The sequence below is a fragment of the Streptomyces sp. NPDC001787 genome (genome assembly GCF_040297465.1).
GTDB lineage: Bacteria > Actinomycetota > Actinomycetes > Streptomycetales > Streptomycetaceae > Streptomyces.
In genome coordinates this window covers 1-56557 of sequence record NZ_JBEOZE010000035.1, presented here as the reverse complement: position 1 = coordinate 56557, position 56557 = coordinate 1, and the positions used below count along the sequence as shown (strand labels likewise).

At 68.6% G+C, this 56557-nt stretch carries 57 protein-coding genes and 1 tRNA gene (1 of these 58 cut by a window edge); 55 read left to right on the top strand and 3 right to left on the bottom strand.

The window, feature by feature from the left end; genetic code table 11:
- The 11 genes from ABT170_RS33820 to ABT170_RS33770 form a co-directional block, all read left to right on the top strand.
- Positions 1–417, top strand: partial view of a GntR family transcriptional regulator gene (locus ABT170_RS33820; RefSeq protein WP_351873897.1) — the 3' portion only. It extends 327 nt beyond the left edge of the window; the window shows 417 of its 744 coding nt (coding positions 328–744); the start codon falls outside the window, past its left edge; it ends in the stop codon at positions 415–417.
- A gap of 1092 nt (positions 418–1509) precedes the next feature.
- On the top strand, positions 1510–3246 hold the full coding sequence (locus ABT170_RS33815; RefSeq protein ID WP_351873894.1) for a hypothetical protein: 1737 nt from the start codon (positions 1510–1512) through the stop codon (positions 3244–3246).
- A gap of 1080 nt (positions 3247–4326) precedes the next feature.
- Complete coding sequence (locus tag ABT170_RS33810; protein WP_351873891.1) at positions 4327–5262, top strand: hypothetical protein; 936 nt, start codon at positions 4327–4329, stop codon at positions 5260–5262.
- Between the two features lie 108 nt (positions 5263–5370).
- A complete protein-coding gene (locus ABT170_RS33805) occupies positions 5371–5655 on the top strand; it encodes a hypothetical protein (RefSeq protein WP_351873888.1) in 285 nt (94 codons plus the stop codon).
- Entirely contained in the window at positions 5652–6761 is a 1110-nt protein-coding gene (locus ABT170_RS33800) for a conjugal transfer protein (protein ID WP_351873885.1), read from the top strand. The genes ABT170_RS33805 and ABT170_RS33800 overlap by 4 nt, the downstream gene beginning before the upstream one ends.
- Before the next feature lie 33 nt (positions 6762–6794).
- Positions 6795–7115 (top strand): hypothetical protein, encoded by a 321-nt coding sequence (locus ABT170_RS33795; protein WP_266815802.1) that lies wholly within the window; start codon positions 6795–6797, stop codon positions 7113–7115.
- The gene (locus ABT170_RS33790; RefSeq protein ID WP_351873881.1) at positions 7112–7723 is read left to right on the top strand and encodes a hypothetical protein; all 612 of its coding nucleotides are present in this window, start codon (positions 7112–7114) and stop codon (positions 7721–7723) included. The genes ABT170_RS33795 and ABT170_RS33790 overlap by 4 nt, the downstream gene beginning before the upstream one ends.
- A gap of 42 nt (positions 7724–7765) precedes the next feature.
- Positions 7766–10366, top strand: coding sequence for an ATP-binding protein (locus ABT170_RS33785; RefSeq protein WP_351873878.1), 2601 nt, complete (start codon positions 7766–7768; stop codon positions 10364–10366).
- 56 nt (positions 10367–10422) lie between these two features.
- A complete protein-coding gene (locus ABT170_RS33780; RefSeq protein ID WP_351873875.1) occupies positions 10423–13059 on the top strand; it encodes a hypothetical protein in 2637 nt (878 codons plus the stop codon).
- Positions 13060–13145: 86 nt separating this feature from the next.
- Positions 13146–13799: a hypothetical protein gene (locus tag ABT170_RS33775; protein ID WP_351873872.1), complete on the top strand. Its 654-nt coding sequence runs from the start codon at positions 13146–13148 to the stop codon at positions 13797–13799.
- Between the two features lie 10 nt (positions 13800–13809).
- Entirely contained in the window at positions 13810–14856 is a 1047-nt protein-coding gene (locus tag ABT170_RS33770) for a C40 family peptidase (RefSeq protein ID WP_351873869.1), read from the top strand.
- A 49-nt stretch (positions 14857–14905) separates the two neighbouring features.
- On the opposite strand, the gene ABT170_RS33765 is transcribed toward ABT170_RS33770, so the two are convergent.
- The gene (locus tag ABT170_RS33765) at positions 14906–15364 is read right to left on the bottom strand and encodes a hypothetical protein (protein WP_351873867.1); all 459 of its coding nucleotides are present in this window, start codon (positions 15362–15364) and stop codon (positions 14906–14908) included.
- Positions 15365–15631: 267 nt separating this feature from the next.
- Here ABT170_RS33765 and ABT170_RS33760 point away from each other — a divergent pair, with 267 nt between their 5' ends.
- The 9 genes from ABT170_RS33760 (at position 15632) to ABT170_RS33720 (ending at position 27170) form a co-directional block, all read left to right on the top strand.
- Positions 15632–16159 carry a hypothetical protein gene (locus ABT170_RS33760; RefSeq protein ID WP_351873864.1) on the top strand — a complete coding sequence of 176 codons (528 nt, stop codon included), beginning with the start codon at positions 15632–15634 and terminating at the stop codon, positions 16157–16159.
- A gap of 18 nt (positions 16160–16177) precedes the next feature.
- Positions 16178–18559, top strand: a complete 2382-nt coding sequence (locus ABT170_RS33755) for a type IV secretory system conjugative DNA transfer family protein (protein ID WP_351873861.1) — start codon at positions 16178–16180, stop codon at positions 18557–18559.
- Positions 18556–19596: a replication-relaxation family protein gene (locus ABT170_RS33750; protein WP_351873858.1), complete on the top strand. Its 1041-nt coding sequence runs from the start codon at positions 18556–18558 to the stop codon at positions 19594–19596. Before ABT170_RS33755 ends, ABT170_RS33750 begins: the two co-directional genes overlap by 4 nt.
- A 72-nt stretch (positions 19597–19668) precedes the next feature.
- A complete protein-coding gene (locus ABT170_RS33745; RefSeq protein ID WP_351873855.1) occupies positions 19669–21000 on the top strand; it encodes a ParB/RepB/Spo0J family partition protein in 1332 nt (443 codons plus the stop codon).
- Positions 20997–22139 carry a DUF4417 domain-containing protein gene (locus ABT170_RS33740; protein ID WP_351873853.1) on the top strand — a complete coding sequence of 381 codons (1143 nt, stop codon included), beginning with the start codon at positions 20997–20999 and terminating at the stop codon, positions 22137–22139. Before ABT170_RS33745 ends, ABT170_RS33740 begins: the two co-directional genes overlap by 4 nt.
- 2 nt (positions 22140–22141) lie before the next feature.
- Positions 22142–23620, top strand: coding sequence for a hypothetical protein (locus ABT170_RS33735; protein WP_351873851.1), 1479 nt, complete (start codon positions 22142–22144; stop codon positions 23618–23620).
- Positions 23621–23682: 62 nt separating this feature from the next.
- A complete protein-coding gene (locus ABT170_RS33730) occupies positions 23683–25005 on the top strand; it encodes an amidoligase family protein (protein WP_351873848.1) in 1323 nt (440 codons plus the stop codon).
- 15 nt (positions 25006–25020) lie between these two features.
- The gene (locus tag ABT170_RS33725) at positions 25021–25563 is read left to right on the top strand and encodes a hypothetical protein (RefSeq protein WP_266815788.1); all 543 of its coding nucleotides are present in this window, start codon (positions 25021–25023) and stop codon (positions 25561–25563) included.
- Positions 25560–27170, top strand: coding sequence for an amidoligase family protein (locus ABT170_RS33720; RefSeq protein WP_351873845.1), 1611 nt, complete (start codon positions 25560–25562; stop codon positions 27168–27170). Before ABT170_RS33725 ends, ABT170_RS33720 begins: the two co-directional genes overlap by 4 nt.
- Positions 27171–27253: 83 nt before the next feature.
- Here the strand turns inward: ABT170_RS33720 and ABT170_RS33715 are convergent, their stop codons facing one another.
- Entirely contained in the window at positions 27254–28189 is a 936-nt protein-coding gene (locus ABT170_RS33715) for a class II glutamine amidotransferase (RefSeq protein WP_266815786.1), read from the bottom strand.
- A 151-nt stretch (positions 28190–28340) separates the two neighbouring features.
- Positions 28341–28778: a gamma-glutamylcyclotransferase family protein gene (locus tag ABT170_RS33710; protein WP_266815785.1), complete on the bottom strand. Its 438-nt coding sequence runs from the start codon at positions 28776–28778 to the stop codon at positions 28341–28343.
- A 633-nt stretch (positions 28779–29411) separates the two neighbouring features.
- Between ABT170_RS33710 and ABT170_RS33705 the strand changes: the two genes are divergently transcribed.
- The 35 genes from ABT170_RS33705 to ABT170_RS33535 all read left to right on the top strand — a co-directional run bounded on the left by ABT170_RS33705 (position 29412) and on the right by ABT170_RS33535 (position 56427).
- Entirely contained in the window at positions 29412–29765 is a 354-nt protein-coding gene (locus tag ABT170_RS33705; RefSeq protein WP_351873841.1) for a hypothetical protein, read from the top strand.
- A 46-nt stretch (positions 29766–29811) separates the two neighbouring features.
- Positions 29812–30243, top strand: a complete 432-nt coding sequence (locus tag ABT170_RS33700; protein ID WP_351873838.1) for a hypothetical protein — start codon at positions 29812–29814, stop codon at positions 30241–30243.
- The gene (locus ABT170_RS33695) at positions 30240–31040 is read left to right on the top strand and encodes a GP88 family protein (RefSeq protein ID WP_351873835.1); all 801 of its coding nucleotides are present in this window, start codon (positions 30240–30242) and stop codon (positions 31038–31040) included. Before ABT170_RS33700 ends, ABT170_RS33695 begins: the two co-directional genes overlap by 4 nt.
- A 313-nt stretch (positions 31041–31353) precedes the next feature.
- On the top strand, positions 31354–32769 hold the full coding sequence (locus ABT170_RS33690; protein ID WP_351873833.1) for a hypothetical protein: 1416 nt from the start codon (positions 31354–31356) through the stop codon (positions 32767–32769).
- Between the two features lie 36 nt (positions 32770–32805).
- Positions 32806–33582, top strand: coding sequence for a hypothetical protein (locus ABT170_RS33685; protein WP_351873830.1), 777 nt, complete (start codon positions 32806–32808; stop codon positions 33580–33582).
- Between the two features lie 976 nt (positions 33583–34558).
- Entirely contained in the window at positions 34559–34927 is a 369-nt protein-coding gene (locus ABT170_RS33680; protein WP_351873827.1) for a hypothetical protein, read from the top strand.
- A gap of 72 nt (positions 34928–34999) precedes the next feature.
- Positions 35000–35161 carry a hypothetical protein gene (locus ABT170_RS33675; protein WP_351873824.1) on the top strand — a complete coding sequence of 54 codons (162 nt, stop codon included), beginning with the start codon at positions 35000–35002 and terminating at the stop codon, positions 35159–35161.
- A gap of 39 nt (positions 35162–35200) precedes the next feature.
- The gene (locus tag ABT170_RS33670) at positions 35201–36496 is read left to right on the top strand and encodes an Eco57I restriction-modification methylase domain-containing protein (protein ID WP_351873821.1); all 1296 of its coding nucleotides are present in this window, start codon (positions 35201–35203) and stop codon (positions 36494–36496) included.
- 226 nt (positions 36497–36722) lie between these two features.
- Complete coding sequence (locus ABT170_RS33665) at positions 36723–36971, top strand: hypothetical protein (protein WP_351873818.1); 249 nt, start codon at positions 36723–36725, stop codon at positions 36969–36971.
- Positions 36972–37041: 70 nt separating this feature from the next.
- On the top strand, positions 37042–37305 hold the full coding sequence (locus ABT170_RS33660) for a hypothetical protein (protein WP_351873815.1): 264 nt from the start codon (positions 37042–37044) through the stop codon (positions 37303–37305).
- A 985-nt stretch (positions 37306–38290) separates the two neighbouring features.
- Positions 38291–39205 (top strand): AcrVA2 family anti-CRISPR protein, encoded by a 915-nt coding sequence (locus ABT170_RS33655; protein ID WP_351873812.1) that lies wholly within the window; start codon positions 38291–38293, stop codon positions 39203–39205.
- A gap of 84 nt (positions 39206–39289) precedes the next feature.
- Positions 39290–39652 (top strand): hypothetical protein, encoded by a 363-nt coding sequence (locus ABT170_RS33650; RefSeq protein WP_351873809.1) that lies wholly within the window; start codon positions 39290–39292, stop codon positions 39650–39652.
- 294 nt (positions 39653–39946) lie between these two features.
- Positions 39947–40756 carry a YgjP-like metallopeptidase domain-containing protein gene (locus tag ABT170_RS33645; RefSeq protein ID WP_351873806.1) on the top strand — a complete coding sequence of 270 codons (810 nt, stop codon included), beginning with the start codon at positions 39947–39949 and terminating at the stop codon, positions 40754–40756.
- Positions 40757–40893: 137 nt separating this feature from the next.
- Positions 40894–41562 carry a hypothetical protein gene (locus ABT170_RS33640; protein WP_351873804.1) on the top strand — a complete coding sequence of 223 codons (669 nt, stop codon included), beginning with the start codon at positions 40894–40896 and terminating at the stop codon, positions 41560–41562.
- A 68-nt stretch (positions 41563–41630) separates the two neighbouring features.
- Positions 41631–42677, top strand: coding sequence for an N-6 DNA methylase (locus ABT170_RS33635; protein ID WP_351873800.1), 1047 nt, complete (start codon positions 41631–41633; stop codon positions 42675–42677).
- A complete protein-coding gene (locus ABT170_RS33630) occupies positions 42674–43567 on the top strand; it encodes a DNA methyltransferase family protein (RefSeq protein ID WP_351873797.1) in 894 nt (297 codons plus the stop codon). Before ABT170_RS33635 ends, ABT170_RS33630 begins: the two co-directional genes overlap by 4 nt.
- Positions 43568–44219: 652 nt before the next feature.
- Positions 44220–44456: a hypothetical protein gene (locus ABT170_RS33625; RefSeq protein ID WP_351873794.1), complete on the top strand. Its 237-nt coding sequence runs from the start codon at positions 44220–44222 to the stop codon at positions 44454–44456.
- A 140-nt stretch (positions 44457–44596) separates the two neighbouring features.
- A complete protein-coding gene (locus ABT170_RS33620; RefSeq protein WP_351873791.1) occupies positions 44597–45304 on the top strand; it encodes a hypothetical protein in 708 nt (235 codons plus the stop codon).
- Positions 45305–45380: 76 nt separating this feature from the next.
- On the top strand, positions 45381–46250 hold the full coding sequence (locus ABT170_RS33615; RefSeq protein WP_351873788.1) for a hypothetical protein: 870 nt from the start codon (positions 45381–45383) through the stop codon (positions 46248–46250).
- The gene (locus ABT170_RS33610) at positions 46247–47227 is read left to right on the top strand and encodes a DUF4007 family protein (RefSeq protein ID WP_351873785.1); all 981 of its coding nucleotides are present in this window, start codon (positions 46247–46249) and stop codon (positions 47225–47227) included. The genes ABT170_RS33615 and ABT170_RS33610 overlap by 4 nt, the downstream gene beginning before the upstream one ends.
- A 132-nt stretch (positions 47228–47359) precedes the next feature.
- Complete coding sequence (locus tag ABT170_RS33605) at positions 47360–47728, top strand: hypothetical protein (RefSeq protein ID WP_351873782.1); 369 nt, start codon at positions 47360–47362, stop codon at positions 47726–47728.
- A gap of 38 nt (positions 47729–47766) precedes the next feature.
- The gene (locus ABT170_RS33600; RefSeq protein WP_351873779.1) at positions 47767–48213 is read left to right on the top strand and encodes a hypothetical protein; all 447 of its coding nucleotides are present in this window, start codon (positions 47767–47769) and stop codon (positions 48211–48213) included.
- 278 nt (positions 48214–48491) lie between these two features.
- A complete protein-coding gene (locus tag ABT170_RS33595) occupies positions 48492–48986 on the top strand; it encodes a hypothetical protein (RefSeq protein WP_351873777.1) in 495 nt (164 codons plus the stop codon).
- Entirely contained in the window at positions 48983–49354 is a 372-nt protein-coding gene (locus ABT170_RS33590; protein WP_351873774.1) for a hypothetical protein, read from the top strand. Before ABT170_RS33595 ends, ABT170_RS33590 begins: the two co-directional genes overlap by 4 nt.
- Complete coding sequence (locus tag ABT170_RS33585) at positions 49351–50136, top strand: deazapurine DNA modification protein DpdA family protein (RefSeq protein ID WP_351873771.1); 786 nt, start codon at positions 49351–49353, stop codon at positions 50134–50136. Before ABT170_RS33590 ends, ABT170_RS33585 begins: the two co-directional genes overlap by 4 nt.
- Complete coding sequence (locus ABT170_RS33580) at positions 50133–51050, top strand: Mom family adenine methylcarbamoylation protein (RefSeq protein WP_351873768.1); 918 nt, start codon at positions 50133–50135, stop codon at positions 51048–51050. Before ABT170_RS33585 ends, ABT170_RS33580 begins: the two co-directional genes overlap by 4 nt.
- Positions 51051–51114: 64 nt before the next feature.
- Positions 51115–51783, top strand: coding sequence for a hypothetical protein (locus ABT170_RS33575; RefSeq protein ID WP_351873765.1), 669 nt, complete (start codon positions 51115–51117; stop codon positions 51781–51783).
- 305 nt (positions 51784–52088) lie between these two features.
- A tRNA-Ile gene (locus tag ABT170_RS33570) sits at positions 52089–52162 on the top strand.
- Between the two features lie 75 nt (positions 52163–52237).
- Entirely contained in the window at positions 52238–52720 is a 483-nt protein-coding gene (locus ABT170_RS33565; protein WP_351873762.1) for a hypothetical protein, read from the top strand.
- The gene (locus tag ABT170_RS33560) at positions 52717–53091 is read left to right on the top strand and encodes a hypothetical protein (protein WP_351873759.1); all 375 of its coding nucleotides are present in this window, start codon (positions 52717–52719) and stop codon (positions 53089–53091) included. The genes ABT170_RS33565 and ABT170_RS33560 overlap by 4 nt, the downstream gene beginning before the upstream one ends.
- Before the next feature lie 41 nt (positions 53092–53132).
- Positions 53133–53576 carry a hypothetical protein gene (locus ABT170_RS33555; protein ID WP_351873756.1) on the top strand — a complete coding sequence of 148 codons (444 nt, stop codon included), beginning with the start codon at positions 53133–53135 and terminating at the stop codon, positions 53574–53576.
- A 70-nt stretch (positions 53577–53646) separates the two neighbouring features.
- A complete protein-coding gene (locus ABT170_RS33550) occupies positions 53647–54942 on the top strand; it encodes an AAA family ATPase (RefSeq protein WP_351873754.1) in 1296 nt (431 codons plus the stop codon).
- Between the two features lie 120 nt (positions 54943–55062).
- Positions 55063–55641, top strand: a complete 579-nt coding sequence (locus ABT170_RS33545; protein WP_351873751.1) for a DUF6283 family protein — start codon at positions 55063–55065, stop codon at positions 55639–55641.
- Positions 55628–55852, top strand: coding sequence for a hypothetical protein (locus tag ABT170_RS33540; protein WP_351873748.1), 225 nt, complete (start codon positions 55628–55630; stop codon positions 55850–55852). Before ABT170_RS33545 ends, ABT170_RS33540 begins: the two co-directional genes overlap by 14 nt.
- Positions 55853–56049: 197 nt before the next feature.
- Positions 56050–56427: a hypothetical protein gene (locus ABT170_RS33535; RefSeq protein ID WP_266815750.1), complete on the top strand. Its 378-nt coding sequence runs from the start codon at positions 56050–56052 to the stop codon at positions 56425–56427.
- Positions 56428–56557: the final 130 nt, after the last annotated feature.

Genomic DNA, 56557 nt, shown 5'->3' with positions numbered 1-56557 from the left:
CCCGACCATGTGGCGGCGGCACTGGGTGTGCCGCCGGAGACGAGCGTGGTGCTGCGGCAGAGCGTCCTGAGCAGGTCCGGTTCCCCCTGGGCGATCCGCGAGATGTACATCCCCCGCGGCATCGCCGACGTCGCCCGGCGTCTCCTGGAGGCGGATCTCGTCGACGAGGCAGCGGTCATGACCGAGGCCGGCCTGGCGGAGACGGCACACCAGCACACCACCTCGGCGCGCCTGGCCACGGACATCGAGTCGGCGCTGCTCAAGTCACGCACCGCCGTGGCACTTTCGGTCCGCCGGATGAGCTACAGCGGAGAACAGGCGCGGAGTTGTGATTTCATGAATATTCGCGCAGATAGAGTGACTTTGACCGATTGGTCCGGCGATGTACCCAACTGTGTTGAGTCTGGCGTGAAGTGACCGCTGATCAGCGCGACGCGCGGTCTGTACCGGTCCGCCGACAGGCTGTGCACTTCCGTTGCCGTTGGGGATAGGGTGACCATCGATTGATCTACTGCTAGCCCTGACAACACGATGCCCCCGGACCTTGAGCAAGTCCGAGGGCGTATATCGAGTTCGAGAACCGAGTAAGGCGGTGTCTCGTGGTGGAGCGTACCCGCACCCACACGCAATTGCACAGTCAGCCCGGCTTCCGCGGTGCGTCCAAGACGCCGACGGACCGGGGCTTTTTGCTGTGCGGACATCGCTCGTCGCGCTCATCGCTCATCGCCCTCATCAAGGGGGGCGGCATGTCGTAGAGAGTCCGGGCGGGCGCCCCCTTAGCAGGGAGCGCTCCTCGCCCTTCCGCGCCGGTTCGGAGTTAGCAGCTCCTCTGCCGGCCTTCACCGCTCTCTCGGAGTATCCAGCTCCGTTCGAGCGAAGAGCCAGACCGCTTGGTCTGGATGATCACTGCCTCCCAGCAGCAACGGCCCCGAAAGGCCTCAGGCCCGAAGGCCCTCATTCATCTCTGGAGCGAACCAGAGTGAACGGAGTACATCTTGCAGCACCGCCATGGCTTTTGTCAGCTCAGCAGCCCTCCAAGGGCACCGTTCTCGGCCATTCGCCCCGCAACTGTCACCTCGGCGTCACATGTCGTGACAGCTTTTTCTCCTGATAGGTCAGGTGTGGCCTGTTTGCGCGGTTCTGTGCCGTGGGCGAAGGCGGCTCGCAGCCGCAGCCTGCTGACAGCAGCTGATCCGCTGTGCCCGTCGCCGGGCCGCGCCAGCTGAATCCGCCCCCTCGGCCACAGACCCGGACAAGGGGCTCTGCCCCTGCATTCCGCATCTCAGCCAAGGGCTGTTCGCGCTCTGCTGCACGGCACACGCCGACTGTCAGCAGGCGGGCTTCGGCACATCGCGTGCCTTGAACCCCGCCGGGGTCGACACCCCTCTGACCGCAGCCGAGCCCCTGGTCCTATCTGCAAGGCCGTACTCTCCGCGTCCCGGAGGGGACGGCAACTCGAAGCGCGTCGTCGACGGGTCGTCACCCCGCTGGCTGCGCGCCGGGGGAAGCGTGTCCAGTTCTCTGCTTTTCGCCACAACCGATCCACCCGGTCCGGCAGTGCCGGAGCAGGCCCCGGGAACGGCCTGCCTACCCGGCGGCAACAGGGCCGTACGGCGCCAGCGCGTCAAGGTGCCGATGCGCCTGGTGGAATCCGCGCACTACGAGGACGTGGCGCTCACCGTCTACATGAAGATCAAAGCGCTCGGGCAGCGTCCGGAAGGCTGCACCGCGGGAGCGACCGTTCTCGCCTCTTACCTCGGCCTGTCGTGTTCCTCTGTCGAGCGTGGCATCGCGCAGCTGCGCAGGCCGGGACCGGATGGGGTGGTCGAACTTCCCTTCAACCAGCGGCGTTCGCTGCCGGGCGGGTCCGGGACGACAGCCCGGCGTCGGGTGCGCCCGATGCGCCGGGACGAGCTCTTCATCTGGCTGCCTGTCGCCGCCTGCGAAGACCTGTCCCCGCGGCAACTGCGGGCGTTCGCGGTGCTCTGCTTCGCCCAGGTCCAGCGCATTCCGCTCACCGAGCCAGAGCTCGCCGGCTACCTGCACCACCACTCCGGTGCGCGCGCGGGAGCTGCATTGTCCGTGACGGCCACGGGCAAGGTCATCGACGCGCTCGAGGCTGCAGGCTGGGTGACGGTTCTGCGCCGGGCAGGGGCGCACGGGCGGCATCAGTTCATCGCTCACGACGTGCCCCCGGCGCCGAAGGCCGACGTCTCTTCCGCCGCGGAGGCCGAAGCCGCGGCCGATCCCTCTTCGTCGTTTGATGAGGGATCGGGTCCGCAACTTGGTGAAGGATCGCTCGCGACTAGGGAAGACCAGAGTACTGACCGACCTGATGACGAACGCCGCCTTGTCTCACCCGCCGTAGGCGAAGTACAGGTGGGTAAGGGCGCTTCGGCTGTGGATAACTCGCTCCAGAAGCCTGCGGATGAAGGGCTCGGGGCAGGTTTCGCGCTGCGCGCGGGCCAGGAACGAACCGGCTCCCCCACGCAGAACGGCCAAGCGCACCGGAATCGCTACGACGGCCCAGCTCTGACACTGCACCCGCGGATCACCGAGGTCCTCGAGCCCGTTCGGGTGCTCTACGAACGCGCCAACACGTTCATGCAGCGGCGGATCGCCCGCGAGGTCGGACGCCAGCTCGATCTGGGATACGAACCCGACCGGCTCCGCCAGCGTCTGAACGACCGCTTCGCGGGTGTGCTGATGTCCGAAATCGGAGACCCTGCCCGGTGGTTGATGGGTGTCGCGCTGCCGCGCTGGGGCTGCGGTCATCAGTCCTGCGAAACCGGTGTGATGTGGCCGAGCGGGGAGCGGTGCGCCGCATGTGCCGACGTACTGGCCACGCGGCGGTATCAGCGTCAGCGGGACCGACGGATCGAGCTGGGGCTGTGCCTCGATCACGGACTGGGCGGGCCTGGAGCAGCGTGCCCCTGGTGCGCTCCGCCAGTGCCGAGGCGCCCGGTATCCGAGCTTGCTCCGGCGGCGGCCCCGTCCGCTTCGGTCCGCGCGGACTGCCGGACCTGCGGCTGCAGGATCAACTTGGTGGGCCCAGCCCTCGTTGATCGTTTGTGCATGCCGTGCCGGGAGTCGCACGCCCCGAGCGCCGAGGAGCCGGAGAGCGCCGACCCTCCTGCGCAGTGCATCGGGTGGCGCGGGGAGTCCTGCGATCGGCTGGCGATCCCCACCCGCCCGGTGTGCGCGCGGCACCGGGCAAAGGAACTGAGCGTCGAGGTGGCCGGGTGATCAGGCAGCCGCGCGCGGGGCGGAGCGGGAGGCGCGCGCACCGGGGTTCGGTCGTCCGCTCTTCGTTCGCCGTCTGGTGCGGCGCCGCGCACGGTGCGCGGCGAAGTGCGCTTGTGTCAGGTGCGAGGTGCGCGCACGGCCGGCAGAGGTGCGCGCACGGCCGGCACGCGCGCGCACCGGATGCCCGGGAAGGGGCGCACCAGGTGCGCGCTGACACGCGCACCGGTCGGGCGCACTTCCTGCTCGGCGTACCGCGCGCACCGACAGAACCAGCGATGCGGACGAGGAGAGGGAAGGCTTCTGGGCTACGGCTCGGCGACGTCCCGATGGTGACTTAAGGTCACGTCCGAGGGAATTCCGGAGGAGTCTGATCCTGATTCGGAGACGGCGCGACACCCCTTGTCCAGCATCTGAATCGCTCGGCCCCCACCCCTTGTCCACCTCTGCTGCCTGTCGCGTTCTTCCTTGACCAGGTTGGCAACCGGCCGAATCTGCCCCTTGTCCAGCTAGAAAAGCAGCCGGACGGCCGTCGCTCTCCGAACAGCCGCCGGCGCTGCGCGCGCATCCCAGTTCGTCACGCCGTGTTATCAATCAGCGGCGCACTTTCACGCTGTGGCTGCGCTGGCTGTTCGTGCCGCGGTGTGGGACAGGCGGGGTTCCGACCGGTGGGCGCGGGTCATCGTCCGGCACCGTGCGCTTGCGGTGCGCGAGGCGCACGCACAGATTCCGCACCGCCCTCCACCAACGCGCAGCAAGCGCACCGCACCGCGCGCCATGGCCGGGGCACGGTGCGCGCGCGGCGAGCACCCCCTTGTCCACCTCGCGCACCGGTGCGCGCACGTCCACCGCACCCCTTGTCCACCTCGCGCACCGGTGCGCGCACGTCCACCGCACCCCTTGTCCACCTCGCGCGCCCGTACGCGCACGTCCACCGCACCCCTTGTCCGGGTGCGCTCCGCGGCGCCCTCCGACCGTGTTCTTCCTTGACCACTGTCGTCCGCGCTCGTGATCAGACCGCGGACAAGGGGGGTCAAAAGATCGTCAGCGGCATTCCCATCGGATGACTAAGGACGGTCACGGATGTCGCACTACAGCAGCCCCCTCAGCACCATTTCCGCCTCGGCTACGGACGAGGGCTCCAGCACCCTGCGGAGCCTGAACGCCGACTGGGTATCCCTCTCCGACGATGTCCGCGCCAGCGACCAGGTCGCCGGCTGGGCGTCCGAGCACCCCCAGTTCGCCGGCGCCCAGACGCCGCAGGACGTGGTCCGGCAGATCTCCGGCCTCTACCGCCGTGGCGCCTGGGAGCAGCACGACCAGTCGATGCTCTTCCTGCTGCAGCGCGCGAAGGAGGCCGGGGCAGATCGCGATCTGGCCTGGCGGACCGCGGCACGCGTGATGCTGCCGAAGGCCGTGTCCATGGCGAAGACGCAGCAGCACGACGGGATTCTCTGGGACGACATCGTCTCGTCGATGTTCAGCGCCCTGTTCGAGGTCATCGGCACCTACCCGATCGCACGCCGTCCGCGGGGCGTCTTCGCCAACATCGCGATGGACACACTCGTCCTGGCGCAGAAGACCCTGGCCGCCGACTACGACAACCGCTCGGCCCTGCGGGAAATAGGGGACGCGCTGCTGCCGCTGGCCGGCGACCGGTCGGCGGCACTGCTGCCCTCCGAGGACCCGGACCCGGCGACGCAGGCCCAGCTCGCCGACTGCCTCGTGCGCGCCGTCGAGCTGGAGCTCGTCAGCCGCGACGAGCCGGAACTCAGTGCCGACGACCCGCGTGCCGAACTGCTCGCCCTGGTGATGTGGGCGGTCGACATCCAGGCGTTGACGATCTCTGACGCCCGGCGGATCTCGAGCTACTACCTCGACGCCTCCTCGACTCCCGGCCACAGCGCCCGCACCCGGCGGTCGATGGGCAACGAGGGAGCGCGCCTGCGGCAGCGGGCCAGCCGCGCCGTCCGCCCGCTGCGCGAGGCCGCGCTCCGTACGACCCGGTCGGCGGCCTGAAGTTTTTTTGCCCCGGCTGTCACACGGCGGCCCAAAACCACACCTCTACGGGCGATCCGCATTCGGCCTCTTCTTCGCCTTCGACCACCCACTTCACGGGAGCACCCCATGACTGCCGCCCGCATCACCGGCCCCGACCGCTCTGCTGACTCGCTTGCGGACGAGGACGAGACCCGCGTCGCCTCGGCCCGCATCACCGCCACCCGCCTGGGGACCGCCCTGGTGCGCGACCCGCTCGACCGCACGGTGCACGAGCAGATGCGCCACTTCCTCGACCACGACTCGGAACCCGCACTCCAGTCATGGGACGTACTGGTGTCGCGCACCCCCGAGCAGCTGAAGTCGCGCATCGCCGAGCTCCTTACGGCTCGGGCCGAGCGGAGCGTGTCGTGAAGCGATCACGTAGCAAGGCCCGTCGCACGCAGCAGGAGCGGCTCGAGGACACCACCGTCGACGCCATGGAGCCGGCGCCGGTGCCGGCCGAGCAGGACGGCTACGAAGCACCGGATGCCGCCGGGTGGAAGACCAGCACCGCGGGGCTCGCCGGCGTCGCGCGCCTGGCCCGCGTGGCCACCTGGGCACTCATCGCCTCCGGTCCGCTCATCGGAGTCATGGCCCTGCTCGGCTCGTCCGCTCCTGCGCAGAGCGCACCCAAGTCGGCGCCCACGGTCCAGTCCAGTGCCTCCACGGGGCCTGCCGGGTTCGCGCAGCTGTTCATCGGCGCCTACCTGGAGGCCGGAGAGGGGAGCGAGAAGAACCTGGCCCCGTACTACGCGGGCAGCGTCGCGCTCACACACCCAGCCGGCACCCGCAGTGCCCTGCGCACCCAGGTGATAGAAGCACGCGAGGTCTCCTCCGGCTACTGGTCCGTCACCGTCGCGGTCAATGTCGCGGCGAAGGCCAAGAAGGGCGGCTACAGCGACGCCGGCGTTCAGTACTTCCGCGTCGCCGTGCAATCGACCGGCTCGGGCGACACGACCGGGTACACCGCCGTTTCCCTGCCGGCGCAGGTCGCGGCGCCGGCTGCGCTCAAGCCCGGGGATCTCGGCTACCCCACCTCCCGCGGCGGCGGAACCTCAGACCCCGCGTCCGACACCGCGGCCTCGTTCCTCACGGCATACGTGGCCGGTCAGGGCGAGCTGGACCGCTACACCTCCCCCGGCGTCCGTGTCTCCCCCGTCGTGCCGACCCCGTACGCCTCGATCAAGGTCACCGGCATCCGGGACAACTCCAGCGACAGCGCCTCCACGAAGGTCCCCGGTGACGGCGAGCGGCGACGTCTTCTGGTCTCCGTCGACGCCATCGACGTGGACGGCAACAGCTTCCCGCTCACCTACGCGCTCGGCCTGACCTCGCGTGCCGGGCGGTGGGAGGTCTCCTCCCTCGAGGACGCCCCGGCCACCGCCGCGGCAAGCAAGCCGTCCAGCGCTCCGAAGCCGCCCTCTGCTCCCCCGGCTCCCACCACGCCCAGTGGCTCGGCATCGCCTGCCGGCAGCTGACCCACGTCGCCATCACCGAAAGAGGAAACGTTCATGCACACGCTCACGGCCGACCCGAACACCGTCGTCCTCGCCGGCGACCTGCTCGACTGGGCCACCCTCAAGACGAACCAGATCGGAACGCTGATCAAGCTGGCCGTCGGCGTGATGGTGCTCGCCGCCGTCGCGACGGCGTACTGGAAGACCAAGTCCTGGGTCGCCACGCTCGTTGCCTTCCTCCTCGGCGCCCTCGTCATGTGGGGCATCGCGAACCTGCCGTCCCTGCAGACCAAGGTCGGCTCGGAGATCGAGGACACGGCCAGCGTCGCCCCGCAGGTGCCCGGCGCCGACGCTGACGTCACGGCGCTGTTGTGAGTGCGTCCGAGGAAGACCTCATCGGTCACTCCTACACGCGCGCCCGCAGGCACCCGCTCGTCATCGGCAAACTCCCGGGGGCCGGCCGGCTCCCGGGAGGCCCGTACACGATCACTCAGATCGTCACCATGGTCGTCGTCTTCGGCAGCCTGGCTCTGACCCAGACCCTGTGGGCGCACTTCGGCCTCGCGAACATCCTGATCATGATCGTGCTCCCGTGGGGGCTGGCCTGGGTGCTGCGTTACGCGCGCATCGACGGCCGGGACCCGGCGCGCGCTCTGCGCTCCCTTCTCATCTACGCCTCGGCTCCGTCCGGGGGCCGGCTTGCCGGCCATCCGCAGCGACAGCCGCGTCCCCAGTGGGCACGGACCACCTGCACCGTCCGGGTCGCCGGGGCCCAGGCCTCCGGCGAGGCAGCTCCCGCGGCGGCGCCACGCCTCCAGCCCGCGGCGGTCCGGCCGGTGCGTCGGCCGGCCCCGGCCATCACGCAGTCGGCCGCATCGGCCGCTGCGGCTCCCTCCGTGCAGGCCACAGCGGCGCGCACCGGCGGACGCAGCCAGTTGCAGAGCCTCCTCGCCTCGCTCGAGGACCAGCACCCCCGCTCGTAGCGGCGCCGCCCTGCGCGCCTCACCCGCAAAGGACTTCAAGCCATGCGTCTCCCCGTCCGGCACATCAGCGGCCACCTCATCTGGACGACCAACGCCGCCACGTGGGGCGTATGGAAGGTCGACACCGAGAACTACACCCACGCCTCGAAGTCCACCAAGCGCGAGCGGCTCGACGCGCTCGAAGCGCTCTTCAAGTCCTTGCGCGGGGAGGCCCTGCTCCTGAGCTTGTGCCCGCAGGTCGATGCGACCGCGGTCGTGCAGCGCATGACTGCCGGCGTGGACTGGGACAAGAGCCCGGAGTACGTCGACCTGTCCCTGAAGGTCCTCGACCAACTGGAAGGACTTGAGCTCACCGGCCGTGTCGACTTCCTGGCGATACCCCTGCCGCATCTCGACCTCAAGCAGACCGCTCGGGCCGTCGTCTCCTCCACCCAGGCCGAGGTGATGTCCGCGCTCGGCCTCGCGGTCCCGCCCGTCACCGCAGGCGAGGAATCCGACCGACTGCAGCAGGCGAACCGGATCGCCGCCGCGTGGCCGTCCGGCATCAAGCTCAAGGCCGCCACCGAAGCGGAGATCCTGTGGATCTACGGCCACGCGGCACGCCGCGGACTCGACGAGCCGCTGCTCCCGGAAGAGGGGACACCCCGCAGCCTGCGCGGACGCGGTCACACCGTCGCCGCCCACACCCAGGTCATCCTGGACGAGGGCGGCCGCGGAGGCCAGAGCCGCAAAGGCCCCTCCAATCCGTTCGCCCGCCGCTACGCCAAGGTGACCACCGAACACGGCAGCAGCTACCAGGCGTTCAGCGTCCTGGCAGAGATGCCCGAGTCGTTCCGCTTCCCGGGCTCGGAGTACCTCGCCGCCTTGGATGACTTCGGCTTCCCCGTCGACTGGGCGGTCCGGCTGAACATCGAGGCCGGCTCGAAGGCGGAGCCCAAGTCACGCAGGCAGCAGCGGGAACTCGCCCACCAGCGCGGCGAGTACGACGGCGAGACCGCCGGCGTGCCGCCCAGCCTGGACAAGGCTTCCTTCTCGCTGGACGAGTACCGCGACCGGCTGACCTCCTCAGCCACGGAGGTCGAGATCCGCGCGTCGGTCGTCACCTGCGTCTGGGGCGCCACACCGGACGAGGCCAACGAGCGGGCCTCCTCCCTGCAGCACCACTTCGGTGGCAACGACTACACCCTCACCCGCCCCGTCGGCGACCAGGTGCCGCTCTTCCACGCCATGCTGCCGGGCACCAAAACCCCCAAGCCGCTCCTCGACTTCACCCAGTACCTGCTGGCCAGGGACTTCGCCATGGCACTCCCCTTCAGCGGCGCCAGCCTCGGCGACGACACCGGCTCGCTGTACGGCCTGCAGCTCTCCGGCGGTGGCGTGCGACCCGTCCTGATCGACTTCAGCCACGGCCCCCGCGTCAACGCCTCGGCGAGCGCGGCTTTCGTCGGCGAGCTCGGCTCGGGCAAGAGCGTGGGCCTCAAGACGGCGATGTACTCCATCCTGTCCACCGGCCACCGTGCCGGCCACGCCCAGAGCCGCGGCCGTGCCCTCGTCATCGACCGAACCCCGCAGCAGGAATGGACCCGCTTCGCCCTGGCCTGCCCGGGTGAAACGCAGATCATCCGCGTCGACGAGACCGCCGGGGTCTCCCTCGACCCGCTCAGGATCTTCCGCGGCCCGCGCGCCGCACGGTACTGCGAGTCCTTCCTCACCCCACTGCTGGACATCGCCAGCATGTCGGTCGAGGGCGTCACCCTGTCCGAGTCGATTGCGACCACCCGCACGGGCCCGAACCCGTCCATGACCACGCTCATCACCAACCTCGCCCTGCGAGCGAAGACCCCCGACCCGGAAGAGCCGAACGATGCGGCGGTACGCGCGGCCGCCTCCGAACTCGTCCGCAAGATGCGGGCCTTGGCCAAGAAGGACCTCGGCCGCACCATCTTCGACCCGAGCCTCCCGGTCGTGAGGATCACCAACGCCGACTCGATCGTCTTCGCCGTCGACCGCCTGGGCCTGCCGACCAAGGAGGAACTCAGTGAGCACCGCCTGCGCAGCCTGGAGGTGGAGAAGAGGTTCGGGTGGCGCCTGATGTACCTGATCACCGCGCTCTGCCGGGAAGTCGCCTTCGCCAACTCCAATGAGTTCACCGGGGTGTTCCTGGACGAGTGCTGGTGGCTCACCTCGTCGGCGGAGGGCTCCAACCTGCTGCTCGAGATCATCGCCGACGGCCGCAAGCACGGTGCGGGCGCCTTCGCGGGCAGCCACGACCCGTACGACATCGGGCCTAAGAACGAGCTCGGCGACAAGATCCGCGCCCTGCTGTCCCACATCTTCGTCTTCCGCCACCGCTCCAAGACCCTCGCCGCCCGGTGCCTGGAGTTCATCGATCTCGACCCCACCGACGACGAAATGATCAAACTGATCACGGAGAATCTGAGCCCCCTCAACGTCTCCGACGCCGAGCGCGGCCTCCGAGCCGGCGAATGCCTCTACCGCGACCTGCGCAAGCGCATCGCGGGCATGAAGGTGCTCATCCCGGCCGACGACTATGCCGCGGACGCCATCCACACCACCCCCGGCGGCCAGATGGGCGAGGACGAGCCGGCCGTCGAAGTGCCGCTCGAAGGGGCACTGGCATGAAAGCCGACTCCCGCGCCGCGCCACGCCGGCGCGCCCTGCGGATCTGGTTCATCGCTGTGCCCCTGGCACTGCTGCTGAGCCTGACCGCTGCGGCCGCGTCCGCTGACCCAGTCCCCAATCCGCAGCCCGGCCCTGCGCCCACCGCCCCGGACGCCAAGCCAACGCCCAAGCCGACGCCGAATCCAGAGCCGAAGCCGGGCAACGAGAAGGAAGGGGACAAAGCCGACCCGTGTGACCAACTGCCCAAGGACAGTGCCCAGTACAAGTACTGCAAGGAGGGCGACGACAGCGATGACGGCGGCGGCAACGACGACAAGCCGGCCGCGAAGCCGAAGCCCGAGGACTCCTACAACCCCATGGAGCCGCGGCCCGGGCTGATGCCTTCTGCCCCGCAGCCCGGGGACGAAGACAGGCCGATCAAGGACCTCACCAAGTCACCTGCGGACGGTTCCAACGGACTGCTGCAGCCCTTCAACGTCAAGGACAAGGACGGCGTCCCGATCTCCGCGTACAGCGTCGACGCGGACACCGGCGACTGGAACGACATCGATCTCAAGATTTGGAATCTGCTGTCTCAGCTCTTTTTCGGGATCGCCAAGTGGTTCGTCGGATTCGCCAGTTGGCTGATCGACTGGGCGTTGAACTTCGGCCTCGCCAAGATTCTCGTCGAGCCTGCCGACAACATTGCCACCAGCCTGCGGGACCAGGTCATCAACCGCCTGGGCCTTCCTGGTCTCTTCCTGCTCTTCTCGGGTCTGTACGCGGCCTGGCACATCTTGTTCAAGAACCGCAGCCGCGGCTTCGCCGAAGCGGGCATGTCCCTGGTCGTGGCCGCCATCGCCACCACCGTCCTGCTCTCGCCCGCGCAGGTCCTGCTCGGCACTCATGACCGGCCGTCGCCCGGCGGCTCGACCATGCTGCTGAGCGATGAGGGCCTGATCGGCCAGGCCAAAGACCTCTCGCTCGAGGTCAGCGCGGTTGTGCTCTCACAGGACCCTGGGGGCGACGCCAAGCCGGAAGACGTGTCCAAGCCGATCACCGACGCCCTGGTCGACGCCTTCATCGTCAAGCCGACACATCTGATGCTCTACGGCAAGACGTTCAAGGACCCCAAGTGCTCGAAGGCGTTCGCCGAAGCGTCACTGGTCAAATACAACTACGAGCAGATGGGCATCGACTTCTTCGAAGCCAATCGAATCAACCCCACCGGTGCAGCCACCTACTCAGCCCAGCTCAAGAACGCGGGCGAGCACTTCACCAAGGTCTGCAAGGTCGAGGACGGCGACGCGAAGAAGGCGTCCGCCGACATGACCTTCTCGGCCGCCTTCGTCGCTCTCGCAGCGATCATCGTCTCCGTCCTCATGGTGCTGGTCACCGGTACCTTCCTGGTCTCGCAGGGCTGGCTGGCCTTCGAAGCGATGAAGGGCCACTGGGCCCTGGCGGCCGGCATCCTGCCCGGCGGAGGCCGGGGCGTGCTGTGGCGCTGGGTCTCCGCCATCATCAAAGCCATCCTCGGCGTGATCCTCGCCATCTTGTTCCTCGCGATCTTCATCGTCGTCATCGTCGCGCTGCTCGACGCGAACACGGGCGAGATCCTCGCCGCCAAGTTCATCTGCCTCGATCTGGCCGCAGTCGCAGGACTCGTCGGCCAGAAGAAGATCAAGGAGACGGCGAAGCAGGTCAGCGTCAACCTGAACCGGCGCCTGGCCAACGCCCGTGTCGGTGGCAGCCGTCAGAGCGTGTTCAACTCCTTCGGCCGGTACGCCGAGACCGCCCCGGGGGTTAAGCAGCTGTTCGGCGAGGCCCGCGGAGAGGCCCGCAAGGTCACCAAGCCCCTCGGCCAGGCCGGGCGCACCGCCAAGCAGATGTGGATGGGCAAGCCCCAGCGCGGCGGTAAGGGAGGGGGGCGCCTGCGCTCCGCCGCCCGCCTGGCTACCAACGCCGCGGCTGCGGTGGGCACCGGTGGCGCCGCCACCGCGGCGAAGGTCGCCGCCCAGGGTGCCGCCAAGCAGGCCCTGCGCCGTCGGCTCGCCACGGCCGCGTCGAACAAGATGTCTCAGTCCCGCGGCGGGCGCGCCACCCTCATGGCCGGCAAGGGTGCGGCCGCGACCGCACGATTCGGCTGGAAGGCAACGAAGTTCGCGACGCTCGCGACCGTGGGCGCACCGGTCGGGATTCCCCGGGGCATCGCGGCCGCCAAGCGTGGTGGCGCCGCGGCGACCGCACGCGCAGGTGCCGTCAGACGGCAGCTGGCCGCCTCGTCGAGCCGGGCCGGCGCCCGGGTGACTGCCAGGGTCGACAGCGCCTCCGCGTTCCGCCAGGAGTACGCCCGCAATGTGGCGACGGCAGGCCGGTTCGTGGGCCGTCACGCGGCCAGTGCACAGCTCGGAATGGCTCAGCCGATGGGTGCCGCACCGCGCCCGTCGAACCCTCCCGGTACGCGAGCGGCTGCCAGCGCTCCCCCGGTCCCCGGACGCGGCCCGTCATCCGCAACTAGGTCGTCCTCCGCGACCAGGTCGACCTCTCCTTCGGTACCAGGGCCGGCATCCATCCCCACGTCGTTGGTGAGTGCCTCCCCGAGTCCCGGCGGGGGCGCTGCGCCGCCCGTGCCGTCGATGCCGCCCGCGCCGCCGGCTCCCCGGGCCATCCGCAGGGCGACGCGGCCGGCGGGGCCGCCCCGTCGACGGCCCTGACCCGGCGGGGATGAGCAGCCCCAGCTCATCCCCGCCCTCCGGCCCTTTCCCCCACTTTTCCCGGTCGCGACTGCAGGAGGTGTCGGATGTCCGCGCTCAAGAACCCCAGCACCTGGAAGGTCCCGGTGCTCTTTGCGGCGGCGGCCCTCCTGGCGGTCACCGGAGTTCTGCTCCTAGTCGTCGATCCGGGACCTACCGCTCCGCGCGCCGATCGGCCTGCGCCCTCGGCCCCGCCGGCCGAGCCGTCCACCCCGGAGGCCGAGCCGACCAGACCTTCAGCTCCTGCCGCGCAGGACACCACGGCGCCGGACGAAGAACTGTCCGCCTCACAGGCCGTGCCGCCGAAGGCAGCAGAGACAGCGCGCAGCTTCGTCTCGGCGTGGGCCGCGCACGATGCGCGTCCAGGCCGTGACGCCTCCTTCAGCGACGCCGGCCGTCGCGCGGCGACCTACGCAACGGACGGCTTCGCCGACCGACTGCGTGACCCCGGAGACCGATCCGTCCGGCTGTGGCAGCAGTGGGTCACCGACAAGACCCACGTGACCTGCGCCATCGACCGCGTGGCAACACCCGACGGCGCCCCTGCTGCAACTGCGGCACGGGCCTACGTGCGGGTCCTCTACACCTGCACCACCCAATCGGCCGGCCAACAGCCCGCCCGCTCACACGAACAGATCGCGCTCGAACTGCACCACGTGCCCACGGGCGCCTGGCGGGTCGGCGCACTCGTCAACGCCTGAGGAGGCCGTGGTGAAGAAGATACTCATGAGCCTCGGGATCGCTTGGCTGTGCGTCTGCGCCGTCCTCATCGCCGCCGTGATGGCCGTCGCGACGAAGCTCGGCAGCGACACAGGCGACGGCATACAGAACGCCGGGTTCGGCGGTGGCATCTCCAAGGGCGCCAACGTCCCGGAATGGCTGAGGACGCTGATCGACAAGGCCATCAACGACTACGGATGCCCCGAAGTCACACCAGCCCTGCTTGCGGCGCAGCTGTACCAGGAGAGCAAATTCGACCCCAAGATCCAGTCCTTCAAGGAAGTGAACAAGAACGGCAAGATCGTGAAAGTACCGGTCGCCAGCGGCATCTCACAGTTCATCCCCGGGACGTGGAAGAGCCACGGCAAGGACGGCGACAACGACGGCGACAAGGACGTCCTCGACCCCGTCGATGCGGTTCCGGCCGCCGTCGACTACGACTGCGACATCGCCGACGAGGTCAGCGGCGTCCCCGGCGACAAGGCCGACAACATGCTGGCCGCCTACAACGCAGGGCCGTACGCGGTGCAGAAGCACAACGGCATTCCGCCCTATCCGGATACCCAGAACTACGTCAAGATCATTCGGAGTCTCGCCGAAAAGTGGACCGACGAGCTGACGGAAGGTGCCCCGGTCGCCGCCGGCAGCGGGCGCACCGGCCAAGTAGTGGCCGCGGCGCAGACGGCGCTGAAGACCTACTACCAGTGGGGCGGCAACTGCCGCAGGCCCTTCAGCCTCAAAGAGGGCAACGGCTGCGACTGCTCAAGCCTCATGAAAATGGCATGGGCCAGCGTCGGCGTGAACCTCCCCCGCACTACGTACGACCAGGTCAACAAGGGGACGCGAGTGCGCTCTACCGCCGATCTACAGCCCGGTGACCTGCTCTTCAGCCGCGGCAGCGCCTCCCGCCCCGAGCATGTCGCCATGTTCATCGGCAACGGTCAGGTCATCGACGCCCCCAAGACCGGGCTTCAGGTGCGGATCAAGCCTCTGTCGTACTGGGAATCCCAGATTCTGATCATGAAACGAGTGGGCTGACCAGTTCCGCAGGTTCCGATTTCCGCTTGTCTCTGTTGCGGACCGCGTTCTACTCCTGGACCGCGAGAGCGACCGGGCCAAGGCCCGCGAAGTGGTAGTTGAGCCAGCAGACCAGGACGGACAGGAGGGCCACGCGCCGCGCGGGCGGATACTGCTGGACCTGAGCCCATGCCTGCTCCGGCTCACCGTTCAGGCTGCTTTGCACGACGCCGGCCGCCAACAGCATCATCGGGTTGCCTGAGGCGTTGCCGACGGAGACGACCTGACCATCCGGCCGCGTGTCGCCAGCCAGCATCCGGCCCGCGACCTCGAAGGCGGCGCGCAGGACGGCCTCTTCACCTTTCAACAGGGCGAGGAGCTCGGCGGTGTTGGCCGCCCGGCCGGTGACCGGATCCAGAGCCGCCATGCGGCACAGCACCGGGACCGCGGCGCGCTGCGATGGCAGCACGGCGGCAGCATCGGCGGCCGCGGCCAGCTCGCTCGCCTGCGGGGCAGTCAGATCGGGCATGCCGGACAGCTTAGGTCCCAGCGCCCGCGGCCTGAAGCGAAGTCCCGGAGTTCGCCCCCAGGGGTGACGCCCTCCGCAGGCGGCATCTTCGTGGAGCCGGCCCGCTGCGGCCGGCTGCGGCCGAGATCAGAAAGTTCGGCCTGGCATGTCACACGGATCGCCAAAAACACACCTCTATAGGCATCCGCACGCACTCCCTTCCCCCCGGAGTTCCGACATGCCTTCTCGCCCCTTGTTCCCCGATGCTTCGTGCCCCGGAGCCGCCCGATGACCACGAACGATGTCATCGACCGTGTGATCGACTTCGGCCAGGAGCTGCCCGCGTACGGCGAGGCCGCCTATGAGTGGATATCCGGCAACGTGTGGCTCCTGTTCCTGGTGCCCGCGGTCTTCATAGCTTTCGCCCTGGTCATCTCCGTGGCGCGCCGACGCCTCGGCCTCGGCCCGCTGAAGGACCGGCAGGCCTTCGAGGTTCTGCCGACCACTGGCTTCGACCCCGTGCTCGAGGACGTTCTGCGCTTCGCCAAGCAGCTGGCTCAGGCCCAGCGCAGTGTCTCGCGCTGGGCGTTCACCCCGGTACGCGGGACTGCGGTCCGCGTGCGGCTGCTATCGCAGAACGGGCTGCTGACTATGCGCGTCGAGGGGCCGGCCCGGGCTGCAGAGGTCCTGCGCCACCAGGGCTACCGGCAGTGCGAGATGCGTGCCGTCGGTGCCGCGATGGCCGACGCCGAGCGCCCGGAGATCCGCCTTGGTGACGGCCTCGACACCGACACCCAAACCGCCCTTGCGGCATGACCCTCGAAGGAAGTCGTGATGAGTAAGAACTCGAAGTCCCCGAAGGGCTACGGACGCGGGCCGCGCAGGCCCAAGCCCCGCAAGGACAAGCCCACGCAGCACTTCGCCCGCGCCGAACTCGCCCTCGCGCTCCCCGACCACCTCGCCCTGCGAGAGGTGCCGCTCAAGCCCGACCCGCTGGAAGCGCTCGCCGCGGCCGTCGCCGACGTGCGCGAGGACCTGGGCGAACGGGCGGACATCGTCTTGGACCTGGTACCGATCTCACCCTCCAAGGTCGGCCGTCGCCGAAGCCGACTGCTGGCGCAGGCGCGCCGCAACCCGAGCAACATGCCCTCGATACCCGGCCTTCCCCAGCAGGGGGCGGGCGGCTCCGGCTTCGGTCAGCTCGCCTCCGTGGGCAGCCAGATCGCCGCGGAGCTGCGCGGCCAGCACGGCGGCGGCGGTCAGCGGCCGGTCCAGCGGCAGCGCATGCCGAACCACACCGACATCAAGGCGGCCATGGGCAAGTTCGGGCCGGGTGCGGATCCCGTTTTCGCTCTGCAGCTGCTGATCCGGACCTGCTCCTCCGACCCGTCGCGGCCGCGGATGCTGCTGGAACAGATCATGGCAACGCTCGAGGGCTGGGCCGGGGACAACCACCTGCGTCCGGTCGGGCTGAACCTGCTCGTGACGCGGCTTCGGGCGGACTCGAAACTGTACCGCCGCAGTTTCGACCGGCGATTCACCACCGGGGAGTTCTCCCCGCGCCGACCCAGCTGGGTGACCGGCGCCGAGCTCGCCGGGCTGCTCAAGCCGGCCACGAAGCACAACATGGCGGCGAACGTTGCCCGTTCCGGCGGCATGGTGCCCCCGCCGCCGACGAATCTGCCGACCTGGACCGGCCAGCCGGATCTGCTGCCCCTGGGGTGGGTGTCCAAGCCCGGTGGCGGCGAGCGCCTGGCGGGCCTGCCCTTGGCGTACCTCCTGTTCGGCCTCTTCCTTGGGAAGGCCGGCTACGGCAAGACCGAGATGAGCTTGATCCAGGCTATCGCGCTCGCTCACAACGGCCACGGAACCATGTTTCTGGATCCGCACGGTGACGGGTGGCAGCGGGCACGCCCGTATCTCGCGCACCCGCAGATCGCCCCGCGCATGTGGGAGATCGACCTGACCTCGCCGGACCTCGACGCCATGGTCGGCTCCTGGAACCCGCTGTCCATGGAGAACCGCGGGGAATCGGACATCCCCGACATCGTCAACGCGATCGTCACCGGTTTCACCAGCGCCCTCAACTGGTCCGACAGTGCCGGCCGAGCCAAGACCATCCTCACAAGGTCCGTCGAGACCCTCGCGCGTCTCTCCTGGATCCTCTCGCAGGCTGGCAAGCCGGAGCTGGCACCGACCATCTTCCAGATCCGCACCCTGCTCAACGACGAGGAATGGCGCGAGGCCATCGTGCCGTACCTGCCCAAAACGTTGCGCGACTTCTGGGTGCACACCTACCCGAAGTACTCGAACGAGGCGACTCCCGTCGTCACGAACATCATCGAGCGGCTCGACAGCTCCAACAGCCTGAAGGGCTTTCTGGGTTCGTCGCTGAGCACGTACGACATCCGGCGTGCGATGGACACCGGGAAGATCGTTTTCGTGTGCCCGTCGGGCACTGGTGACACCGACCGGATCGTCTCCTGCCTGCTGATCTACGACCTCTTCCGGGCCGGCCTCTCGCGGCGCACCCAGCCCGTGGCGGAACGCAAGGACTTCTACGTGTTCATCGACGAGCTCACCGCGGTGGACGGTGCGAGCAAGGGAACCCTCGCCGCGATCGCCGAGCAGCTTCGGAAGTACAAGGTCAAGCTGCTGGCGATGACGCAGATGTCGCAGCGTCTTTCGCCGACGACGCGGCAGGGGCTGATGCAGAACCTGTCGATCCTGTCGACGACGGCCAGCGACATCGACGAGGCGCAGCTGGTCACGCGCAGGTGGGGCAAGAAGGTCGAAGCCGACACGATCTCGCAGTTGCAGCGGTACCACTACGTCATGTCGGTCACCCTCGACGGCGGGCAGTCCAACCCCTTCCGGGTGCGCGGCGCGAGTGTCGAGGAACTGTACGGCGACTACCTGCGCGAGGACGACGTCGAGGGCCTGGACACGGCGGTGAACGAGAACCTGCGCAGGCGCCGGGTGCGGGACATCCTCGACGATCTCGGCAAGCTCGACACCCGCCTCCGGATGTTCCTGGCCACGCTCCCGCCCCCGCCGCCGGACGACGAGGACCCGGGCACGGGTCCGGATGAGCCGCCGGTCGACGACGCGGGGCCGGGGCCGTCGGGTGACACCCCTGACCCGCCCGCGGAGCAGGAGCCGGCCCCCGACAACGTCACTTTCCTCATCAAGAACAAGGGGTCACGAGTCGGATGAGCACCTTGACCGATCACGAGCCGCTGCACCGGCCGCAGCGGACCCGCAGCTTCCATGCCATCGCCAAAACGGCCCTCGACCTGCTCTACCAGCACCGCATCATGACCACGGGCCAGCTTCACCGGCTGCTCACCCCTGCCGCCCGCGGATCCTCCTACCTGCGCAGGCAGCTCGCAGATCTCGAAGAGAGCGGACTTGTCCAGCGTCTTCGGGCTCAGGGCCAGGCCGGCGGAGGTCACCATTTCAACAGGCCCTACGTGTGGTTCCTGACGGAGTCGGGCGCGGACGCCGTGGAACAGGCGACAGAGGTGTTCTCCCGCCGCTACCGGGTCACACCCGAATCGGCGGCCAGCACGCGGCAGGCTCACACTCTGGCCGTCAACGAGGTCGGGATCGCGTTCGTTGCGCACGCACACCGGCTTGGCCACGACTGCACACCGCTGTCGTGGACGCCGGAGGTCGCCCACCGTATCCGCGACGGGCAGCGCAGGTTCGAGGACGACCACGTCATCTCCGACGCCGTCCTGCACTACGTGCACGTCCACCGCCAGGCGCGCACGATGCTGAACCTGTTCATCGAGCTCGACCGGGCCACCATGACCACGGCCGAGCTCGCCAAGAAGGTGTCCGCGTACGGGCGGCTGTACGAGTTCGTTCCCCAGCACCCCGACCGTGCGAAGCGTTCCGCGGCATCGACCCGGTCTGCGTGGCAGCACACCTATCCGGCCTTCCCGCGCCTGCTGATCATCCTGGACGGCGTGCCCGGCCCCACCCTGGCCAAGCGACTCGCCGACCGCACCGAGGACCTGTACACGCTCACGCGGGTCGACCCACGCCTGGCCCGGATCGCCCGTCAGCTCTCGGTCGGAGTCACCACTCTCCAACAGCTGCGCGAGCGGGGGCCGTTCGCGCAGATCTTCACCCCGCTGCTGCGCGGGACGCCCGAAGAGCGGCATCCCCTGACCGACATGCTCCTTCGCCAACCGAGCTCCGCGGCGCCCGCTCGGCACCCGCCGGCTTCGCCCACACCCCGCTGACCTGCTACGCGACAACCCTCGGGGCCGGGCGCACCCCGCCTGACGACCGACCTGTGAAAGGAGGCTCCGCTGATGAGCATCGCTGTTGAAGAATCCCTGGCCCCCACACGCGCGACCGCGGGTCTGGCCAAGGCCCTGGAGAGTTCTGAGCAACTGCGCCAGCGGCGCTTCGAGCTGCTGCCGATGCGCGGCTCGGTCTACACCGACGTGCAGGGGCGTGGCCCCGGACCGAGCACCAGCCCCGAAGGCCTCGCCGACCTGATCACCTCGATCTCGGCCGTCGGGGTTCTCCACCCGGTCCTGGTGGAAGAGCTGCCCGGCCCGGAGGGCCGCGTCCAGCGGCGCCTGGTGATCGGCGAGCGCCGCTACCGGGCCTGCCGCTGGGGTGCGGTCAACCAGCCGGACAACCCCCGGTTCGAGAAGCTGCCCGCAGTCATCTGCCCCGGGCCGATCAGTGATGAGGACCGCCGCACGTGGCAGCTGGTGGAGAACCTGGCGCGGGAAGACCTCCAGCCCGGCGAGCTCGCCAACGCCCTGCTGCTCGAGCGCAGCGCGATCCTGCGCACCCAGCTCGACAACGCCGGCATCGAGGTGAGCGAGGACATCCAGCGGCTCGAAGACCCTGTCGCGCGTTTCGAGGCCCTGGAGAAGCTGCGCGGCAGCGACGCCAACCTGGCCGCCCCGTGGAATCTCGTGCTGCGCCGCCTCGGTCTGCAGATCACCTCGCGGCGTGCCCGTGAGGTGGTGGCCGCCTTCCGGACCCTGCCGCGCGAACTGTCCGCGGACATGGACCAGCACCAGGTCGCGCTGGCCGCGCGGACGAACTTGGCCCGTCTCAGCCGCGGCCGCCGTGAGGCCGCCTCCGAGCTGTGGCAGGCCGTCAAGCGGCTGGGGCGTACCGATTTGCTCTCGGCGGCCACCCGAGCACAGGCCACGAACCCGGAGATGCCGGCCGAGATCGCGGTCAGCACCGCGGTCACTGCCCACGAGCAGGCCAACGCGGAACGTGCCGCGACGCTGTCCCGCAGCACTGCCCCGGGGGAGGAAAACGGGAGCGAGGACTTCGCGGAGTCGGCCGACGGCGAGGCGCAGGAATCGGCTGTCTCCGACAGCGCCGAGGCCGCGTCCCCGAGCGGCCACGCCGGGCCGACCGGACCCCAGGGCTCTTCGCTGGGACTGGCCGCCTCGGACGGCGAGCAGTCCCTGCCAGCCGATGAGTGGGATGAGACGCCTGAACCTGTCGACCCGCCGGTACTCGCCGCTGCCCTGGAGGGGCTGCGCGGCCTCAACGCGCAGCTGGCCCAAGGCCGCAGCCTGCACCGATTCGATGCGGGCTCGCTCCGCATGCTCCTGACCGATCTCCAGCGCCACACCAGCGCCGGCGCTGAAAGGACCGTCGCATGACCGTCTCCCTGCCGATGCCCGGAATCGGGCAGCCCGCTCCCTCCGCTCCCGCACCCGCGTCCGGGTGCGACTGCAACAACTGCCCGTTCTTCATGGACAACCCTCGGGCCGTCGAACCCGTCTGCTCAGGCTGCACTTCCAGCTGCGAGTACTGCGGCTGCGCGCGCGCCGAGGACCCGGTCCCCGGCAGCGAGCCGGGCCTGGCCTGCACCCGCTGCCCCATCCGCTGCGGCACCCGGCCCGACCGGGATGCCTGGATGAAGGACATCGGCAACACCATGCACTTCACCGGCCTGTGCGTACCGGGCGCGCTCCCCGACCTGCCCCTGTTCACCCCCCAGGTCGACGGGCACGATGTGCGCACGCTCGACGCCCAGCTCAACTGGCCCGCCTACGCGCTCGGGCTGCGCCGGGTCATCAGCCCCAGGACCCACAAGCTGTTCCCGCGCTGGGAGGGCAAGACCGCCCGCCAGTTCCTGGACCTGCGGGGCGAGCAGAAGGCCATCCTCAGCGGGTACGCGGAGGACCCGCTCGTGGAGGCCTACTGGACTCGGCGTAAGGCCGACGGCTTCGCCGACATGCTCGCCGCCCAGGAGTGGGACCTCGTTCTCACGCCGAACGCCAGCATGTACTTCAACCAGCCCCGCGCCGAGAACCTGATCAACATGCGGCGCAACTTGATGCTCGCGCAGGAACTCTCAGCGGCCGGCGTCACCGCGGTCCCCAACATCTACTGGCTGCGGCTGGAGGACCTCGACCGCTACCTCGACTGGCTCGACGAGTCCCCCACGCTCCCGCCCGCCCTCGCCATGAATCTGCAGACCTTCCGCACCCAGGCCGACTGGGAGGAGATGGCGGTTCCCGGTCTGACCTACCTGGCCGCCACGCTCCCGCCGGACCTGCCCATGGTCCTCACCGGGGCGAGCCGGGCCGACCGCATCGCCACGCTCCAGGCGCTTTTCCCCGGGCGCCTCTACCTGATCAGCCAGAACCCGCTGCAGTACGCCCGTCACGGCGCGGTCATGACGGCGGAGGGACGCGTCGACACCCAGGCCCGCACCGAAGACCTGTTCACCGCCAACGTCCGCTTCTACGCCAGGCTCGCCGACGGGACGATCACCGCACGGAACGGGGCCTGATCATGGGCTCGGGCAGCAGGATCGACCACCAGCACCACCTCGTCGCCACCACCACGGCGGGGCTGACGATCGAGGCCCCGGCCGGTGGCGTCGACCTCATGCCCGAGCGTCAGCGTGACCTCATCGACCAGTGCCTGCAGCTCCAGACCCGCTGGGAGGAGAACAACGGCCAAGCCACGCTCGAGGAATCCATTGAGTACTGGGGCCTGCGTGACCGGCTTCGACACGAGCACGACCTGTGGAACGCGCCCGGCCTCATTGAGGACGTCGAGCGTGAGGACGCCGAAGAGCAGCAGAACCCAGGCTTTCCTCCCCGGGCCAGCGAGCCGCCGGCCAGTGGTCCCGTGCAGCGTGCCGCCGCGCAACTGGTTCTGGACGAGGTCCTGGAGGAGCACCAGACAGCAGCCGCCCTGGCGGTGCAGGCCCGCGACCGGTGGCCCAGTGAGCCGGAGATCAGCTTCGTAGAGGACTTCGAAGCATTCCGTGAGATCCACGATGCCGCCTGGAACCGAGAAGTCCGCGGTGAGGCAGCAGTGCCCTTCCTGCTCGAAGACGCCACAGGAGGCCTGGGGGCCCGCGAGGGAGGGCGCGGCTTCGGAGTGGAGATCGAGTTCGACACCGACGGCGACTATGACGACCGCGACGAGGCCATGCGCGCCATCGGCCGGGACCTGTACGAGGCCGGCCTGGCCCGCGACAGCCGCCAGCACGGCTACCACGCGCAGCAGAACGCGGGGTACACCGACGCCCCCAACGCGTGGCGCCTGGAGGACGACTGCACCGTCGCCGGCGAGATCGTCTCACCGATCCTCTACGACGAGCCGCAGACCTGGCAGAACCTGGCCACGGTCTGCGAGATCGTCCAGCGGCACGGGGGCGGCGCCAGCGAGCGGACCGGCGGGCACGTCCACGTCGGTCTGCACGACTACGACCACGACATCGCCAACCACCACCGGCTGATGCAGATGTACGGCGACTACGAGGACGTCCTGTTCCGGCTCGCGGCCAACCGGAACGCCCCGGACTCCGCACACCGCGGGACGGAGTGGTGCGAGCCCAACCGCGTCCCCTCAGCAGGCTTCCGCTCCCTGCCCGACGTCCGAAGCCGCGCACAACACGGCATGGCCGTCAACCTCACGGCGGCGCGCGGCGAACGCAGCGACCACGGCGAATTTCGACTGTGGGACGGCTCGGTCGATCCCGCCGTCATCCAGACGCAGGTCAATCTCTCCCTGGGCATGGTGGCCGCAGCCGTTCGAGGAGGCCCCTCACATTCCCGGCACAACGAGCCGATGTCGTTGGGGCGCCACCGCCAGGAATGGGGGCCCGACCAGCGGCTTTCCATCCCGGATCTGGAGACCAACTCCCTCAACTTCCGGCGGTTCACGGACGAGATCTTCAACCGCCGCAGCCAGATGGAGCAGGCCGCTGCGCTCTATGCCGTCACCCGCTGGCAACAGCCCGACTCAGCGGGCTGGTAGCGCCCACCGCGCAAGTCCGCACACCGCCCCGTCCGCCCAGAGCAACGAAAGGAGCCATCACGATGGGTTCCGGCAGCAGGATCGACCACCAGCACCACCTCGTAGCCACCACCGCGTCGAATGCCACCATCACGGCGTCAGACGAGGAAGCCCACCTATCCCAAGAGGCGATAGATGCTCTCCTTTCGGCGATGAATGGCAACGTGCCGGCACAGCGGGGCAGCTCCACGGAGGGGCACCTCGGCGTTGATGAGCGAGCGGTTCAGCGTGCTGCCGCCCAGCAGGTCCTGGACGAGGTCGCGGCCGAGCACCAGGCGGCCACCGCCTTTCAGGAACAGGCCCGGGAACAGTGGCCGGCGGACCGGCCGGTCAACTACACCGACGACTTCGACGCTTTTCAGCGTGACTTCGAAGCCGCCCGTGACCGTGCGGAACGCGGTGAACAGGTCATCCCGTACATGACGGAGAACGCCACCGGTGGTCTCGGCGCCCGCGAGGGCGGCCGTGGGTTCGGCGTCGAGATCGAGTTCGACATCCAGCCCGGCGTCGACCGACGTACGGCGCTCCGGAACATCGGCCGTGAGATGCACGAAGCGGGTCTGGCCCGCGACAGCCGCCAGCACGGGTACCACGCGCAGCAGCAGGCGGGGTACACCGACGCCCCCAACGCGTGGCGCCTGGAGGACGACTGCACCGTCGCGGGCGAGATCGTCTCACCGATCCTCTACGACGAGCCGCAGACCTGGAACAACCTGGCGCAGGTGTGCGAGATCGTCGAACGCAACGGCGGTCGCGCCTCGTTCGGTACAGGCGGTCATGTCCACGTGGGCATGCACGACTACGACCACGACGTCGCCAACCACACCCGGCTCATGCAGACCTACGCTCAGCATGAGGACGTCCTGTACCGGCTCGCCCAGAATCCGTCGTCCGAAGGCAACCGTCACCGCGGCACGCGCTGGTGCCGACCCAACCCCGTTCCGTCCCAGGGGTACACGGCCCTCTCGCAGGTCCAGTCGTACCACGGCATGGCCGTGAACCTGAGCGGGGCAATGCGCGGCGGGCAGAGCGCCCATGGTGAGTTCCGGCTGTGGGACGGCTCGCTCAGCCCCTCGGTGATCCAGACGCAGGTCAAGCTGTCCTTGGGCTTGGCAGCTGCAGCTGTCCGCCAGGACAGCGCCCCTGCCGGTTCACGCATGGCGTTGGGAAGCCACCGGGAGCAGCGCAGCCAAGCCGGTGTCGGACAGCGGCGCCGGCTCTCCGGTGACGATTGGCGCACGAACACCGCCGACTTCCGGCAGATGGTCGACTCGCTTTTCCAGCGCCCCGAGGATAAGGCGCAGGCAACCTCTCTGTTCCAGCAAACTCGCTGGCAGGGCCGCTAATCCATGGGAGATGTCATGACTTTCATCCGTACCCGCAACGCCTCGTCCGCCGCTACGCCGCTGGACCCGCCCACCAAGGAGGACGGGGGCAACTACGTCTTCGAGATGATCTACGACGGAGGGAGCTGGCGCGGCTACGCCGACACCCCGACCGAGCTCGTGGAAGGTCTGATTCCGGAGTACCCCGAACTGGTCAGCCCGAAGGAGAAGGCAGCAGCCCGCATCCGGCTCGCCCTGCGCCTTCAGGTCCAGATGCAGGCGGTGCTCGCGGCATCGGAGGAATTCGGGCAGTGCACACCCGAGCAGCAGCAGGCGATCCTCGCCCCGCGGGACACGCCGCCTGTGGTCAGCCGCTGGGACGCCCCGGTACCGCTCGTCCTGGTGACCACGTTCTACAAGCCGGCTGGTCGGCTGGCCCGGCCCGAGGGGCCGGATGGGGCGCTGGTCTGGATCGAGCCGGATGACGAATGGAGCCTGCTGGTCTCGCTCCACGAGGCCGGCGTGATCCAGGTGGCTGCTGCAGAGGGCGCGCTGCCGCCCAATGTCCGAGGGGAATGACCGTGGGTTCGGGAAGCCGTATAGATCACCAGCACCACAGCGTCGCGCCGACGCGCGGCACCGACACGCTCGTTGCCGAGGCCGCGCCGCTGACCATTGAGGAACGGGCAGAACGCGCCGAGGTTCGCATCATTGACACCAGTGCGGAGGATGCACCTCTTAATCAGTTCTATGTGACCAGCAGTGATGACCACATGGTGTTTCTGCCACGGCGTCCAGACGTCATTCTGGGCCAAGTGACTGACGAGCAGGACGCCCTGGTCCAAGTAGGCGGCAACATCGAAAGTCATCACGTCTACGGTGACGTCCGAGTCACCCGTGGCCCCTCCGGCCAGCCGGAGGTGACGTCAGAGGATCTTCAGTGCTTGTGCCCCGACTTGCACGACGGCGGTGACGCCAGCACGTGCGACCGTCGGGCTGCGATGGCCAACCTGATTCAGGAAACGCTCAGCTCCCATGGCCATACGGCAGTCGACCGGGCGGCGGCCCAGGAAGTTCTCAACGAGGTCGCCGCCGAGCATGCCGCCTCAATCGCAGCACAGGACCAAGCACGTGCCGAAAGAGCGTCGCAACCCGCGGTGCGCTCCTACTCGGACGACATGGACGCCTTCCAGGAGGCGTACGACCAGGCCCGGGCGCGCAGGAACGCGGGCGAAGCGCTGGTGCCGTACATGACGGAGAACGCCACCGGGGGCCTCGGCGCGCGCGAAGGCGGGCGTGCTTTCGGTGTCGAGATCGAGTTCGACTACCCCCCGTCGATGCCGCAGTCCGAGCGGCAGGCAGCTAACCAGCGGATCGCTCGCGACCTTCACGCCGCCGGCATCGCACCAGACCCGTACATGCACGGCTGGCACGCCTCGGCGCGCGAGGGGTATACCGACGCCCCGAATGCCTGGCGCCTGGAGAGGGACGGGACCGTCGCGGGTGAGATTGTCTCGCCGATCCTGTACGACGAGCCGCAGACCTGGAACAACCTGGCGCAGGTGTGCGAGATCGTCCAGCGCAACGGAGGTATCGCCAGCGCGCGAACTGGTGGTCACGTCCATGTGGCCGTTCCTGACTACGACCACACCGTCGCCAACCACAATCAGCTGATCAACACCGTGGCCGGGTACGAGGACGTCATATACCGAGTCGCCCAGAATCCGGGAGCCGACCGGCATCGTGGCCTGGAGTGGTGCACCCCGAACAGCGAGCCATCACGCCCATACACCTCGGTCTCGTCCGTGCAGAGCTACAACAACAGCCACCACATCGGGCTGAACTTCCAGTCCGTCAGCGGGCGGGAGAGCGATCATGCCGAGTTCCGGATGTGGGACGGCTCGTTGGACCCCGGAACCATCCAGGCGCAGGTCAACGTGTCGCTCGGCCTGACGAACGCGGCTTTGCGAGAGGCCGGAACTACCCCTGCGCCGCCCCCTCAGCGTGTCGGGCATCACCGCCGGGCCCGGGCCGCAGCCGGCCAGCGTGGTCCGCTGACCGGCGAGGCGTGGACCAACACCACGCGCTCGTTCCGCAGCATGGTGGACAGGATCTTCAGCCGGGAGGAGAACCGGGCGCAGGTCGCCGCGCTGTTCGCCGGCACCCGCTGGCACGACGGGCGTTGAACTCCGACAGGGCGAGGGACAGGAAGAATAGGGGCCGGGCACCGCATGATGCGGTGCCCGGCCCCTATTTCGGGATCGCTGGTTCACTTGCTGGGTGAGAGCCACAGCGTCGGCGGAACGGACCGCGAGCGCTGGGGCTCACGGAGCGTCCGGTGGCCGCACACCTCCTCGTCTGCCGCCTGGTCCTTGATGCTGAAGCCCCGGTATGCGACGAGGTGAGCCAGCCGGTCGTCCTTGGCACGCGCCGTGGCGGTGAACTGACGGTCGCCCGCGAGAACCGGCGCGCCCTTGGAGTAGTCCACCATCATCAGCGTTCCCTCCGGCACCATCAGGATCGTCGCGATGGTGACGTCCGCTGCCCGAGCGGCCTTGCGGAACCATCCCGGGTTGGACGCCCAGTACAGGTTCCCGTCCGTGTCGACAGCGATGGAGAGCGGGCTCACCGCTGTACGTGCCAGCATGACGAGCTGCGGCCAGCGCCGGTCGGTCCACGCCAGCGCGGCTCGGCCCACAGTGGCCTTCAGGACGTCAAGGGTGGGCAGGATGACCCCGCCCGCCTGGTCGAGTGCCTGGTACAGGACCTCGGTGTCAGTGTCACCGGTCGGCCGCTGGAGATCGAACTCCGCCCTGAGCGGCCACGCGTCAACGTCTCCGTTGTGCGTGCCAATGAGCTGACCGACCTGGAGCGGGCTGGAGTTGACCAGCGTGGTCCCACCCTGCGTCTTCCATCGGGTGTGCCCGAGAGCGACGGGTGCCGCGTCGAGGGCGCTCCTGTACGTGGGCTTCCACACGTCACGGAACCGGCCCGGTCCCTTGATGATGCGCCAGCCGCCCGCCGTCACGTCGCGCCGGTTGGTGACCGGGCGCCGGTCGAGCTTCTTGGTCGCGGAGGTGGCGATTGCCAGCCCCGCTGAGTCCTTACCCCGCTCTTCGGCCAACTGGCCGAGGGCAACGCACATGATGGTTGCGCGAGTGGGGTCACAGGTCTGGTTGCGGATAACTCCGAACAGACCGCACATGGTTGTTCCTTACTTCGCCTCGGACGCCCAGAAGGGGCCCGGGTGTACTGCTCAAGCCGTCAGGCCGCGCGGCACGCGGCCTGACGGGTGTTTCGTGATGAGTTGTGCCATCCGCCGCCCGGTATTGGGGTTCATGCGGTGGCGATGCGGACTACCAGGAGTACCCGTACTGGGATTCCGCCTTGACGAAGTCCCCGCCGGGAATCTCCTCGGAGTCGATGAACCAGCGGCGGGACGACTTGCCCGCGAGGTAGACGTACGCCTCGACCGTGCTGCCGTCGTCAAGAGTGACCGTACGAACCTCGCGGTCGTACATGTTGGTGCATCCCTCACCGTGGTAGCCCTCAAGGCGGTCGAGATTACGGAGCACTCCGGGCCACAGCTCGGTGTCGACGTCCATGACCTCACCTACGACGATCCGGTCCTCACGCTGAACAGCGAAGGGGACTCCGCGACCGAAGAGGGTGTAGCCGTTCAGGATCGCCGGGCGCTCCTGAACCGTGGTGCCCTTGAGGATGCCAAAGTAGTTGCCCTGTCCGGCACGGAGCGTGCCGTAGACGAAAACGGGCTTCTGGTCAGTGGTGAACAAGTCGTCCGCCACCTTTCTGCTTAATGCTCGCCGGTCACGTTCTCCGGCGCCGATGACGCAACTCTACAGCATCATTTCCAATTAAGCAACTATCAGATTCAAAGCGTCCACCTCCCGCCCGCCCCACCTCCCCCCGAGTCGACCGGGGCGGCGAACGCCAGGCGGTCGCGACCCTCCCGACCCCACGGGCCGCCCGCCGGGACACCTAGACGCCGACCGAGGGGCCACGGCCGGTACAAGCGAGACACATCGGCGTACGATATTGCTTAAATGGTTTTATTGACGTACTCTTGAGGTGTCGGTGGGCGTGGCCCATCGTCCACACGCCACCTCGAAGGAGCCGCTTCGTGCGGCTCAGCCTCCCCCGGCCCCTCCCAGCGCGGCGGAGGCTCCGGGCCCGGGCGTGCCCTTGCCGCCCGGGCCCGTCATTCCTTCCAATAGGCCGTCTTTTAAATGGAGTTGACTATGCCGTTCATCATGAGGACGCGCTCTCTCGCTCAGCTCGACCAAGCAGCGCTCCGCGCGGCTGGCCAGCGGGCCGAAAGCGGTACCGCAGGCTGCGTCGGTGCAGCGTCTACAGCTCCGTACGCTGTCTTCGCCACCACCGACTGCGCACGGCGCATGCTGCGCCGCGTGCTCTGCCTCAAGCGCTGGGTTGCCATCTCCTGCCAGGCCGATGAAGTGCACCCCGTGGCCGAGGGGGCGATCTGCCATGCCCTACGGCTGCGGATATCGGGCGGGGACTCTCCCCGCGAGTTCCTCGCCGCGTACGACGAGGACCGGCGCTTCGCCCTCAGTCCCGTCGCTCCATGTCCGCACTGCGCGGCGCAGGTCCCCACGGTGTGCGTCACCAGTCTCGCCGACTACGGCGACTGGCTGCACAACACCCGTGAACTTGCCGAGTCCCCGCTCTACCGCACGTCGCCCGCCCACCGAGACGACTGCCCGATCCCGCACCAACTGCCCGGCACGCTCCCGTGCAGCTAGCCAGAACCCGCGCCCCCGCGTATCCGACCAGATCGAAATAGCACCGATGCCCTCCCAGACCCCCCAGTCCCAGCCGAGCGCCCAGCCCCCGCAGGCCAAACCGCGCATCACCGTCGTGTCAGTTCCGACTCCCCGCCGGCTCACCGAGAAGGAACAGATCTTCCACGACGGGCTCACCGAGCACCTGCTGTGGGCACTGCCGGTAGCGATGCTCGAGTTGCACCGCAGGCCTGAATACGCACTGGAGCAGCATCGAGAGTCCGCCGCCAAAGCGATCGGCAGCCGCGGCGACGCCATCCAGTTCCCGACCAAGAAGCACACCGCGCAGGCCGGCCAGCAACTCGACATCGGCCTCGCCTACCTGGCGCTGATGTCGCCGGACGGCGTCACCAAGTTCGGGGTGCACGCGTGTGCCGCACCTCACGACAACTGCCCGGCCGATGCCCGGGACTCCCACCAGCCGGAAAGCACGACATGAGCGACACCACGACCACCGAGAAGACCCGTACGAACACCCAGAAGCCGCGCCGACTCCTTACTCAGAACAGCCAGCTGCGGGCAGAAGGGATCTTCAACTTTTCACTTCCCGCCTGGGCAGGACGATTCGCGGACGGATCGACGTACAACGCCTGCCCTGAGGCCGGGGCGTGCGCCAAGCTGTGCTACGCCCGAGTTGGAACGTATCGTTTTCCGGTGGTACTGGCCGCACATGAGCGCAATATGTGGATGACGATGCACGCACTTGCCGACTGGGAAGCACAGATGGCCGAGGAAATCCGCCATAAGCGATTCCGAGGCAAATGGATCAGGCTTCACGATTCCGGAGATTTCCATTCAGACGAATACCTTGAGGCGTGGCTGCGCATTATGCGCGACGCACCGGAAGACACCTGGTTCTACTGCTACACGAAATCCGTTTCCATGTTTCGCAGGCTGGTCGAGCCGAATCCACCCAAGAACTTCCTCTGGTGCTACAGCCTGGGCGGGATGGAAGACCATCTACTCGTCCTCGAAGGCGACCGTCCGGACCGTCATGCCGAAGTGTTCCCCAGTGCCGAGGAGGTAGAGGCGGCGGGCTACACCGACCAGACGGAGTCCGATCTACTGTCGGTCCTGAGCGAGTCGCCAAAGGTCGGAATTCCAGCAAATCGGATCCCGGCGCTGCTCAAGCGGCAGGGCAGCGAGACCTTCGGCAGCTTGCAGCGGGCGCTGGACAAGAAGATCGCCGAAAAGCGGAAGCGGGCCGCCGCGCGCGCCCTCCATCTCGCTTCCTGACTGACGCGCGACGCCGTCGGCAGCGGGTCGGCATTTCGTAGTAGGCGAACTCCTGGGGCGGGCCCGGGGAGCACAGGCTCCCCGGGCCCGCCCGCGCGCCGTCCCGTCTGAGCCGGAGCCGCTCTCGACGCGCACACCACGAATTGCTTAATCGCACGAATCGCTGTACGTTGTGAGCCTGGTTTCTACCTGCGCCCTTCCGTCCCACGCGGAAGCACAGGAAGGGGCCGCTGGCCACGTACAACAGCATCACCCCGCTGGCGCATCACCGCGCCCTGCAGGAAACGATCAGGCCACGCAGGCCCTGGAGCAGATGATGATCCCCGCAAACTCAACCATCAAGCAGACCACTCTCGAGAAGATCGCGAAGCGGTACAAGGTGGGTTACTCGACCGCCGCGTCCTGGCCGGACGAGCCGGCCTTCCCGTCCCCCGTCGACCAGGGGTGGGGCAGGACCCAGCTGTACGACGAGGCGGCCGTCGATGAGTGGGTCTGGGAGAACAGGCCGGAGGCCTGGGTCAGGGCCCACCCCAAGCAGAAGGACAAGTTGTCGCTGCCTGCCGGCGCCCCGAAGGACCTCATGCCTCTCCAGCGGATCGGAGAGCTCGAAGGCCGTTTCCTCTCCCGCGAGGCCACGCCCGTTGCGACCCTGCGCACCTACGTCTCCCGGGGCGTCCTCGCATGGCCCGATCGGCGTGCCGGCGACGGGGGCCAGCCCAAGGTCGAGCAGGACATGTGGTTCCGTGAGACGGCATACGCCTACATCACCCGCCCGCGCAGCATCTGGCGGAAGGTTCAGAAGGGTGATGGTGAGCTGCGGGAGCCGAGCGCGTTCCTGACCCAGTACTTCGAGAAGAACCCGGGCCTGCTCACCCTCGAGAAGATCGCCGAACTTGACGGGAAGGAACACGGTCGCGAGCCGACCGCAATGACTACGCTCAAGAGCTACATCTCTCAGGGCAAGCTGGCACGTCCCGACCGCAAGCCGCGGGACGGCAAAACACCTGCGGTCGACGAGCGGATGTGGGAGCCGGCGAGTGTCCTGCCCTTCTTCTGCCGGCCGGCCAGCCGGCGCCGCAAGGTGCAGCCCCGAGAGGACCAAGCTGCATCTGTGGAGCCGAGCGCGTTCCTGACGCAGTACTTCGAGGAGAACCCGGGCCTGCTCACCCTCGAGAAGATCGCCGAGCTCGACGGCCGGGAACAGGGCCGCAAGCAGCCGACGGCGGAGTCCTCCCTGAAGGTCTATATCTCGCAGGGCAAACTGGCGCGCGCCGACCGGCTACCCAACGACGGTAAGACGCCCGCGGTAGTCGAGCCCATGTGGACGCCGGCCGCCGCCCTGCCGTTCCTCGCGACACCGCGCCAGGCCTCCCGGGGGAAGAAGGATGCCGCGATGCCCGCCGACGGTGAGCTGCGGGAGCCGAGCGCGTCCCTGCAGCGGTACTTCGCAAAGCACCCGGGCCTGCTCAGTCTGGAGACGATCGCCGAGCTCGATGGTCGCGAACTTGGCCGCAAGCCGACGGCGCTGACGACGCTGAGGTCGTACATCTCCCAGGGGAAGCTGGCGCGCGCCGACCGGCTGCCCAACGACGGTAAGACGCCCGCGGTCGATGAGCCCATGTGGACGCCGACCGCCGCCCTGCCGTACCTGCTGCGCCCTGTCGGCCGCGGTGGTGCTGCAGCGAAGAAGACAGCCGCAGACGGCGACCCGCAGGGTGCCGGCCAGTAGGTTTGCGACCACCCGCCCCAACCTTCAAGGACATCCATGACAAGCAGCCGCATCGACCAAGCGGGAATCAGTGCCCGGTATGGCGTTACGTCCAAGGACGTCACCGCCTGGATCAAGCTGGTCAACTTTCCGGCTGCGGATGACCGTGGACTGCGGGACGTCGCCCGAGTCGACTCCTGGGTGCAGGCCATGCGGCCGCAGTACTGGCCGCCCAAGCCCGAGGCCGAGGCTTCCAGTGCCCAGGGTTCAGCGCCGGACAAGCCGACGAAGGCCGCCGCCGCTGCACCTGCGGCGGCGCCTGTACTGGTCACCGAGACTCGGGCTGAGATGGCCAAGCGCTTCCGCGTGAGCTACAACACCGCGAGCGAGTGGACGAAGGCCGCGGTGCGGCGAAACACGGATGGCGACGTCGTGGTGAAGGCCTTCCCCGCGCCCGAGCCGGACGGGCGGTGGGACACGAATGCCGTGGACGCATGGGTGCGCTCATTCAGGCCCCGCGTATGGGCGTCCTACTCCGGTGGCGAGCCTCAATTCGCAAAGCCCCTTCCTGAAGGACATCCGAAGGACCTGCTGGATATCGGCGAATACGGCGTCATCCGCGGCAACGCGTTGAGCGGCAAGCCAGCATTGCGGAGCACGATGCAAACCTATTTGCTGCGAAATCAGATTGCGCAACCGGACCGCGTTCCGAAGGACCGAAAGCGCCCCGAGGTATTCGAGCCGATGTGGTTCCGCGAGACGATCTACCGGGAGATCCGCCGGCGCCTCACGCGGGGCATGTCGGAGGTAGACGAATCCTCTGCGAAGGATTAACGGGCAACTTCTGAGTTCCTCACGCGATTACCTCCTTGGGCGGCGAAGTCCGGCTGCACCCAAGATTAGTAGGCGCCCCGGCCGGGATGCTGAATCTTGGGTGCAGCGGAATTGGCGATCTTCTGGGCTGTCGTCCGCTACGCGGGCACCTGAGTAGAGCGCGCCCGCGGCGAGCCGGGGTGCGGCGTCGGGTCGGCTGCACAGGTCGGACGTTGGGGATGTCGCCCGACCCAGGACTTCAGTACGTCCCGCAATGCCGCACCTGGCGTGTTCCGAGTCCCTCCTGCCGGCCCTCCCTGACAGCTGTTGAGGAGATCCGCCTGGCCCTGACGGAAGTCGGCGTCCCGCACAGCTTCGCGCGCAGGGCCACCCCTGGGAGCTGACCTGACCAAGAATTGGACCACCGTCATAAATATATTGCTTAATTGATGCTATGCGTGTAGCTTTGGGTTCCGGGTAAGATTCTTCCACCCGCCAATGGAAACCGCCGAAGTCGCACCGACCGACAGCCTCCGAGCCGGACTATCCGGCAACGAAAGCTGTCGGGCGCTGCCCCCATCACCAAGGAGATCCGTGATGCAGACGGAGTCTCACCCGCCCGAAGCCGAAGCACTGGAGTTCCTGGAGCTCCTCGAAGGCGCCCCCTTCGCCGCGCCGTACACGAGCCAGGTCATCGACTGGCTCATCCGGGACAGTTCACCGCCTCCAGAGGAATCCGCCGCGTCCCCGGCTGGGCGGGCTGTCGCCACACTGCGGCGCTACGGCGACGGTCACGATCTGGGAGCCGGCGAAAATCGCTCAGCGCGTGCGGGACGTCTCGCATGCGATGGCCCTGGCGCAGGCCGATCACTACGCGGCAGCCCCAGGAAGCCCATCCGCCTACAGCGCCAGCCGTACCGTTCGCGGACGGGACCTTCGCAAGCTCTGCGTTGTCGTTGGCTGCGGCCGGAGTTTGGCAGGCCTCGGACGCTCGGTTGTGATCGTCGACCACGCTTGCGACCCCATCGCCTTCCGCCCCCTCAACGCCGTGGGCGCCACCAGGCACCGGCCCGCCCGCAAGGGCGCCAAGAACGGCGAGAGGCTCGGGCGAGAGGTGCTGGCGGTACTGGCTCCGCACGTCCGCCTTGCTGACCGGCGATCCTTCGAGGGGAGCGGGGTCTGGGTCGAAGCGCGGCGTGATGCAGTCGAAGTCGGATGGTGGTCACCGGACATGACAGCCGAAACCACACCTGGCCTTCTCGGCCCCTGGATCACGGGCGGGGTGCGTTCTCTGTGCGCCACGCTCCTTCGCGGTGAAGGTCTGGCCATCTCGCAGGACGACACAGCACTGCTCGTCTCACGTTGAGCCGGAGTCGCCTTCCTGGACGGAACGACCCGCACACTCAGCACTCACATCGCCACCACCTCGGAGCACCTCATGTCTTCCGCCCAGCGTTTCCTCCTCGGTCTGGCCCTGGGCACGGCCGCCGCCGCCATCACCTGGATCGTCACCGGCACCGCCGAGCTCGCGCTCGCGCTGGGGCTGACGGTCCTGTTCCTGGTGTGGCTCGGCAAGTTCATCCTCGACGAACTTCTCTGACTTGGCCATGCCCGCCTCAGCACTGGATCGCACACCTTCATGACCACACCCCGCCCTTCCGCCCGTGCCCACGAACGCCTCATCCAACGGCTCGCCGAACAGGTCGGCGTCCCAGCAGCGGTCTCGTGGGCCCACGCGGCCGCCGTCACACACCACTGCGTCCGGCACCGCCTGGTGTTCGCACCCGAACCACCGAACTCACCCGACTCCGTGCGCCGTGTGCTCACGGAACTGGCCTCCGCCCACCCCAACTTGGCCGGATTCCTCGACCCGCAGATCGTGCCGTTGTGGACGGCACCTCTCTCCATGGATTCCTGGGCAGAGCTACACGATTTCTGGGGCCCCGGAGACCTACTGGACGACGGGCCGCACCGCGTCGACGGCTACTCGCTCGGCGACGCCTACCAGGCACTCTCCGCGGACGCACGCAAGTCACGAGCCTTGTGCCAGACACCACCGTGGATCGCCAAGCTGCTCCTGGAGCTCTCACTGGAGCCGGCGACCGACGAGGTCGGGCCGCAAAACGTCCGCATGACCGACCCAGCCTGCGGCACCGGCCACATCCTCCTCCAGGCCTTCCACGACGCACGGGTCTACCGTCGCCGCGGCCTCATGCCCGGGCCCCACCTCGGCCGCGAAGCGTCGATCGAGCGCGCCCTGCAGACCGTCAGCGGCTGCGACCTGGACCCCTACGCCGCACTGCTCGCCAGATACCGACTGCTAGCCACCAGCGCCTCGATCCGTCAGGGCCGTATCGACCAGCTGCCGCGTACCTGGACTGCACAGGTGGCCTGCGCCGACTCACTGCTGGACCGAAACGAGCCGCTGCTCGAACGAGGCCGCTACCACGCGGTCGTCAGCAACCCGCCCTACATCACGGTGGCCGATGCCCAGCAGCGTGATCTGATCCGCAAGGCCTACCCGCGCGTGGCAGCAGGCAAGTTTTCACTGGCCCTGCCGTTCTGCGAGCTCATGTTCTCCCTCGCGACTCCCGGCGGGCACGTGGCTCAGCTGACCTCCAACTCCTTCATGAAAAGGGAGTTCGGTCGCAGGTTCATCGAAGAGTTCCTCCCCAAGTTCGACATGCGGTGGGTAATCGACACTTCGGGTGCGTACATCCCAGGCCACGGCACCCCGACGGTGATTCTGGTACATCGTGTCCGCCCGCCGCAGGGCGACACGGTGATCACCGTCCGGGGAGTGAAGGGTGAGCCGTTCATACCAGAGGACCCGGCCCGGGGGAAGGTGTGGACCGCCATCGCCGAAGCAGTCCACACTCGACTTGCCATGGACCGGCTGAAGGACGCCCTCACACCCCTCCACAACATTGCTTAATTGAATTTAGGCGCGTAGTCTCAATCGAAGTCGCTGGCGCCGACGCGCATGCAGCGAATTTTCCGAAGCCACGCACGGCCGGCGGCGCCCGCCCTTGCGTAGCCAGGTATCGAAGCCGAGCGGAACCCCGCCCCACGAGGGACGCACTCGCCTCTGTCTGATGGCGTGGCCCGTCGCCTCCCGGCAGCCCCCAGCGACCCCTCCCGCCTCTTCCAAGGAGTAGCTCGTGACCGACGACTGTGTTCCCCTCCCGCTCGCCGAGTCTGACTGGTTGGACCGCACGGTGACGGACCTCGACGGCCGACGGGGCGTGGTACGCCGCGTCTATCAGGTCGGCGCCGTACAGGTAGCGATCCTCACCACCGCCGACCAATCCCCGGACCCCCGCCCGATCTGGGATATGCCGCTCGACCTACTGGCCGGCCCGCAAGGGCCAGAAGGCGGCCTTCCCCGCCTACCGGCAGCAGGTCAGTGAAGTTGGCCGACTCGAATTCCTCGTGCTGTACGGCAAGGCCTCGGAAACCGAGACCAGTCGATACCGCTCGATGCGCGACCGCCTCGCTCCGTACTCCCAAGCACAGAGCAGCCTCCACGTCGCGCTGATCGGCCAGATTCAGGCTGGTGACCGGGTGGTCGACTACCTCCAGAACTGGCACGGGACGGTCCTCAATCCCGATCCGCTCCCAGAGATGTCCTTCCGCCACACGATGACCGTCCGCCTCGACGAGGCACATCGCGAGGAGAGGTGGTCCGACGGCATCGTCGATCTCTTCACGGTCACCCTCTACCCCACCCTGGGGCTCCTATGAACGTCGCCTAGAAACATGCCCCTTGCGGCAGGTCGTGTCGCAGCCCGCCACGCGGGCACCCCGATCGGGGACTCGGGGACGGCAGCAGTCCTTACCGGCCACGGATGAACCGCTCAGACCGCGATCGGAACAGCCGCGACGCCAAGGCCCCGCCCTTGTCTTCGCGATTAGCTCTCCGGCCGGCCGGGCGACGTTTCGGGCGTGCGGCATCGCAATCGCCGCCGCGGCATCACCCAGCAACAGAAACCAGGAAGTGAAATGACCAGCGCACCCATCACTCCACACGTCCCGTCCCGGCCCCCATCGACAGGCCCCCGAGGGGCAGGCCGCGGCTCCATACGCAAGGCCCTGGACGCCGGCGTCCACCCGGCGACCGGGCTCCCGCTCGCGGCCGGGAGGGACTGTGGGGGTTGCACCCACCTTCAGCTCAAGGTGCTCGCCGACAAATCGCGGCACATGAAGTGCGGCCTGCTCGTCGGCAAGGGCCGCCGCAATGGCGGCCCCGATCTCCGCAGTGAGACACCGGCATGTCTCGAATTCAAGAGCAGCGTCGTTCCCGGCGGGGCGGCACGAACAGACCTCGGTAGATAATTGCTTAATCGGCATTACTTCGGTAATCTTTGAAGGGTCGCTGGGTGTCCCAGCGGCTCTTCACGCTCCACCATGACGAGGTCGTCCTGTGATTCCCCCAGATACCGCCCCTGGCCGAGGCATATTCTCGCGCCCCACTCCGGCCCCTTCTACGGCCTTCGCACTCCCCACCGTCTCCTCACAGCTCCTCGCGCCGACCGATGAGCGCGCCTCGGCCGAACTGATCCCGCTCCTGACCCGCGCCCGCAGCAGCAACGGACCCGAGGGCGAGAATCACCGCTACACACGGGCCGACCTCCGCTCCGCGTCCTCACTGGCGGACCGGATCACCACAGAACTCGAGGCCTCCCACACTGACGCGCTGCGCGCGGCCGGACTGATGGGCCTGGTGCCCATGGTGCTCGGCGAGGACATCGACACCTCGCGCATGCCTCGCCCACGCGGCGGCCTCCGGGACGAGATGATGATCGGGCGCGCCGAGATGGTCGCCGCTGTCCGGCAGTGGCGTCATCACAAGGTCGCCTACGACGTCGATCCCGATCTCTCGGAAAGCCTGGTCGACATGGAGATCGACACGGAGTTTCCCGGTGAGGTCCTGAGGCAACTTCCGCACCCCGACCCGCTGTTCATGCTGAGGAAACCGGCCGTGATCGTCGATGGTTCCGGCGCTCCCTCGGAGGTTCTGGGTTTCATCGTGGTGGGCCGCCCGGCTGTGCGCGGGGTGTGCAGCACGACCGATATCACGGACGACAATCCCCTGTACTTGGTGAGCGCCCTGGTGCGCCCCGCGCACGGCCAGCTCGGTTCGGTACTGCTGTTCGCCAGCGCGGCCGCAGGGACGACGACGGCACGCAAGATGGTCGACGACAGCGTGAGCATGACCGAACTGGTCGAAGGCGGACCCCGCTCCGCAGCCGCAGCTACGCTCGATTACGTGCGGCGCCTGGCGGTGCTTGCCATTTCGCACATGCTCTACCTGTGCAGTGACCGGCCTGATGTGACGCCGACGGCGTCCGCCGTGACGCCGAATTCCGGGCACCGCATGAGCAGCCGTCGTACGACGGTCTACCAGGTGGGTTGGCGGATGGGGCCCGCTATCTCGGCGTTCAACCGGAAGGTCCAGCGGCTGCGTGAGCACACCGTCGCGCTCGGCGGCTCTGTGCTGCCCCACATCCGGCGCGGGCATCTGCACACCTTCCTTCACGGGCCGCGCAAGGCCTGGCGAAAGGTCCGGTGGGTTGCCCCCACGCTGGTCAACGCGGCCGCCTTCGGCGAAGACGCGCAAGGGGTGGTCATCCCGGTCCTGTGACCCTCCGCCTCTGAACTGCCCCACCATGCCCTGGCGGCGGAGTCCTGAACGCACTCCGCCGCCCCACTGATAAGGCCCCGAACGATGACCATCAGCACCCGACGCCGCGACCAGCAACCCACGCCCGATCTGACCGGCCGGCGCCGCGACATGATCGTCAAACTCGCCGACGCCGGCCTGTCAGAAGCTCAGGCCGCCGCGGAAGTGGACGCACTGTGCGAGGCCGCGTGCGACCGCATCGCTCAGGACCTGGCCGTGCAGGTCACCGCGATGCGTAAGCGGCGGGACGCGGCAGGAGACTGGATCACCCGTGACAGCGTCAGCTACCAGCTCCGCGCACTCGTGAAGGCGCTGGCCACCGCGCTGGGCAACCCGCAGGACACCAAGGCGGCGCACGGATATGTGCTCGACACAGCCAAGAGGAAGACGGATACGGGGATTGCTTAATTGGATTTATGCGCGTAGCTTCCCCCGTGCGGTCACACCTTGCCGGACACCTCATTGCAGGCGACCAGAACCGCACGAAGGAGCACACCCCCATCCCGCCATGGACCTCGTCCGCGGCGGATTCGTAACCCTCGACTCCCGGTAACCACCTCGGCACCCCTCACCTGCACGGCCCCGGCGAAGAGTTTCCCCGCCGGGGCCGCGCGTGTCGCCCGGCCCTTCATCCGCAGGGCGCCGCCGGCGGCGGCGGCCAACACCAGCCTCCGCCACACCCCCAACAGGAGAACCCCTTCCATGACACCGACCACCGCCCCGAACGGCACCGAGGCTTCTGCCCTCATTCACGAGATCGCCGTCGCCCTGGAGGCTGACGGCACCCTCGCCCCCGGCAGCTTCGACGTCGTCATGTCGCACCGGCGGACCCGGCACGCCTTGACGACACTGCTGGATGGCCGGCACGTTATCCGCATCCTGCCGACATCGACGGCCTTCGAGATCGTCCGGTTTGTCCGGCAGAACGCATCCCGACTGGAGACCAACGCCCGGCGGCTGGCCGAGCGCGCACCGCTGCACCCCACCAAGCACCTGACCGACGGCTGCAAGCTGACCTGGCTGGGCAACGCCGTGCGACTGCACCTGGTCGACACTCCCGTAGAAGTGCATCTGCGGCCACAGGCCGACGGGGCCGGTCTGCTCGTCGCCTATCGCGGCGACATCTCACGCCTGGGCGCGCAACCGGTCATCGACTGGTATTGCCAGGCCGGCCTCGCCTGGCTGCAGGCTGCGGCACCGGCACGCTGGTCTCGGCTCCGCACCCGCCGCCAGCTGCCGGCGCTCGCCGTGTGCGATGTCGGCAGCCGCTACGGGGGCGGCTACGCAGAGCGCACTCATCAGCTGACGCTGCACTGGGCGGTCTTCCAGCTTCCCCCCGCCCTCCTGGAGTACGCCCTGGTGCACGAGCTGGTACACGGCACGCGGCCGGGGGGCCGCTCCCACGGGCCGGCCTTCCGGGCCCGTCTGCTGCGGGCGCTGCCCGACGCGCCGGCTCGCCACCGCCAATTCAAGGGGGCATTCCGGGTCCTGTGGATCGGCAACGTTAACTAATTGCTTAATTGGAGATTGGCAGGTAGAGTCACGTAACGGTTCGGGGTGGTGCCCAAGATCCGCACAACCCGCGCCAACGACCGAAGTCCGCACATCGCCGCGCTTCAACCCGCGCAACCTCGATATTGAGACACAGCATGAATTCCCAGCCCTCCGGCCGCCGGGACGAGTGGTTCCCCTCGTCGGTCGCCCTTGAGGATCTCGGACCGTACCCGGCTGAAGTTCTCGGCTACCGGCACGACGGAATGATCCTTCCCCGCTTCACCGCAGACACCGTTCTCCGAATCGTCGACGACGCCCGGGCCGCGGTACCGGGCGCTCCGAGGATCCGGTTCACCGACGGGAGCGTCGAAGTCCTCAGCCGCGGCCGCGCGCAGGCTGTCCTCGAACACTGTGCCCCCGACCCGGCCGGCTGGTTTGCCTTCGGCCACGGGTTCTTGTCCTGGCAGGAGCACACCACCACGGACCGCGCGGGCTTCATCCGGGCCCTCGACGAGGCGCAGGCCGGCGGGTACCCGCCCGAAAGCCTCACCGCATGGACGATCGCCTTCGCCGACCACGGCCACCGCATGACGCTGCTCGCCGTTTTCCGCACCCCGCACGAGAACGCCGCCGCCTACGACGCGCTCTACAACGCTCTCTATGCCGGTGGCCTGTCGTCCTACGAGACCGCGGCCGCACGCGCCGACGACGCCGAACTCGCCGCGCGACGGCACTTCAACGGCGTGCGCGCACACGTCACGCCCGGCGCAGTCATCTGGCCGACAGTCGCCCCCGCCACGCGGATCCCCGCAGGCCCGCACTGACACCGCGGCACCCGTCGCCCAGGGCGCTACGCCCCTTCCATCAGAACCGTACGAAAGACAGCTCGCTCATGGCACATTCCGACCTGGCCGCCCGCCTCACGGCAGCTCTCAGCCCCGCCCGCCGAACCGCTCCCGCGGCCTCGCACGCCGACAGCACCGAATGCGGTGATCCCGGATGCGCCCGGCACGCCGGGGTCAGCAACTGGCCGCACTTTCCCATTGCCCGGCGCAACGGCGCCGACCTGGGGGAAGCAGTCGCCAACGCCTGGTACACCAGCTGCGGCAGCAGTCGCATAGACATCCCGGTGGGCGTCGTCGCTGCCCTGGCCCTGTGGCCCACCAAGACCGAGGGCGCGGTCCACGCACGTTCTCTCTCCAGCTACATCGCGGCCCAGCCCCCGCGTGTGCTGGTCAAGGGCTACGCCGACGTGTACGCCGCGACCTGGATGCTCAGGCCCGATCTCATGGACGTTGCCGCACCGATCTTCCGCTGGACGGAGGAAGACCTCGACGAGCAGGAGCTACGCGGCGTCGCCGCGGTCACCCGGGCCGCGCTGCGGGCGGGCGTACTGCACTACACCGGCGACAGTGACCCGCGCTTCCGCACCGACATTGACCTCATGTCGTGGACCATCACGAACGTGCGCCATCACAGTTCCCGCAAGGGCCTGGGCGAGTACCACACCCCTCCGGAGATCACAGATCTGATGGCCAGGATGCTCATGGACGCCACGGAGAACCCGCGCGCCGTCAAGAGCGGTGGGCACTCGTTCAACGAACCGACGGCCGGCACCGGCGGCATGTTCCGCTCCGCGGTGCAGGACATGCGCGATCGAGGACTCAACCCGCACGAGCACAGGTGGGTCATGCAGGAGCTCAACCCGATCGCAGCCGCAGGCGCCGCCGTCAACACTGTCGTCTGGGATCTGGGCCCGAAAGCGGTAGTGGTAGTGGGCGACACTCTGGCCGAGGGTGACCTGAGCCGGGAGGCCTACGCCCACCAGCGCGCGATGTTCGCCCACCGCGACACGATCCGGCATGCCACCGCCTTCGCCCTGGCCACGCGGAGCGCCTCCCGGATGCTCAATGCGCTCACTGCGGACCTCGCAGCGTGAGCGGCGCCCCCAAGAGGTCCGGCCTCTCCGAGGGAACGCGTCCAAGGGATCCGACCTGGCTTCCCTCGGCGCATGCCCGAAGGGCCTTTCTGCCCGAACCGCAGGATCAGGCGCAGCGTCTGATCAGTTCCGTTACGGCGCTATGGCCGTCCGGCTCGTCGCTGGAGGTCCCCCTGGGAACCACGGCGACGCTGGCGCTGCTGCCGCTCGCCGACCCCACGAGTCCCGAACTCGCCCATGATGTCGCCGTGCTGGAGCCCTCCGACCTGATGGTTGTGCTCCGGCACCTGTGGGGACACCTGTGGCTGAGCCGGCCGTATCTGGTTGAGCGGGCACAACTGCTGTGGCGGTGGCTTGCCGATCCTTCGCCGCAGACCGCCGAAGCCGTGACCGAGCTGACGCATCACCTGTTCAGGGGCGGCATCCTCGAGTTCGGAGCCGACCCCAGGCGCTACCTGGCGACCGACCTGCTGGGCCGGCTGATGCAGCAGCTGAACAGCCGGGGGGAGAAGAGCCGTCGCGGGGCCTTTCACACGCCCGATGTCGTCACGGACCATATGGTCGAGTACTTCACCGACGATCTCGCGCCTGGCACGGTGCTCGGCGAACCAGCGGCCGGGTCGGGCGCCATCTGGCGGGCGCAGGCCCGCCTGCTGCACGACACGAGCCGGGACCCCGCAGTGTACCGGTGGATCGCCGCCGAGGTCGATCCGCTCGCAGCGGCCGTTCTGGGTGCCAACGCTCTTCTGTGGCGGCTGGGACCGGATGTGCTGATCGCCTGCGCCGATGCGCTGGCCGGCGACAGCGGACTGGCGCAGGCACAGCGCGAGCGTGACAGCGCGACGGCCCGCCGCGATGAGGTTCGGAGGAACCCTAACAATATTGCTTAATTCGATTTATTCGCGTAGCGTGAGGGGTGTGTTCGGGGGTGCAGCCCTCCACACGTCACCCGAACGTGCAGCACTGCCGCCGAGCACGTTCGTGAGCCCAGGAAGGCCCCCGATGACCGCCCAGCCCCACTCCGCCGAAGCCCGCTCCATCATCGACCAGATCAAGAGCCTCGGGGACGACAGCGCCCTCTATGGAGTTCTCGGTGCAGCCCACCAGCGACTCACCCGTCGGAACCTCACTCGGCTCGCCCGGCTTCTCGCACCCGTCATTGACGAGGTTCTGGCGAGGGAAGACGCACGCACCAGGCAACTCGTCATCCGCGCAGCTACGTTCACGCCGACGCGCGCCCAGCCGCGTCCGGTCCGATACAGCGTGGACTCGCTGTATCTGCCCCTCGCGGCCCGGAGCGGCCGGGAGTGGCCGGGAGTGGCAGGAGAAGCTGACGGTGCCCGCGCCCCTCGCGCAGGAGGCAGACGGCATCCTCCGGATCCTCACTGGCAACGCCCTTGGCGGCCTCCTGCCCGGCGAGGAGCTCTACCTCCAGCTCCCTGAGTAGTCCGTGGGGCCGTGCTCCTGCCCGGGCCCACCCCGGGCAGTCCACTCCGCAGGAGCAGCCGCGTGCGTGTACGAACCAGCCGGAAGAGAGTCCCGATGAAAGATGACCCGAACCGCGATCCTTCCGACGAAGGGACGCCACCACCCAAGATGCTCATGGTCAGCAGTACCAAGTGCCGCATGGTCTTCCGCGCCTGGGGGCGCGCCCAGGACGGCCGCAACCGGCTGGCTGAGGCGTTCGAAAAGCAGAGCGCGGAAAACTACGAGCTCAAGCAGGAACTGGCCCAGTTGCGTAGCCAGCCCGGGACGGAAACGGAAGGCCATCCGCACTGACGCCGTCACACCCCGAGCGGCTGCTGCCTTCACCTCGGCACGCCGCTCCTTCCCCCCCGACCCCTCACAGCCCAGCCCCACGGACGGGACCGCCGCAGCAGCGCGGACCAGGCCCGTCTCCTTCATCCACGTAGGACCACATGACTTCCCGTCACACTCTCGTCTGCCTTCCGCCTCTCGACGACCCGCAGCAGTGGGCGGAGGCGATCGACGACGCCGTTGAGCCGTACCCCGACGACATCTACACCTGGAGCGCTTTCGAGCGGTACGACTCCCATTTCGTCACCCGACCGGATGCGAAGCCCGGCCCCGGTGCCCTGGTCCAGAGCCCACGCGCGCGCCAGGTCTCTCCCCTCAGGTGCAGCGGCAGCCGCAGGGACCTCCTGGACTTCGACACGATGCGCGCCGAGCGCGCCGGGCAGGCCTCCCGGCTCTACAGCGCGTGGGAATCGGCCACCGCGACCATGCCCGCCGCCCACCCCCTCAGCGTCTTCCGGCACCGCCATCCCGAGAATCCCTACCGGGCGCGGCAGGAGTTTCACGCCCAACCCCTGCTCCAGGTCCTCGCCGACCTTGGCGCGCCCCCCGCGCAGGGCCGCCACGACGTGACGGATGCTCTGGTCACGCTGGACCAGGAGGCGTTCGTCGAACGCGCCCGGCAGCGCGCCGTTCCCGGGGATCTGCTGCTGACGGATGACGGCGTCCTCCACATCAATCCGGCCTTCCTCAACGCCGACGACGACGCCGGGACCGGCAGCGCACGCTACCTGGCCCTGGCGAACAGCTACCTCGACGGGCTTCCCCCCGACTACCTGGTGTTCAGCCTCAACGTCCGCCTCGCTGGATAGACGTCGCCCGCCCGGCCCATGCCGGGCGGGCGGCTCCCCCTCCACCTCGACCGTCCACGCCTCGCAAGGACCACCCATGCGCATCCGACTGACCACTCCATCCCCGGCCGCCCTCGCCCCCAGACGCGGCCACTGCACACGCTACGAGCGCGACGGCAGCCAATGCCGTCGTCCGACCGATCGGAACGACCAGTGGTGCGGGACGTGCGCAGGATTCCACCGCCCGCATCGCGCAAAGACGACCTCCGGCCAGCAGCAGGGACCTCGTACGCGGCGGCCGGTCGCGCCGATCATTGCCCACACCGAGCCGCTGCCGCTGGACCCGGATGAAGCGCACGACCCGCAACTGCACATCACCCGCTCTGCAATCGAGCAGTACCGTGCAAAGCACGGGAGCGACGCCCTCACGGCGGAAGCCGAGATCCGGTCGCTGCTGGAGAACCTCATCACCGCCGGCGAGCACCAGCGCTTCGAGAACGGCACCTGGCGGCTGCTGGCCCCGGAGGCGTTCGTCCTCCTGCTCTCCGCCGACGCCGCCCGCGTCATCAGTTACAGCACCCCGCACCGCGAAAGGACGTACGCCCAGGTACAAGCCGCTGTACCCAGCCGGAGCCGTAGCCGGGAGAAGGGCTGGGTTCGCGCGCTGCAGGACGACCTGCCGGTCCGCTTCACGAAGCTGGTGCTGCGCCGCTTTGCCCGGGACGTTCTCGGTATCGAGTTCACGCGATCAACGGGCCAGAGTGTCGTCGAAGCCGCGTACGCCCGGAGCCAGCAGGCGCAGCCCGTGCACCCGTCGCACCGTGCAGGACGGCGCCGGGCGACGGACGCGGGCGGGCTGAGGTGGCACTTCGCGTATGAGCCCGGTGAGCGCCCGGTGGTCGTTCATCTGTCCTGGGAACCCGGCCGCGGCCCCGACCTCGCCCCGGCACAGGCGGAGAGCGCATGACGGCCGAGAGGCGTCCGCTGGAGACCTGTCTGCCGCACTTCGCCCGGCACGGCTCCTATCCGCCGAGATGGGGTTGGTTGCCCAAGGTTCACGCCGCTGTCCGGCAGGACCCCCACGTCTTCTCACGTCCCGACGCGACGGTGCTGCTCGCCGTGGGGTCCTCGATGGTGCCCGCGATGCGGTTCTGGGCGCTGGCGTTCGGCCTCATCGAGCCCGAGGGCGAAGGCTGCGGCTCCGGATACATGACCACCGCGCGCGGCCGGTGGCTGCTCGACGAGGACGGCGCCGACACCTGGATTGAAGAGCCGGGGACCCTCTGGCTTCTGCACTGGTGGCTGCTGAGCGCCCGTCCCTGCCGCGTGCCCACGTTCTGGCATCTGTTCGCGAACTGGGGGCTGAGCCGCGTCAGCCGGGCCGAGCTGCGGACCTCCGTGCGGCGGGCAGCAGAGCAAACCGGTTGGAAGGCGCCCAGCGACAACACCCTGGACCGGGACCTGACCGCGCTACTTGCCATGTACGCCCCGCCCATTCCGACCGAACGGGCCCCACGGGTGAGCGTGGAGGAACTCCTGTCCAGTCCATTCCGGGAACTGAACATCCTTACGTTCGACGACGTCGAGGCCGTCTCGGCATACCGAGCGGCGGCCGTGCGGGGCCGGCAGATCCACCTGCAGCGCATCCGCCCCGACGGTGCCCCGGCGGCCATCATGGCCTACGCCTGTCTCGACTACGCCCGAGCCCAAGGGCACACGGGGCCCGGGACCATGTCCCTGGCGGCCCTTGCATCGGCCCCCGGCGGCCCGGGGCGCCTCCTGCTTGCCAACGAGACCCTGGTGCGAAGAGCCATCGAGCGGACCGCCGGCAAGCGCGGGAACAGTCTGGCCATCGTGGAGTCAGCGGACGGGCAGGCCCTGCTGTCGTTTGGCGAGGACCCGCGGGCACTCGCTGCGGGCATCCTCGCCGACCATTACAGCTAATTGCTTAATTGTGGTTACGCGTGTAGGGTTGGAGTCGTTGGTGCGGGCGCTGTCCAACCGTCGCCTGCACCTCGCAGTTCGCTGGACCACGAACCCCGGAGCCTCATGGAAACCGCCGATGCCATCACGGAGATGGATGCAGCCCGACAGGCGCTGAAGGACAAGGCCGACACCGCCCTCGAAGCGTTCTGCGCCGTCCTCGCCGGCCTGTACCCCGACGGGCAGTACTTCCGCGTCGACACCAGGGGAATCTTCGACGCACACGGCCGACGGGCGGAGGGCCCCTACCGCCAAGGAGAGTCGCGCTTCCCCTCTCGCCTGGTGTTCGACTGGCCCCTCGACCGACTGCCCAAGCGCGTGACCCGGCCACACCTCGGCAAGCACGCGGACTCCCGAAAGCGGACCCTCGGGGGGCTGTTGAGGCAGATGCAGCGTGCCGGGGTGGAGATTCCTTACGGCAGTATCGGCCGCCACTACGTCCAACGACTCGCCATCCGCTGACAGCCGTTCCCTGTTCCAGAACCGAGTTGGAGTCACCCATGCGAACCCCCTCGCTCTCCGATACCGCCATCGCCCATCTGCGGAAGGCGTCCGCCCACCCGGACGGCCACTTGCCGACGAACGTCAGCAGGAAGCTGCTGAACCTCTTCCTTGAGGAGAAGTACGCATACCGCAACGACAGCGACGGCTTCGTCCGTGAGGGCAAGGAAGCCCTTACGGACCTGACCACCTCTGGAGCGTCGTCCCAGCCGAGCATCATCACCCTCGAAGGGCGGCGAGCCGCTCTCACAGAGGGGCAGCTCACGGCCCTGGACGAGGGAGTTGAATCCGACGGCCGAATGGCACGGACCGTGCCGTGGCCCACCGCCCACGCGCTGGCCCGTCTGCTGCTCGTCGAGTTCCGCGACGAACTAGGCGAACCGAGCCCTGGTGACGGAATTCCGTACCGGACGGCTCTCGGCAAGGCCGTCGCCGAAACCCGCTAACAGGATTGCGCAATTGAATTTAATGCGGTAAGGGTGCACTGGGCCCCACGAACCCAGCGCGCACCCCCGGCTGACCACTTCCGCGTGCACTGGTCGACAACGGCCCGTACCGCCTTCTCCGGATTCTCCGACACCCGGCCCCCGGGAGCCCCCCCTCTGCGGTGCCCGCGCACCCCGCACACGATCTTCTGTGCAACCGGTCCCCTCCCCGCGTACCGGCCCGGCGCCTGACCCTGATCCGGCAACGGACCGGTCCACCACGCCTCGATTGGCTCTCCATGCTCGCCACCCTCGCTTCCCCCAAGGCCACCCACGACCCGCGGATCGGGCCGCTCGCGCGGCACACACGGTCCGTCCCCGTTCCCTTCACCCGCCCCTTCCGCCCCCACCCCGGCTTCAAGGGCGCGCCACAGGACGCCGAGGCGGAGCGGCTGCTGCACCTCTTCCACGATCACTTCGCCGCCCTCGGGCACGAACTGATGCGCTGCCAACTGGAGTTGCCCGCCGAGCCGCATCCACTGGCCGTCGACCTCCTCGACCTCACGAAGCGTCGGCTCATCGTCGGCCGGGGCACCGCCGAGCGCTCGGCGATCCACGAGGCCATCGGCGAGCTCCTCGACCTGAGCGGCCTCTTCCTCGACGCTTTCACCAAGACCCTCCTCCTGCCCCAACTCCCCGATCCCGACCTGGGCCCCCTGCTGAAGAATCTGGGCATCACCGTCACCTGGCCCACGCCCGCAGGATGGCGCGACAGCGGAGGCCGTACGGCGTGAACCAGCCCGCCGCCCCCCGGGTCCAGCCCGTGCCCCGTCCCGTGCTCATGGCCGAATTCCGAGCGCTCCTGGCCAGCGGCGTCCTCACCGACCGGGCCGGGGCGCCGCTGGGGGCACCGTGCGGGTGCGGTGGCCTGACCGACGGCTACACCTGCCCTCTGTCCCTCAGATGCCCCAGCTGCGCCGAGCCCGCGGGCCTGCCGTGCCACAGGCCCAGCGGCCACCAGGCCGCCGAGACGCATGTCCCCCGCCTGCGGGCCGCCGGCTCACTGGACAAGGCCCGCGAGCGCGACGGCGATCCCACGCTGCCCGCGCCGTGGCCCGACCACGACCCCACCGACCAGATCCTCCCGAAAGACCGCACGTGATCACCACCGCACCAGAAACCGCACCGCCCTTCGACTTCTTCCTGGGCGCTCACCACCCGGGATGGCTGGAGACCGCCGACGCCCCGCTGTGCGTCTCCCACGCCCGTCTCTCGGGCCGGCGGTCACTGCCCCGTGCCCGGCACGGCTGGTTCCTCGACAGCGGCGGATTCAGCGAACTGTCGCTCCACGGCGGATGGCGCCAGTCAGCCCGCGACTACGCCGCCGCGGTGCGCCGGTACCACGACGAGGTGGGCAAACTCCGTGCAGCAGCCCAGCAGGACTGGATGTGCGAATGGGAGGTCCTCCGCAAGACGGGCAAGACGCTCAAGGAACATCTCGCGCTGACCGTGGCAAACTTCGTCGAGCTGAGGTCGATCGCCCCCGACCTGCCGATCATTCCCGTGATCCAGGGGTGGACCTATCCCAGCTACTTCAAGTGCATCGACATGTACGAGAAGGCGGGCGTGGACCTCACCCAAGAACCCCTGGTCGGTGTGGGCAGTATCTGCCGGCGTCCGAGCCTGCACCTTCCGACGATGCTGCTGGCGGACCTCGCGCAGGCCGGCATCCGGATCCACGCCTTCGGCTTCAAGAAGGCGGGCCTGAGGATCGCGCACAAGAGCGTGGTCTCGGCCGACAGCCTCGCCTGGTCCTACGGAGGCCGCCACGAGCCGGGATGCAGCGACACCCACCAGCACGAGAACAACTGCATGCGGCACGCACTGTGGTGGCGGCGGGACCTGCTCGACCACATCGCCGACGACCAGCGGCGGCAGCGATGACGGGCCCCATCATGCCGACCGCGGCCGACCGGAACGCCATGCAGACGGGCGACTCCCGCGGCTTCACCCAACGCTGGCGATACGGCACGCCCACATGGAGACATGTCTCCGAGGGCGGGTTCCGTGCCGACCGGTACGAGGTGACCGGGATCAATGAGGCGGACGCGAAGGCGTTCGTCCAACGGCATCATTACCTGTCCGGATGGCCTGCCGTTCTGCACCGTTTTGGCCTCCTGGACCGGGAAGCCGCGCTCCACGACGACGACATCGCCGTCGACGGCTCACCGCTGGTCGGCGTCCTGGTGCTCGCCGTCCCCATGAACATGCGGGTGCTCACCAACCCCTTCCCGCACCTGGTCCCGCTGCGCGAGAGCGCCGAGATCGCCCGCCTGGTCCTGACGGAGGCCGTCCCCAGCAACGGGGAAAGCTTCTTCACCGCCGCCGCGTTGCGTCGCGTCGCCGCCGACGGGCTGAAGAACGCCGTCATGTTCAGCGATCCGGTTCCTCGCTGGCGCCTGACCGAAAAAGGCAAAATCATCCAAACACGGGGCCATCTGGGCATCGTGTACCAGTCGTTGTCCGCCGTGTACACGGGCAGAGGCACCGCGCGCACGCTCACCGTCCTCCCGGACGGGACCACGTTGACAGCGCGAGCCCGCTCGAAACTGCTGCGCCAGGAATCCGGGGCGCTTGGTGTCGCCCGCCGTCTCGAACGGTTGGGCGCACCGCCCCGGCCTGCCGGCCAGCCACTCGCCGTGTGGCTGGACCACAGTCTCGCGCAGATCGGTGCCGAGCGCCTGCCACACCCGGGAAATCACCGCTACATCCTCCGGGTGGGCCGTACGCGGGCGGAACGGACGCGGACCGTCATCGGGCTCAAACCGCAGCCTTACCCCAAGAACGTCCCTGCCTGACCGGGTGCCCATCACCTCGCGCATGGCCATCCCTGCCCCCTCTGACCAGCCCAGGAGCCTCCTTATGAACATCACTCCGCTGAACGCCGATCAGCGTGGCCGGATCGCCGACCTGCTCGGTGCCGCGAAGCCCGCACAGCACACCCTGGTTGAAGTGCTCGCCGATTCTGTCCGTGACTGCGCTCAGCACGATCACGCCTCGCAGCGGGAGGACTGGTACTGCCTGAACCTTCGCTCCTTCTGCGGAGAGCGCATGGGGCCCGTACTGCGCCGGCTGCTGGAGGCGGAGGCCGAGGTGGAGCGTCTGACCGCCGAGGTCGGCGAGCTACGCCGAGGCGGCACCCACGCGGTGGGTGCCGCCGTTCGCAGCGTGCACCAGCGGGGGCACGACATCGCGTTGCCGTCGGAGATCATGGAGTTCCTCACCGGCGGGGCGGAGACCGCCGCGGCCGCTCCCTCACGCGCACTGCCTCGTGACAACTTCGAGGTCGTCGTCTCCGCCCCCGGCGCCACCCCTCCCGTCGTAGCCGAAGAGGTCCGCTGCAAGCAGTGCAGCGCCATCACGACGCAGGCCGGGTTCGACGGGCAGGGGTGGACGCTGGACCGCCTCGACCGCATGGCCGACCGGCACGAATGCCTTCCCCGGGTAAGCGCCGACGATGGTGCGCGCCCGCAGGCCCTGGTCTCAGAGGAGCCACAAGGGAGTTTCCCCCAGCGGACGTTGGGCCGATGAGCCAGGAAGCTGGCCCCCGCGCTGCACGATGCACTGGCCGCGCTCGCGGACAGGACGCCGACGAGCCCCCGCAGGTCCCCGACAGCCGCAACGGGCGAGCCGGCCGGACCGCTCCTGGCTGCGCGCCGAACGCTGTTCGTCCCGGCCTCCGGCGCGCGGTGGCGAAGAATCACACAGGGCCGACGCAACGGAAATTGCTTAATTGAATGTTCTGCTGTAGAGTTGCATCAACGGCAAGCGAGAAGCGGCCGTTCGCACGGGCCGTACCCGGTACCCCCCATCGGGTACGGCCCGTCCAACCACGCAGCGCTGTAGCTCAGTTGGTAGAGCGCGGATCTTATAAGTCCTGGGTCGCTGGGTTCGAGTCCCGCCAGCGCTACTTACGTCCCACCCACCTCCCATGCGATCCGTGAATCCCCGGACCGCCCCTTCACGCCCGGGAGGCGCACCGCCCATGCAAATCCCCTACATCTCGCGGGATGCCGCCACCGGCGGTCTCCTGCACGGCCTCTTCTCGTCCATTAAGGCGGTGGAGTTCGAGGGAATTCTGGAGGACCCCGACGGCCTGGAGATAACTCCGTACCTCTACTGGGCCCCCCGGGAGCGGATGTGGTTTCTGGCGCACAACAACTGCACGCCCGCACAGCTCGTATACGAGGCCATCGACCCTGAGGCCGCGCGCCTGGCTGATCGAACACGAACACCCCGCCGCCGCACGGAAGCACTTCGGATAGTGCTCCCGAAGCGGGCCCGCGCGGCCTCCGCCACCGAGCAGTCGCGGGCCGCCAAGTACCGCCGGATCCGGCACCCCGACAACCGCACCCCCGAGACTCGCAGGAGTCCCCTCGGCAGCCATCACATCTGCTGGTGCGGCCAACCGTTCGGGCACCCATGGCCCGGCGCCGAAGAAGGCTCGGCACACCCGCGCCCCTCATGAGCACCTTTCTGGAGAACACCGTGCTGCGCTTCCGCTTCCGCCCCCGCCGCGAGGGCGAGGACTTCGACGACTACGAGCAGGCCTTCATGGACGCCTGGAGGAGCTTCTGCTCCCGGCGCGGAATCACCCCCTTCCCGAAGCTCGCCACCGGCGACGCGTACCTGGACGCCTGGAACGCGTCGTGCGAGTACGCTGAGCGCCCCCTGAGCAGGTCTGTTCCGCTGCCGCTCCCGGCACGGTTGGGGCAGTTGCGACCTGGGCGGTACCGGTTCCTGGCCGTGAAGTACTGGCGAAAGAACTCGGCCCGGATGTGGTGGCTGGGGCACGTATGGGACGAGGTGCGAGCCGACTGGCGCGGCCCGGCCACCTGAAGTCCTCATTCCGCAGAACCCAACGATTCGAGGAGACAGGCATGACGATGAGCCGCGCCGACCGGCGCACGAACAGGAGCGTGGAGTTCCTCCACGTGACGGCGGAAACCGTCGCTCTCCGCGATCTGCGGTGGTTCTGCGACCACTGGTCGCGCGATTCGAGCTACAGCAGGTGGCGCCGCCTGCCGCCGGCGAGCCTGCTCATCCTGGAGAGCGGGAAGAACTACCCGGAACTCTTCACCGTCAGCGGCGGCCAGCGGGGCCACTTCGGCTACCGGGACGGGCGACGCTTCGTCCGGTGCCACGGCGTGATCATCCCGGCGCCGACCTGCCCCGATGAGACCCCGACCAACTACCCCTTCGAGTACTGGGAGCACGAACCCATGGAGGACGAACTGCCCGTGGATGACGTGGAGAGCGTACGGTTCCCGCCCCCGGAGGAACCTGCCCCGGTGCAGCACAGACGACCTAAGGGTATTGCTTAATTGTAATTACTTTCGTACAGTTGGGGCGTCGCCCAGGGTGTAAGCCCGCTCCCGCTACGGAAGGCCTGAGATGACCGTCTCCACAGCAGCAAGCACCACGGATTTCGGCCTCCCCCGCCCCGGGACGCACCTGGTCGCCTTCAGGATCACCAACGTCGGCTCGGCGCGGCACACCGAGGAGCTGAACCTGACCGTCGACAAGACGGAGGAGACGGGCACCTTCCCCACGTACGCCCCGCACGGCCCGCTTGCCGTCACCGCTGTCGCCGCACTGTTCGGGGCCAACGCGTCCGGGACCTCGACCGTCATCGGCGCAGTGGCGAACATGCGTGCCGCCGTGCTGACCTCCTACATCCGCCGGACTGCTCCCGCCTCACCGGCTCATCGTCCCTTCGCGTTGAGCCCCGACGACGCTGCGGAGCCCAGCACGTACGAGATTGAGCTCGTCCGCGACGGCGAACAGTGGACATACGGCTTCGCCGTCAGTGCCCGGGGTATCGAGCGGGAGTGGCTGCACAGCGTCACGGCCGCCGACGGACTGCGGACCTGGATCGACCGGGACGCCGCGCGGGCCGACCGGGGTGGCTGCGCCTATCGGTGGCACGGCCTTACGCCGGACTCTGGGCGGCTGGAACACCTCGGCAGCGACCGTAGCCTGACCCTCTCCCTGGGCGGGCTGCTCCAGGTCGGCCCCTTCCGGACGGTCTACGACTTCTTCCGCACCGAGCTGCTGTGCATCACTCACCGCGATGCGCAGCAGCAGGAGCGGGCCCGGGCCCGGCTCGCGGAGTCGACCGAACTGCGCCGCCGGCTCGGCCCGTTGCTCATGGCTGCCGACCTCGGTGTCGACGCCGTGGAGATAGACCCGGCCGATGGCGAGGTCAAGCTCGCCCACACCGCCGCCGGTGGCCGATCCGTACTGCTGGACTGGGCGATGGAGTCCTCCGGCACCCGCGCCCTGGTGCTCGTCCTGGAACGCGTCCTATGGGCATTGGAGCACGGCAGCGTCCTTCTCATCGACGGCCTCGGAAGCCCACTCCACCCGCTGCTCACTGCCGAGATCACTACGCTCTTCGTCGCCTCGTGGTCCAACGGCCGGCAGGCTCAGCTGCTGTGCACGTCCCACGCGGTCGCCCTTCTCGGCGGTGCGCGCCATGGTCAGAGCCTGGAGCCCCACCATGTGTGGCTCGCCGAGCGGGGCCGGGACGGCTCGACCGAGGTCTACCCCCTCACCGACGCGAAGCCGGGCAGGGATGAGGATCTGGCCGACAGCTACCTCGCTGGGGCCTTCGGCGGCGTACCCGGCATCAGCGAGGGCCGAGTCGGGCGTGCGCTTCTCGCCGCCGGGGCCCTCACCCAGGGCTGAGGCGCTGCGGCCGGGTCCGTCCCGGTCCCAGGTCGCTGGATAGTTCGAGCGCGCGCGAGTGCGCCCTGGCAGACTTTTGACAGCCGGACGGTACGCCACCATCACGATCAAGGAGAGCCCGTGAACCGCCCTTCCTGCGAAGAGCTCGACGAGGCGGAACATGCGCCAGCCGCAGCAGCCGGGGCCGAGCCAGCGTCCGAGCTGAGCGCGCGGACCTTCTCCCTGGAACCCGGGAGGGAGCGCGAGCACCGGAAACGTCCCTGCACGAAATGCCCCTGGCTGACCAGCACCGACCTGACCGAGTTCAGCGACGAGGACATGGACATGCTGCGACAGGCCAACGGGCGCCCCGGCGCGGAGGCACCCGTGGACGCGCCCATCGTCGCCTGCCACCGAGACCAGCCCGGCACGGCGCACGCCATGCGGTGGTGCGCCGGATTCCTCGCCGTGGTCGGCGAACAGCACCTCGGCGTCCGTCTCGCACTCGCCTTCGGGGCGCTGCCCCCGCAGGCAGTGCGCCCGCCCGCCGACTGGCCGCAGCTGTATCGGGACCTCGACGCGCTCATTGCGGCCCGGGCCGAACAACTCGGTCCGCCGGCCTGCGAGGCGGGAACGGACAAAGGCCCAATGACTACGCCGACTGCGCTCGATGCGGTCGGCCTACCTGTTCCGGGAGGTACACACCATGACGACCAGTGAGCCCGTCGAACTCCGCATCAAGGAGCTCGAAGAGACTCTGGCGGAAGTCCTGACCCACATCCGGGCGCAGGGGCATCGAGGCTGGGAGCTCAACACCTGTCTCGTAACCAACGAGCAGGTCACCCGATGGGCGAAAGTCGTCGGACTCACCCTGCGGTGGGAAGTCGCCGAGGACGCACGCGCGACAGCAAGCGGTCGGGCCCCAAGCTAGGGTTCACCGTCCCGCTTGCAGGGTTTCGCCCTGAAGGGCGCAGATGGTCGAGTCCCGCGGGGGGTAGGGCGGGGCCCGACATTCATATATTGCATAATTGTAATTACTGATGTATGCTGTACTCATCAGCCGGCCCGAGCCAGGGCGCAACCATCGCCCGCTGCGCACCAACTGGCCGCCGACAACGGAGGATTGCGTTGCCCACGTCGATTGACACCGCTGTTCACTTCCACCCCCCGGGGACTCCCGGGCGGCTGTGCAACAACCACAACCGCCAGCTCCTCGCCGTCAACACGTGCCAGCTCGCCCGGTTCCGCGGCTACGACGACACGATCAGCGACGAGGAGATCATCGCGACCATCACCGAGGTGAAGGGCGGGCGATACCGATACCGGCCCCAGCCCGCGACCTACGAGGCGGTCCGCTCCGGGCTCAAGGCCCCTCTCACCACTGCCGACCGTGCAGATGACCTCAAGGATCGCGTGTTCGCCTCGGTCGACCAGGGCCACCCGGTTCTCGTGTCGGATGACGACGGCAACGAGTTCTACCTCGTTGCCATCCCCGCCACCCCCTGACCCACGCCAACACCCGGAACGGCTGCGGGGGGGGGGGGGGGGGGGGGCGCGCGCCCCCCCCCCCCCCCCCCCCCCCCAACCCCCCCACCCCCCCCCCCCCCCCCCAAACACCCCCCAACACACCCACCCC

What these genes read in the sequence shown, in the direction of transcription:
- ABT170_RS33620 (WP_351873791.1), top strand. Translation starts at nt 44,597, where the DNA reads ATGACTTCCCGTCACACTCTCGTCTGCCTTCCGCCTCTCGACGACCCG.
- ABT170_RS33730 (WP_351873848.1), top strand. Translation starts at nt 23,683, where the DNA reads ATGGGTTCCGGCAGCAGGATCGACCACCAGCACCACCTCGTAGCCACC.
- ABT170_RS33695 (WP_351873835.1), top strand. Translation starts at nt 30,240, where the DNA reads ATGAGCGACACCACGACCACCGAGAAGACCCGTACGAACACCCAGAAG.
- ABT170_RS33810 (WP_351873891.1), top strand. Translation starts at nt 4,327, where the DNA reads ATGTCGCACTACAGCAGCCCCCTCAGCACCATTTCCGCCTCGGCTACG.
- ABT170_RS33745 (WP_351873855.1), top strand. Translation starts at nt 19,669, where the DNA reads ATGAGCATCGCTGTTGAAGAATCCCTGGCCCCCACACGCGCGACCGCG.
- ABT170_RS33720 (WP_351873845.1), top strand. Translation starts at nt 25,560, where the DNA reads ATGACCGTGGGTTCGGGAAGCCGTATAGATCACCAGCACCACAGCGTC.
- ABT170_RS33595 (WP_351873777.1), top strand. Translation starts at nt 48,492, where the DNA reads ATGCTCGCCACCCTCGCTTCCCCCAAGGCCACCCACGACCCGCGGATC.
- ABT170_RS33625 (WP_351873794.1), top strand. Translation starts at nt 44,220, where the DNA reads ATGAAAGATGACCCGAACCGCGATCCTTCCGACGAAGGGACGCCACCA.
- ABT170_RS33700 (WP_351873838.1), top strand. Translation starts at nt 29,812, where the DNA reads ATGCCCTCCCAGACCCCCCAGTCCCAGCCGAGCGCCCAGCCCCCGCAG.
- ABT170_RS33785 (WP_351873878.1), top strand. Translation starts at nt 7,766, where the DNA reads ATGCGTCTCCCCGTCCGGCACATCAGCGGCCACCTCATCTGGACGACC.
- ABT170_RS33640 (WP_351873804.1), top strand. Translation starts at nt 40,894, where the DNA reads ATGAATTCCCAGCCCTCCGGCCGCCGGGACGAGTGGTTCCCCTCGTCG.
- ABT170_RS33540 (WP_351873748.1), top strand. Translation starts at nt 55,628, where the DNA reads ATGACGACCAGTGAGCCCGTCGAACTCCGCATCAAGGAGCTCGAAGAG.
- ABT170_RS33655 (WP_351873812.1), top strand. Translation starts at nt 38,291, where the DNA reads ATGGTGCTCGGCGAGGACATCGACACCTCGCGCATGCCTCGCCCACGC.
- ABT170_RS33660 (WP_351873815.1), top strand. Translation starts at nt 37,042, where the DNA reads ATGCGCGACCGCCTCGCTCCGTACTCCCAAGCACAGAGCAGCCTCCAC.
- ABT170_RS33775 (WP_351873872.1), top strand. Translation starts at nt 13,146, where the DNA reads ATGTCCGCGCTCAAGAACCCCAGCACCTGGAAGGTCCCGGTGCTCTTT.
- ABT170_RS33605 (WP_351873782.1), top strand. Translation starts at nt 47,360, where the DNA reads ATGGATGCAGCCCGACAGGCGCTGAAGGACAAGGCCGACACCGCCCTC.
- ABT170_RS33670 (WP_351873821.1), top strand. Translation starts at nt 35,201, where the DNA reads ATGACCACACCCCGCCCTTCCGCCCGTGCCCACGAACGCCTCATCCAA.
- ABT170_RS33805 (WP_351873888.1), top strand. Translation starts at nt 5,371, where the DNA reads ATGACTGCCGCCCGCATCACCGGCCCCGACCGCTCTGCTGACTCGCTT.
- ABT170_RS33755 (WP_351873861.1), top strand. Translation starts at nt 16,178, where the DNA reads ATGAGTAAGAACTCGAAGTCCCCGAAGGGCTACGGACGCGGGCCGCGC.
- ABT170_RS33715 (WP_266815786.1), bottom strand. Translation starts at nt 28,189, where the DNA reads ATGTGCGGTCTGTTCGGAGTTATCCGCAACCAGACCTGTGACCCCACT.
- ABT170_RS33750 (WP_351873858.1), top strand. Translation starts at nt 18,556, where the DNA reads ATGAGCACCTTGACCGATCACGAGCCGCTGCACCGGCCGCAGCGGACC.
- ABT170_RS33795 (WP_266815802.1), top strand. Translation starts at nt 6,795, where the DNA reads ATGCACACGCTCACGGCCGACCCGAACACCGTCGTCCTCGCCGGCGAC.
- ABT170_RS33725 (WP_266815788.1), top strand. Translation starts at nt 25,021, where the DNA reads ATGACTTTCATCCGTACCCGCAACGCCTCGTCCGCCGCTACGCCGCTG.
- ABT170_RS33555 (WP_351873756.1), top strand. Translation starts at nt 53,133, where the DNA reads ATGACGATGAGCCGCGCCGACCGGCGCACGAACAGGAGCGTGGAGTTC.
- ABT170_RS33685 (WP_351873830.1), top strand. Translation starts at nt 32,806, where the DNA reads ATGACAAGCAGCCGCATCGACCAAGCGGGAATCAGTGCCCGGTATGGC.
- ABT170_RS33690 (WP_351873833.1), top strand. Translation starts at nt 31,354, where the DNA reads ATGATGATCCCCGCAAACTCAACCATCAAGCAGACCACTCTCGAGAAG.
- ABT170_RS33550 (WP_351873754.1), top strand. Translation starts at nt 53,647, where the DNA reads ATGACCGTCTCCACAGCAGCAAGCACCACGGATTTCGGCCTCCCCCGC.
- ABT170_RS33765 (WP_351873867.1), bottom strand. Translation starts at nt 15,364, where the DNA reads ATGCCCGATCTGACTGCCCCGCAGGCGAGCGAGCTGGCCGCGGCCGCC.
- ABT170_RS33675 (WP_351873824.1), top strand. Translation starts at nt 35,000, where the DNA reads ATGTCTTCCGCCCAGCGTTTCCTCCTCGGTCTGGCCCTGGGCACGGCC.
- ABT170_RS33650 (WP_351873809.1), top strand. Translation starts at nt 39,290, where the DNA reads ATGACCATCAGCACCCGACGCCGCGACCAGCAACCCACGCCCGATCTG.
- ABT170_RS33735 (WP_351873851.1), top strand. Translation starts at nt 22,142, where the DNA reads ATGGGCTCGGGCAGCAGGATCGACCACCAGCACCACCTCGTCGCCACC.
- ABT170_RS33635 (WP_351873800.1), top strand. Translation starts at nt 41,631, where the DNA reads ATGGCACATTCCGACCTGGCCGCCCGCCTCACGGCAGCTCTCAGCCCC.
- ABT170_RS33615 (WP_351873788.1), top strand. Translation starts at nt 45,381, where the DNA reads ATGCGCATCCGACTGACCACTCCATCCCCGGCCGCCCTCGCCCCCAGA.
- ABT170_RS33600 (WP_351873779.1), top strand. Translation starts at nt 47,767, where the DNA reads ATGCGAACCCCCTCGCTCTCCGATACCGCCATCGCCCATCTGCGGAAG.
- ABT170_RS33645 (WP_351873806.1), top strand. Translation starts at nt 39,947, where the DNA reads ATGACACCGACCACCGCCCCGAACGGCACCGAGGCTTCTGCCCTCATT.
- ABT170_RS33760 (WP_351873864.1), top strand. Translation starts at nt 15,632, where the DNA reads ATGACCACGAACGATGTCATCGACCGTGTGATCGACTTCGGCCAGGAG.
- ABT170_RS33610 (WP_351873785.1), top strand. Translation starts at nt 46,247, where the DNA reads ATGACGGCCGAGAGGCGTCCGCTGGAGACCTGTCTGCCGCACTTCGCC.
- ABT170_RS33580 (WP_351873768.1), top strand. Translation starts at nt 50,133, where the DNA reads ATGACGGGCCCCATCATGCCGACCGCGGCCGACCGGAACGCCATGCAG.
- ABT170_RS33740 (WP_351873853.1), top strand. Translation starts at nt 20,997, where the DNA reads ATGACCGTCTCCCTGCCGATGCCCGGAATCGGGCAGCCCGCTCCCTCC.
- ABT170_RS33560 (WP_351873759.1), top strand. Translation starts at nt 52,717, where the DNA reads ATGAGCACCTTTCTGGAGAACACCGTGCTGCGCTTCCGCTTCCGCCCC.
- ABT170_RS33565 (WP_351873762.1), top strand. Translation starts at nt 52,238, where the DNA reads ATGCAAATCCCCTACATCTCGCGGGATGCCGCCACCGGCGGTCTCCTG.
- ABT170_RS33575 (WP_351873765.1), top strand. Translation starts at nt 51,115, where the DNA reads ATGAACATCACTCCGCTGAACGCCGATCAGCGTGGCCGGATCGCCGAC.